The sequence below is a fragment of the Actinomadura sp. WAC 06369 genome (assembly GCF_003947565.1).
Classification (GTDB): Bacteria; Actinomycetota; Actinomycetes; order Streptosporangiales; family Streptosporangiaceae; genus Spirillospora; species Spirillospora rifamycini.
This window is the reverse complement of the sequence record NZ_QHJN01000042.1, coordinates 1-51475: the sequence shown is the minus strand read 5'-3', so window position 1 is coordinate 51475 and position 51475 is coordinate 1. Positions and strand designations below refer to the sequence as shown.

The 51475-nt window shown below is 75.4% G+C and carries 46 protein-coding genes and 1 tRNA gene; 17 read left to right on the top strand and 30 right to left on the bottom strand.

Annotation, left to right across the window (positions count from 1 at the left end; genetic code table 11):
- Nucleotides 1-353 precede the first annotated feature (353 nt).
- Nucleotides 354-1370, top strand: a complete 1017-nt coding sequence (locus tag DMH08_RS14230; protein WP_026406239.1) for a phosphotransferase family protein — start codon at nt 354-356, stop codon at nt 1368-1370.
- On the top strand, nt 1367-3016 hold the full coding sequence (locus DMH08_RS14225) for a long-chain fatty acid--CoA ligase (protein WP_233617584.1): 1650 nt from the start codon (nt 1367-1369) through the stop codon (nt 3014-3016). Before DMH08_RS14230 ends, DMH08_RS14225 begins: the two co-directional genes overlap by 4 nt.
- A gap of 14 nt (nt 3017-3030) precedes the next feature.
- Here the strand turns inward: DMH08_RS14225 and DMH08_RS14220 are convergent, their stop codons facing one another.
- From DMH08_RS14220 to pfkB, 8 genes are all read right to left on the bottom strand, one after another.
- The gene (locus DMH08_RS14220) at nt 3031-3633 is read right to left on the bottom strand and encodes a TetR/AcrR family transcriptional regulator (RefSeq protein ID WP_026406237.1); all 603 of its coding nucleotides are present in this window, start codon (nt 3631-3633) and stop codon (nt 3031-3033) included.
- A gap of 86 nt (nt 3634-3719) precedes the next feature.
- The gene (locus tag DMH08_RS14215; protein WP_026406236.1) at nt 3720-4481 is read right to left on the bottom strand and encodes a DeoR/GlpR family DNA-binding transcription regulator; all 762 of its coding nucleotides are present in this window, start codon (nt 4479-4481) and stop codon (nt 3720-3722) included.
- A 55-nt stretch (nt 4482-4536) separates the two neighbouring features.
- The gene (locus DMH08_RS14210) at nt 4537-4857 is read right to left on the bottom strand and encodes an HPr family phosphocarrier protein (protein ID WP_026406235.1); all 321 of its coding nucleotides are present in this window, start codon (nt 4855-4857) and stop codon (nt 4537-4539) included.
- Nucleotides 4858-4875: 18 nt separating this feature from the next.
- Nucleotides 4876-5916, bottom strand: coding sequence for a zinc-dependent dehydrogenase (locus DMH08_RS14205; protein ID WP_125614548.1), 1041 nt, complete (start codon nt 5914-5916; stop codon nt 4876-4878).
- On the bottom strand, nt 5913-6419 hold the full coding sequence (locus tag DMH08_RS14200; RefSeq protein ID WP_125614545.1) for a PTS sugar transporter subunit IIA: 507 nt from the start codon (nt 6417-6419) through the stop codon (nt 5913-5915). The genes DMH08_RS14205 and DMH08_RS14200 overlap by 4 nt, the downstream gene beginning before the upstream one ends.
- On the bottom strand, nt 6412-6714 hold the full coding sequence (locus DMH08_RS14195) for a PTS lactose transporter subunit IIB (RefSeq protein ID WP_125614542.1): 303 nt from the start codon (nt 6712-6714) through the stop codon (nt 6412-6414). The genes DMH08_RS14200 and DMH08_RS14195 overlap by 8 nt, the downstream gene beginning before the upstream one ends.
- Nucleotides 6711-8048: a PTS mannitol transporter subunit IICB gene (gene mtlA / locus DMH08_RS14190; protein ID WP_125614539.1), complete on the bottom strand. Its 1338-nt coding sequence runs from the start codon at nt 8046-8048 to the stop codon at nt 6711-6713. Before mtlA ends, DMH08_RS14195 begins: the two co-directional genes overlap by 4 nt.
- Before the next feature lie 52 nt (nt 8049-8100).
- Complete coding sequence (pfkB, locus tag DMH08_RS14185) at nt 8101-9042, bottom strand: 1-phosphofructokinase (protein ID WP_026406232.1); 942 nt, start codon at nt 9040-9042, stop codon at nt 8101-8103.
- Nucleotides 9043-9263: 221 nt separating this feature from the next.
- Here pfkB and DMH08_RS14180 point away from each other — a divergent pair, with 221 nt between their 5' ends.
- Together DMH08_RS14180 and ligA are read left to right on the top strand one after the other, a co-directional pair.
- Nucleotides 9264-11348 carry a bifunctional phosphatase PAP2/O-acyltransferase family protein gene (locus tag DMH08_RS14180; RefSeq protein WP_158642304.1) on the top strand — a complete coding sequence of 695 codons (2085 nt, stop codon included), beginning with the start codon at nt 9264-9266 and terminating at the stop codon, nt 11346-11348.
- 65 nt (nt 11349-11413) lie between these two features.
- Nucleotides 11414-13528 (top strand): NAD-dependent DNA ligase LigA, encoded by a 2115-nt coding sequence (gene ligA, locus DMH08_RS14175; RefSeq protein WP_125614533.1) that lies wholly within the window; start codon nt 11414-11416, stop codon nt 13526-13528.
- A 19-nt stretch (nt 13529-13547) separates the two neighbouring features.
- Here the strand turns inward: ligA and DMH08_RS14170 are convergent, their stop codons facing one another.
- The 4 genes from DMH08_RS14170 to DMH08_RS14155 all read right to left on the bottom strand — a co-directional run bounded on the left by DMH08_RS14170 (nt 13548) and on the right by DMH08_RS14155 (nt 17872).
- Nucleotides 13548-14711 carry a helix-turn-helix domain-containing protein gene (locus DMH08_RS14170; RefSeq protein WP_125614530.1) on the bottom strand — a complete coding sequence of 388 codons (1164 nt, stop codon included), beginning with the start codon at nt 14709-14711 and terminating at the stop codon, nt 13548-13550.
- 52 nt (nt 14712-14763) lie between these two features.
- The gene (locus DMH08_RS14165; RefSeq protein WP_084551311.1) at nt 14764-16020 is read right to left on the bottom strand and encodes an acyltransferase family protein; all 1257 of its coding nucleotides are present in this window, start codon (nt 16018-16020) and stop codon (nt 14764-14766) included.
- 152 nt (nt 16021-16172) lie between these two features.
- Nucleotides 16173-17039, bottom strand: a complete 867-nt coding sequence (locus DMH08_RS14160; protein WP_125614528.1) for an SAM-dependent methyltransferase — start codon at nt 17037-17039, stop codon at nt 16173-16175.
- Nucleotides 17040-17413: 374 nt separating this feature from the next.
- On the bottom strand, nt 17414-17872 hold the full coding sequence (locus DMH08_RS14155; protein WP_026406228.1) for a hypothetical protein: 459 nt from the start codon (nt 17870-17872) through the stop codon (nt 17414-17416).
- A 237-nt stretch (nt 17873-18109) separates the two neighbouring features.
- Here DMH08_RS14155 and DMH08_RS14150 point away from each other — a divergent pair, with 237 nt between their 5' ends.
- Entirely contained in the window at nt 18110-18655 is a 546-nt protein-coding gene (locus tag DMH08_RS14150) for a hypothetical protein (protein ID WP_125614525.1), read from the top strand.
- A 26-nt stretch (nt 18656-18681) separates the two neighbouring features.
- Here the strand turns inward: DMH08_RS14150 and DMH08_RS14145 are convergent, their stop codons facing one another.
- Nucleotides 18682-19590 (bottom strand): LysR family transcriptional regulator, encoded by a 909-nt coding sequence (locus tag DMH08_RS14145; RefSeq protein WP_125614566.1) that lies wholly within the window; start codon nt 19588-19590, stop codon nt 18682-18684.
- 80 nt (nt 19591-19670) lie between these two features.
- Between DMH08_RS14145 and DMH08_RS14140 the strand changes: the two genes are divergently transcribed.
- Together DMH08_RS14140 and DMH08_RS14135 are read left to right on the top strand one after the other, a co-directional pair.
- Nucleotides 19671-20606, top strand: coding sequence for a DMT family transporter (locus DMH08_RS14140; protein WP_233617583.1), 936 nt, complete (start codon nt 19671-19673; stop codon nt 20604-20606).
- Between the two features lie 10 nt (nt 20607-20616).
- Nucleotides 20617-21528, top strand: a complete 912-nt coding sequence (locus tag DMH08_RS14135; RefSeq protein WP_125614519.1) for a phosphotransferase — start codon at nt 20617-20619, stop codon at nt 21526-21528.
- A gap of 28 nt (nt 21529-21556) precedes the next feature.
- Here the strand turns inward: DMH08_RS14135 and DMH08_RS14130 are convergent, their stop codons facing one another.
- The 5 genes from DMH08_RS14130 to DMH08_RS14110 form a co-directional block, all read right to left on the bottom strand.
- Nucleotides 21557-22555 carry a sensor histidine kinase gene (locus tag DMH08_RS14130; RefSeq protein ID WP_084551335.1) on the bottom strand — a complete coding sequence of 333 codons (999 nt, stop codon included), beginning with the start codon at nt 22553-22555 and terminating at the stop codon, nt 21557-21559.
- A 177-nt stretch (nt 22556-22732) separates the two neighbouring features.
- Nucleotides 22733-23854 (bottom strand): carboxylate-amine ligase, encoded by a 1122-nt coding sequence (locus DMH08_RS14125; protein WP_034521881.1) that lies wholly within the window; start codon nt 23852-23854, stop codon nt 22733-22735.
- 122 nt (nt 23855-23976) lie between these two features.
- Nucleotides 23977-24159, bottom strand: a complete 183-nt coding sequence (locus DMH08_RS14120) for a hypothetical protein (protein ID WP_026406225.1) — start codon at nt 24157-24159, stop codon at nt 23977-23979.
- Nucleotides 24160-24161: 2 nt separating this feature from the next.
- Nucleotides 24162-24371 carry an HGxxPAAW family protein gene (locus tag DMH08_RS14115; protein ID WP_026406224.1) on the bottom strand — a complete coding sequence of 70 codons (210 nt, stop codon included), beginning with the start codon at nt 24369-24371 and terminating at the stop codon, nt 24162-24164.
- Nucleotides 24372-24522: 151 nt separating this feature from the next.
- Entirely contained in the window at nt 24523-25701 is a 1179-nt protein-coding gene (locus DMH08_RS14110; RefSeq protein ID WP_125614516.1) for an acyl-CoA dehydrogenase family protein, read from the bottom strand.
- Between the two features lie 133 nt (nt 25702-25834).
- On the opposite strand from DMH08_RS14110, the gene DMH08_RS14105 reads away from it, so the two are divergent.
- The 7 genes from DMH08_RS14105 to DMH08_RS14075 all read left to right on the top strand — a co-directional run bounded on the left by DMH08_RS14105 (nt 25835) and on the right by DMH08_RS14075 (nt 33797).
- Complete coding sequence (locus DMH08_RS14105) at nt 25835-27655, top strand: methylmalonyl-CoA mutase subunit beta (RefSeq protein WP_026406222.1); 1821 nt, start codon at nt 25835-25837, stop codon at nt 27653-27655.
- Complete coding sequence (gene scpA, locus DMH08_RS14100) at nt 27655-29886, top strand: methylmalonyl-CoA mutase (RefSeq protein ID WP_125614513.1); 2232 nt, start codon at nt 27655-27657, stop codon at nt 29884-29886. Before DMH08_RS14105 ends, scpA begins: the two co-directional genes overlap by 1 nt.
- Nucleotides 29883-30863, top strand: a complete 981-nt coding sequence (gene meaB / locus DMH08_RS14095) for a methylmalonyl Co-A mutase-associated GTPase MeaB (protein WP_125614509.1) — start codon at nt 29883-29885, stop codon at nt 30861-30863. The genes scpA and meaB overlap by 4 nt, the downstream gene beginning before the upstream one ends.
- A 92-nt stretch (nt 30864-30955) precedes the next feature.
- Nucleotides 30956-31966 carry a GNAT family N-acetyltransferase gene (locus tag DMH08_RS14090; protein ID WP_026406219.1) on the top strand — a complete coding sequence of 337 codons (1011 nt, stop codon included), beginning with the start codon at nt 30956-30958 and terminating at the stop codon, nt 31964-31966.
- Between the two features lie 95 nt (nt 31967-32061).
- Nucleotides 32062-32133: transfer RNA gene (locus DMH08_RS14085), tRNA-Asn, on the top strand.
- A 24-nt stretch (nt 32134-32157) separates the two neighbouring features.
- Nucleotides 32158-32598: an HNH endonuclease gene (locus tag DMH08_RS14080; protein WP_026406218.1), complete on the top strand. Its 441-nt coding sequence runs from the start codon at nt 32158-32160 to the stop codon at nt 32596-32598.
- Between the two features lie 161 nt (nt 32599-32759).
- A complete protein-coding gene (locus DMH08_RS14075; RefSeq protein ID WP_125614506.1) occupies nt 32760-33797 on the top strand; it encodes a coiled-coil domain-containing protein in 1038 nt (345 codons plus the stop codon).
- 38 nt (nt 33798-33835) lie between these two features.
- On the opposite strand, the gene DMH08_RS14070 is transcribed toward DMH08_RS14075, so the two are convergent.
- On the bottom strand, nt 33836-34885 hold the full coding sequence (locus DMH08_RS14070) for a Gfo/Idh/MocA family oxidoreductase (RefSeq protein ID WP_125614503.1): 1050 nt from the start codon (nt 34883-34885) through the stop codon (nt 33836-33838).
- A 115-nt stretch (nt 34886-35000) separates the two neighbouring features.
- Entirely contained in the window at nt 35001-35795 is a 795-nt protein-coding gene (locus DMH08_RS14065; protein WP_034521876.1) for a class II aldolase/adducin family protein, read from the bottom strand.
- Between the two features lie 128 nt (nt 35796-35923).
- Between DMH08_RS14065 and DMH08_RS14060 the strand changes: the two genes are divergently transcribed.
- Together DMH08_RS14060 and DMH08_RS14055 are read left to right on the top strand one after the other, a co-directional pair.
- The gene (locus tag DMH08_RS14060; RefSeq protein ID WP_125614500.1) at nt 35924-37060 is read left to right on the top strand and encodes a helix-turn-helix domain-containing protein; all 1137 of its coding nucleotides are present in this window, start codon (nt 35924-35926) and stop codon (nt 37058-37060) included.
- Between the two features lie 114 nt (nt 37061-37174).
- Nucleotides 37175-38044, top strand: a complete 870-nt coding sequence (locus DMH08_RS14055) for an LLM class flavin-dependent oxidoreductase (RefSeq protein ID WP_199747783.1) — start codon at nt 37175-37177, stop codon at nt 38042-38044.
- Nucleotides 38045-38165: 121 nt separating this feature from the next.
- Here DMH08_RS14055 and DMH08_RS14050 read toward each other — a convergent pair whose 3' ends face one another.
- The 10 genes from DMH08_RS14050 to aceA form a co-directional block, all read right to left on the bottom strand.
- Entirely contained in the window at nt 38166-39026 is an 861-nt protein-coding gene (locus DMH08_RS14050; protein ID WP_125614497.1) for a helix-turn-helix domain-containing protein, read from the bottom strand.
- A gap of 62 nt (nt 39027-39088) precedes the next feature.
- Nucleotides 39089-39838, bottom strand: coding sequence for a hypothetical protein (locus DMH08_RS14045; protein ID WP_026406212.1), 750 nt, complete (start codon nt 39836-39838; stop codon nt 39089-39091).
- Between the two features lie 201 nt (nt 39839-40039).
- Complete coding sequence (locus DMH08_RS14040; protein ID WP_233617582.1) at nt 40040-41449, bottom strand: aldehyde dehydrogenase family protein; 1410 nt, start codon at nt 41447-41449, stop codon at nt 40040-40042.
- Between the two features lie 138 nt (nt 41450-41587).
- Entirely contained in the window at nt 41588-42445 is an 858-nt protein-coding gene (locus DMH08_RS14035; protein WP_125614494.1) for a hypothetical protein, read from the bottom strand.
- A 4-nt stretch (nt 42446-42449) separates the two neighbouring features.
- Nucleotides 42450-43073, bottom strand: a complete 624-nt coding sequence (locus DMH08_RS14030) for a hypothetical protein (protein ID WP_125614491.1) — start codon at nt 43071-43073, stop codon at nt 42450-42452.
- Nucleotides 43074-43161: 88 nt separating this feature from the next.
- Nucleotides 43162-45267: a DUF6077 domain-containing protein gene (locus DMH08_RS14025; protein ID WP_125614488.1), complete on the bottom strand. Its 2106-nt coding sequence runs from the start codon at nt 45265-45267 to the stop codon at nt 43162-43164.
- Nucleotides 45268-45533: 266 nt separating this feature from the next.
- Nucleotides 45534-46601 (bottom strand): ABC transporter ATP-binding protein, encoded by a 1068-nt coding sequence (locus tag DMH08_RS14020; RefSeq protein ID WP_125614485.1) that lies wholly within the window; start codon nt 46599-46601, stop codon nt 45534-45536.
- Between the two features lie 75 nt (nt 46602-46676).
- Nucleotides 46677-47462 carry an ABC transporter permease gene (locus DMH08_RS14015; protein ID WP_125614554.1) on the bottom strand — a complete coding sequence of 262 codons (786 nt, stop codon included), beginning with the start codon at nt 47460-47462 and terminating at the stop codon, nt 46677-46679.
- A gap of 22 nt (nt 47463-47484) precedes the next feature.
- Nucleotides 47485-48273, bottom strand: coding sequence for an ABC transporter permease (locus tag DMH08_RS14010; RefSeq protein WP_125614482.1), 789 nt, complete (start codon nt 48271-48273; stop codon nt 47485-47487).
- Between the two features lie 211 nt (nt 48274-48484).
- The gene (gene aceA, locus DMH08_RS14005) at nt 48485-49768 is read right to left on the bottom strand and encodes an isocitrate lyase (protein ID WP_026406207.1); all 1284 of its coding nucleotides are present in this window, start codon (nt 49766-49768) and stop codon (nt 48485-48487) included.
- Between the two features lie 150 nt (nt 49769-49918).
- On the opposite strand from aceA, the gene DMH08_RS14000 reads away from it, so the two are divergent.
- The gene (locus tag DMH08_RS14000) at nt 49919-51352 is read left to right on the top strand and encodes an XRE family transcriptional regulator (protein ID WP_026406206.1); all 1434 of its coding nucleotides are present in this window, start codon (nt 49919-49921) and stop codon (nt 51350-51352) included.
- The last annotated feature ends 123 nt before the right edge of the window (nt 51353-51475 follow it).

The window sequence follows — 51475 nt, the reverse complement described above, 5'->3', positions numbered from 1 at the left end:
GTGGCGGGGCTCGGGCCGGTCGCGGACGGGCTCGCGTCCGGTGACGCCCCGGCGGGCAGGGGGTGGGCGGCGGTCATCGCGAGCACCAGTGCCGCGGTGACCGCCGCCGCCCGCGCGGCGATCTTCATGGCCCCGATCAAACGCCCCGGGCCGCCCCGGGCGATACGTCCCGAACCACAGAAATCCCGGGCGGCCTTTGGTCGCCGGGCACAGTCTCGGCGGCGGATCAGGCCCGACCCTTGCGTACCGACCGGTCGGTATGGTGTCCTCGGCGGGTGCTCGACGACTCCGCCGCCCCCGCCCCGGACGCGCGCGGGCCCGCGGCCCCCGGACCCGCCGGGTTCGGGACCGACGTGCCCGGCCTCGACCTCGACCGGTTCCGCGCCTTCTTCGACGCGGCCCGCCCGGGCGCCGTCACCGGCCCGCTGCGCGCCCGCGTCGTCGCGGGCGGCCGCTCCAACCTCACCTACGAGGTCACCGACGGCGCCGCCCGCTGGATCGTGCGCCGACCGCCGCTCGGCCACGTGCTCGCCACCGCCCACGACATGTCCCGCGAGCACCGGGTGATGAGCGCGCTCGCGGGCGGCGGCGTGCCCGTCCCCGAGACGTACGCCCTCTGCGCGGACCCCGACGTCATCGGCGCGCCGTTCTACGTGATGGAGAAGGTCGAGGGCACCCCGTACCGGGATGCTGCCGAGCTGGCGCCGCTCGGCCCGGAGCGCACCGCGGCCGTCGGGGAGCGGATGGTCGACACCCTCGCCGCGCTGCACCGCGTCGATCCGGACGAGGCGGGACTCGCCGGCTTCGGCCGTCCGGACGGCTTCCTGGAGCGGCAGGTGCGGCGCTGGAAGAAGCAGCTCGACGCGTCCCGCAGCCGCGACCTCCCGGACGCCGACGCCCTGCACGCCCGGCTGGCGGCGAACGTCCCCGCCCGGTCCCCGGCCGCGGTGGTCCACGGCGACTACCGGCTCGACAACCTCCTCGTCGACGCGGACGACCGCGTCGCCGCGGTCCTCGACTGGGAGATGGCGACGCTCGGCGACCCCCTCACCGACCTGGCGCTCCTCCTCGTCTACATGCGGCGGCCGGCGCCCGAGCCGGGGCGGGGCGACGCCATGCGGGCGCCCGGGTTCCCGTCGCCGGACGACGTCGCCGCCCGCTACGCCGAGCGGAGCGGCCGCGACCTGGCGGCGCTCGGCTTCTACGTCGGGCTCGCCTGCTTCAAGCTCGCGGTCATCTCCGAAGGCATCCACTACCGGTACCTGCGCGGCCAGACGGTGGGGGAGGGCTTCGAGGCGATCGGCGCCGCCGTGGAGCCGCTGCTGAAGTCGGGGCTGGAGGCCCTGGAAGAACTGGGAGAAAAGCAATGATCCAGAGCACGATGCAGGACTTCCCTCTGTCGGTCGCCGCGATCCTGCGGCACGGGGCCCGGGTCTACGGGCGCAGCGAGTGCGTGACGTGGACCGGCGGCGGGGAACCCCGGCGGGCGACCTTCGCGGAGGTCGCCGCCAACGCCGAGCGGCTCGCCGCGGCCCTCACCCGGCTCGGCGTGCGCCCCGGCGACCGGGTCGCGACGTTCCAGTGGAACAACCAGGAGCACCTCGAGGCGTACTTCGCGGTGCCCGCGATGGGCGCCGTCCTGCACACCCTGAACATCCGGCTCTTCCCCGAGCAGCTCGCGCACATCATCAACCACGCCGACGACCAGGTCGTGATCGTCGACGACAGCCTGGTTCCGCTGCTGGCCCGCGTCGTCCACCGGCTCCCCGCCGTGGAGGCGTTCGTCGTGGTCGGCGACGGCGACGCCGCGCCGCTCGAGCGCAACGGCAACGGCGCGCCCGTGCTGCGCTACCGCGACCTGCTCGCCGCCGAGGAGCCCGGCTTCGCGTGGCCCGACGTGGACGAGCGCGCCGCCGCGTCCATGTGCTACACCAGCGGCACCACCGGCGACCCCAAGGGCGTCGTGTACTCGCACCGGTCCACGTTCCTGCACGCGATGGCCGTCCAGTCGGCGTCGCTCGTCGGCATCACCGAGGCCGACCGGGTGCTGGCGATCGTCCCGATGTTCCACGTCAACGCGTGGGGGCTGCCGTACGGGGCGTTCCTGTCGGGCGCGACGCTGCACATGCCCGGGCCGTTCATGCAGGCCGAGCACCTGACGGCGTTCATCGAGGCCGAGCGCAGCACGCTCGCCTCGGCCGTCCCGACGATCTGGAACGCGATCCTCGCGCACGGCGAGCAGCACGAGATCGACCTGTCGTCGCTGCGGTCCGGCACGTCCGGCGGCGCCGCCGCGCCCCGCGTCCTGCTGGAGCGCTTCGAGGAGCGCTACGGCCTGCGGATCATCCAGGGCTGGGGGATGACCGAGACCAGCCCGCTCGGCGGCATGGCGTTCCCGCCGCCCGGCGTCGAGCCCGGCACCGCGCGGGACGTCGACTGGCGGATGAAGTCGGGCCGCGTCGCCGCCGGCGTCGAGATGAGGATCGTGGGCGACGCGGGCGACGAGCTGCCGTGGGACGGGACGAGCGTCGGCGAGATCGAGGTCCGCGGCCCGTGGATCACCGGCGCCTACCACCGGGACCCGGCGCCGGAGAAGTTCCACGACGGCTGGCTGCGCACCGGCGACATCGGCACGATCGACGACCGCGGCTTCTACCAGATCACCGACCGGGTCAAGGACGTCATCAAGTCCGGGGGCGAGTGGATCTCGTCCGTCGAGCTGGAGAACCACCTCATGGCGCATTCGGCGGTGGCGGAGGCCGCCGTCATCGGGATCCCGGACCCCCGCTGGGACGAGCGCCCGCTCGCCTGCGTCGTCCTGCGGGACGGCGAAACCGCGACCGCCGCCGAACTCGCCGCATTCCTCGCCGGCAAGGTCGCCCGCTGGCAGGTCCCCGAGAACTGGACGTTCCTGGACGAGATTCCCAAGACCACGGTCGGGAAGTGGGACAAGAAGCCGCTCCGGGCGCGCCATGCCGGATCGGAACTGAAGGTGGAGCGCGTCGAGAAGGACTGAGCGGGCCCCCGGCCTCAGCTCCGCAGGCCGTTGAGGAACAGGTCGACGTAGTGCTCGCTGATCGCCGCCGTCTCCAGCCGCCCGCCCGGCCGGTACCACGTGCCGAGCTGGTGGACGGTGCCGAAGAAGAAGTGCACGGCGATGTCGGCCGGGGGCGGCGCGCGGAACGACCCCTCGCGCTGCCCCTCCTCGACCAGCGCCCGGAACCGCTCGTGGTATCGGCGGCGCTCCGCCCGGACGGCCTCCCGCCGGTCGCGCCGCAGCAGGTGCGTCGACTGGAAGAACACGGTGAAGTCGTCCAGGTGCCGGAACGAGGTCTCCAGGACGTCGACGGCGGCGGCGCGCAGCCGCTCCGCCGCCGTGCCGGGCCCGTCGGCGATCCGCTCCAGCCTGCCCATCTGCAGCGCGAGCAGCCGGTGGTAGATCTCGTAGAGCAGGTCGTCCTTGGAGCCGAAGTAGTGGTACATCGCGCCCTTGGTGACGCCCGCCGCGGCCACGATCTCCTGCACCGAGGCGTCGGCGAACCCCTTCTCGGCGAACAGCCGGGTCGCCTCGGCCAGGAGCCGGTCCGGGACGGACGCCTCCTCCGGGGCCCGCTCTGCCGACGCCCGCGCCACCGCTCCACCTCCGTCCGGCGGCCCCGGGCGGGCGCGCCGTTCCCGCACCGCCCCGAGACCGGCCGACAGCCTACCGGCCGGTCCGGTCACGCCCGGACGATCTCGGGACCGGCGGCGGCGAGGTCGGCGGCGAGGTCGGTGTCCAGCCCGGTGTCGGTGATCAGGACGTCCATGTCCGACACGTCGCCGAACCGCACCAGGTGATCGTGCCCGATCTTGGTGCGGTCGGCGAGCAGCACCCGCCGCCGCGACGAGGCGATCATCGCCCGCTTCACCGCGGCCTCCGCCTGGTCGGACGTGGTCAGGCCGCGCTCCACGGAGCATCCGTTCGTCGCCATGAACGCCACGTCCACCCACAGGTCGGCGAGCGGCCGCAGCACCCAGTCGTCCACCGTGGCCAGCGTCCGCGGCCGCACCCGCCCGCCCAGGATGATCACCGTGAGGTTGGGGCGGGCGGCGAGCACGGCCGCGTGCGGCGGCGAGTTGACGATCACGGTCAGCTCGCGGTCGGTCGGCAGGAGCTGGACGAACCGGGCCGTGGTCGTCCCGGCGTCCACGATGATCGACCCCTCGGCGGGCAGCTCGGCCAGCGCGGCCTTCGCGATCCGCTGCTTCTCCTCGGTCAGCACCGCGTCCCGCGCGGCCAGCTCCGGTTCGAAGCCGAGGCGCTCGACCGGCATCGCGCCGCCGTGCACCCGCCGGATCGTCCCGGCCCGCTCCAGGACGGTCAGGTCGCGGCGGATCGTCTCGGTCGTCACCGAGAACTCCTCCGCGAGCGCCACGACGTCCACCCGCCCCTTCGAGCGGGCCAGGGCAAGGATCGCCTGCTGTCGTTCCTCGGCGTACATGCCCGCCATTGTCCCCGACGCCCCCGGCCCGCCCGACGTTCCCGCGGCGGCCCGGTCAGGGCGCCGCGCCGGCCGCGGGGCCGGGCCCGGCGTCCGGTTCGGCGTCCGGTTCGGCGTCCAGGTCGCGGGCGAGCAGCGCCGCCAGCGCGTCCAGGACGGCGTCGGCGCCGTCGCCGTCCGCCGACAGGGTCACCTCGGCGCCCGGTCCGGCGCCCAGCGACAGCACCCCCAGCAGGCCCCCGGCCGGGACCGGGCCGCGCTCCCCGGTCCGGACGAACACCGGGACGGGCTGCCGCGCCGCCTCCTCCACGAAGATCTTCGCCGGCCGGGCGTGCAGCCCCTGCGCCGAGCCGAGGACCACGGTCCGTTCGGGCATCGCGTGCCCTCCTTCCGGTCAGGGTTCGATGGTCACCTTGATGGCGGCGCCCCGGGTGACGAGGTCGAGCGCCTCGTGCAGGTCGTCCAGCGACAGCCGGTGCGTGATCAGGTCGTCGACCGGGACCGCCCCGGAGGCGATCAGGTCCAGCGCGCGGGCGTTGTGGGCGGGGCTGGAGCCGTTCGCGCCGACGAGGCTCAGCTCCCGGTAGTGCACCCGGTTCGCGTCGACGGAGATGACCGGCGCGTCCTTCGGCAGGCCGCCGAACAGGCTGACCCGCCCGCGGGGCGCCATCAGCCGCTGCGCCGTCTCCTGCGCCGCGCCCGACGCGGCCGCGGTGATCGCGACGTCGGCGCCGCGCCCGCCCGTCCGGTCCAGGATCTCGGTGACGACGTCGGACGCGCCCGCGTCGATCGCCGCGTCCGGCTTGACCACCGCCGCCGCCCGCTCCAGCCGCTCGGCGTTGACCTCGACGAGGAACACCCGCGCCGCGCCGCGCGCCCGCGCCACCCGCACGTGCAGGCACCCCACCGGCCCCGACCCGAACACCACGACGTCGTCGCCCTCGCCGACCCGCGCCAGCTCCTGCCCGTTGAGGACGCACGCGAGCGGCTCGGCCACCGACGCCTCCGCGAACGACACGCCGTCCGGGACGCGGTTCACCCCGTTCACGGCGAGCACCTTCGCCGGGACGATCATGTACTGGGCGAACGCGCCGTCGTAGTGGTAGCCCATCGACTCCTGCGCGGCGCACACCGTCATCCGGCCGCGCCGGCACTCGGCGCAGTCGCCGCACGGGATCGCGGCGATGACCTGGACGCGGTCGCCCGGCGCCCAGTCGTCCGCGCCGGGGCCCGCCGCGACGACCTCCCCGGCGATCTCGTGCCCCATCACCCGCGGCGGGACGATGTGGTGGTGCCCGAACCGGGAGATCTTCACGTCCGTCCCGCAGGCGGAGCAGTTCCGCACGCGGATCTTCAGCTCGCCCGGGCCGGGCTCCGGCTCGGGCGCGTCCTCCAGGCGGATGTCGCCGGGGGCGTGGAAACGGGCTACCTTCATCCGGTCGGTTCCTGTTCTTCGAGTCGGTCGTCTTCGGTCGTTCCGTCCGCGCCCGCAGGATCGAGCAGGCGCAGGACGTCCTCGGGGGCCGCGGCCTCGCGCAGCGCGCGGGCCCGGTCCGGGTCGAGCAGGACCTGGGCGAGTTCCGCCAGGATCCCGATGTGGCCGTCGCCGCGCGCCGCGATCGCGATGCACACGGTGGCCTCCGGGCCGCCCCAGTCGACGCCGTCCGGGAACCGGACGACGGCGAGGGCGTCGCGGCGGACCAGGTCGCGGCCCGCCGCGGTCCCGTGCGGGATCGCCACGCCCTCCCCGAGGAAGGTGGAGATCGAGCGTTCCCGCTCGAGCATCGCGTCGACGTAGCCGGGTTCGACCGCGCCGGCGTCCACGAGCACCCGCCCGCACAGCCGGACGGCCTCGTCGCGGCCGGCGGCCCGCTCGTGCAGCCGGATCGCGGCCGGGTCCAGCAGCCGCGCCGCCGCGCCCGCGGCGGGGTCAGCCACCGACCTCACCGCCGTCCTTGATCACCTTGACGAGCCGGTCGACGGCCGGGTCGCCGAGGTAGACCTCGAACGGGATCACCGGGGTGCCGTCGGCGGCGCCCCGCCGGGCCCGCGCGGCGAGGCCGCTGTGGCAGACGACCACGTCGGCGTCGGCGGGGATCGAGTCGACGGGGGTGTGCTCGACCGTCACGTCCTGCTTCTTCAGCGTCTTGCGGAGGTGGCCGGCGAGCATGACGCTGCTGCCCATCCCGGCGTCGCACGCGATCACGAGCTTGCGGACGTCCTTGCCGTTCATCGTGGGGTCCCTTCGGTGGGTCGGTCGGTCACCGGGGCGGCGTCGGTCTCGGGGGCGGTCTCGTCGCCGGCCCGCCCGCCGGCGCCCACCTTCGTCTCGTCGGCCTTGCCGCCGGCGGCGTCCTCGCCGGCCTCGTTCCCGCCGGCCTCGTTCCCGCCGGCCTCGTTCCCGCCGGCCTCGCTCTGCGCGCCGGCCTCGTTCCGCGTGCCGGGCGCGTCGGACGCGTCCTCGCCGTCCTTCGCGGCCGTCCCGTCGCCGCCGTCGCCGGCGCCGTCCGGCTCGGCCAGCCGCCCGAAGCCGAGCAGGGCGGCGCCGACCCCGAACGAGACGGCGGCGGAGGCGAGCAGGCCGCCGTACACGCCGAACCAGTTCCCGGCGCCCCGCGGCGTCTGCGCCAGGTAGGCGAAGATGCTGCCGGGGGACGGCGACGCGACCAGCCCGACGCCGGTCGCCGCGAAGATCGCCACGCCGGTCATGCCGCCCGCGATCGCCGCGAGGATCATCCGCGGCTTCATCAGGATGTACGGGAAGTAGATCTCGTGGATGCCGCCGAAGAACTGGATGATCGCGGCGGCGGGGACGCTCGGGCGCAGCCGCTTCGGGCCGAAGAACAGGTACGCGAGCAGCACGCCGATGCCCGGACCGGGGTTCGACTCGATCATGAACAGGACGGACTTGCCGGTCTCGGTCGCCTGCTGGATGCCGAGCGGGGTGAGCACGCCGTGGTTCACGGCGTTGTTGAGGAACAGCACCTTCGCGGGCTCGACCAGCAGGGACGTCAGCGGCAGCAGGTTGTGCTCGACGAGCCACCCGACGGCGTCCCCGGCCCAGTCGGACACGGTGCCCATCACCGGGCCGATCACGGCGCGCCCGGCGACCGCCATGGCGGCGCCGATGATCCCGGCGGAGAAGTTGTCCACCAGCATCTCGAAGCCGGTGCGGACGCGGTCCTGCACGAGGTCGTCGAACAGCTTCAGCAGGTACGCGGTGAGCGGGCCGATGATCATCGCGCCGAGGAACATCGGCTGCTCCGCGCCGACGGCGATGCCGACGGTGGCGACGGCGCCCACCACGGCGCCGCGCTGCCCGTGCACCATGCGGCCGCCGGTGTAGCCGATCAGCACCGGCAGCAGCATCTTGATCATCGGGTCGACGAGCTCGGCGAGGTCCTCGTTCGGCAGCCAGCCGGTCGGGATGAACAACGCGGTGATCAGGCCCCAGGCGATGAACGCGCCGATGTTGGGCATCACCATCCCGGCGAGCTTGCCGCCGAACCGCTGGACGGTCGCGCGGAGCCCGCCGCCCGCGGGCTCGGGGGTGTACGCGGTGGCCATCGCGGCCTCCTGTCGTTCGGGGGTGGGGTGGTCCCGGGCGGCCCGGGAGGGGTCAGGTGAGGAGGGGACGGGCCAGGTCGGGGCGCGGGTGGATGCGGACGATGTCGCGGCGGACGTCGCGCGCCCCCGGCATCCGGCTGGCGGGCAGCCGGACCGCGGCGGCGCCCCAGGCCAGGCCCTCGGCGAGGGCGCGCTCGCCGCGCGCGCCCGCGGCGAGGAACCCGGCGAGCAGGGCGTCGCCGGCGCCGACCGTGCTGCGCGGCCGCGCCACCGGGGCGTCGCCGCTGAGCACGCCGTCGTCGTCGACCAGCACGGCCCCTTCCGCGCCGAGGCTGACGAGCACGCCGCGGGCGCCCTGCGCGCGCAGCTCGCCCGCCGCCTCGACGGCGTCGGCGACCGTGCCGACCGGGCCGCCGACGGCTTCGGCGAGCTCCTCCAGGTTCGGCTTGACCAGGTCGGGGCCGGCGGCGACCGCCGCGCGCAGCGCGGGCCCGCTGGTGTCGACCGCGACCCGGGCGCCGTCCGCCGCGAACCGGCGGCACAGCGCGGCGTAGGCGGTGTCGGGGACGCCCGGCGGCAGGCTCCCGCAGCAGACCACCCAGCCGGCCCCGCCCGCCGCCGCGGCCTCGACGGCGCCGGTGACCTCGTCCAGCTCCGCGGGGGACAGCGGGCCGCCCGGCTCGTTGAGCTTGGTGACGACGCCGTCCGGCTCGACGACGGTGACGTTGGAGCGGGTGCGCCCGGCGACCCGGACCGCGCGGACGGGGAGCCCCTCGGCCCGCAGCAGCCGCCGCAGCTCCTCGCCGTCGGCGCCGCCCACCGCGAGCACGGCGGTGGAGTCGGCGCCGTTGGCCAGCAGCGCGCGGGAGACGTTGACGCCCTTGCCGCCCGGGTCGAGGCGCGCCGAACGGGCCCGGATCACCGCGCCGCGCGTCAGCACGTCCACCTCGATCGTCCGGTCGAGGCTCGGGTTGAGCGTCAGCGTGACGATCATGCGCGGCCCGTTCCCGAAAGCATGTTGGTTTCCTCCTGTTTAAGCTTGTTCTCTTGTATTTATGCCTCACTTGTGTCCGAGTCAAGGGGGAAGCGTGGTTCATCGCAGAAAAACCCACATGCGCCCCGGCCCGTCCCGGACGCCGGTCGGTCGTGGACTCGCGGCGCAACCGGGGAAGGATGAGCGGTGTGGGGGCAGGCGGCCGAGCCGGGGAGGGCGGCGTGGCACGACACGGGCGCGCGGCGCCGGCGCGGGAGATCGCCGTCGGCCTGCTCGTCCTCGCCGTGTACGTGCTGGCCACGCACGCGTTCGCCGGGGACCGCGCGGCCGCCGACGCGAACGGCCGCTTCCTGCTCGACCTCGAGCGCCGGACCGGGCTGGACGTCGAGCGGTCCCTCAACGCCGCCCTGGCGGGGCACGAGGTGCTCGGCGCCCTCGCCGCCTGGGAGTACGCGACCACCTACGTCATCGGCACCTTCGGGTTCCTCGGGTACCTGTGGTGGCGGCGGAGCCCCGCGTACCCGTGGGCCCGCAACACGCTGATCTGGATGACGCTGATCGCGGTCGTGTGCTTCGCGCTGTGGCCGGTCGCCCCGCCGCGCCTGCTGCCCGGCGGCGGCTACACCGACATCATCGCGCTGCACCATCCGCCCGTCACCTGGGGGACGGGCGTGGTCTCGGCGGGCGCCAACCCCTACGCGGCGATGCCGAGCCTGCACATCGGGTGGATCGCGTGGATCGGCGCCGCCGCCGTCCGCGCCCGCTGCGGGCCCGCGTTCCTGTGGCTCTGCGTTTTGCACCTGGCGGTGACGAGCGCGGTCATCGTCGCGACCGCCGCCCACTACGTCATCGACATCCCCGGCGGGCTGCTGCTGGTGCCCGCCGCCGCGGCCGCCGAGCGGCTGCGCGTCCGGCTGTGGCGCGGCCGCCGCGGCCGGGCGGACGCCGGCGGCGCCGGGCGCGCGCAGCGCGTGGCGGCGCCCGACGCGTTCTTCCTGTACGTCGAGGACGGCGGCGTCCCGCAGGTCGTCGGCGGGGTCGCCGAGTTCGCCGGGCCCGGCCCGCCGGTGGAGCGGGTCCGCGCCCTGCTGGCCGAGCGGCTGCCCCGGCTGCCCCGCCTCACCCAGCGCGTCGCCCCGGCCGGGCTCCTGCGCCGTCCGCGGTGGGTGCCGGTCGACGAGGTCGACCTCGACCTGCACGTCGTGGAGGTCCAGGCGCCCGCGGCCGAACGGGACGGCCGCCGCGCCCTGGACGAGGTCGTGGCGCGGCTGGCGGCGACCCCGCTGGACCGCGACCGGCCGCTGTGGCGGTTCTGCCTCGTCCGGGGCGGGCCCGGCGGGCGGGACGCGGCCGTGATCGTCATGCACCACGCGATCGCCGACGGGATCGGCGTCGTCGACATCCTGCGCGGCATCCTCGAGCCCCCGCTCCCCGAGGCGGACGTCCCGCGCGGCCCCGGACGGCTGGTGCGCGCCGCCGCGGTCGTCCCGGGGCTCGTCGCGCTCGCCCGCGACGGCGCCGCGCCCACCGTCGCGATCACCGGGCCGCTCGGCGCCCGCCGCCGGTACGGCACCGCGACCCTCCCGCTGGACCGCGTCCGCGCCGCCGCCCGTGCCGCCGGGGTGCGGGTGACCGACCTGCTCCTCGCGCTGGTCGGGGAGGTCCTCGCCGGGCGCGGCGAGGCGGCGGACGGGCGGGCGCCGCGCGCGGGCGCGCCGCCGGTGCTGCGCGCGGCGGTGCCGGTCACGCTGCGCGCCCCCGCCCCGCCGGGCCGCGGCCGCACCGCCGTCCCCGGCAACCTGACCGCCGCGCTGCGGCTGGACGTGCCGGTCGACCGCCGCCCGCTGCGGGACCGGCTCGCGGCCGTGCACCGCTCCGCCGAGCGGCGCCGCGCGTCCGGGCGGGCGGTGGCGAGCACCGCCGTCCTGCGGCTCCTCGGCGCGCTGCCGCCCCGGTTGCACGCGCGCGCCGCCCGCGCCGTGTACCGTGCGCGGTTCTTCGGCGCGATCGTGTCGAACATGCCCGGCCCGGACACGGCGATGTCGCTCGCGGGGGTGCCGCTGGGCGACGTCCACCCGATCCTGCCGCTGGCCGACGGGGTGCCCCTCGCGGTGGGGGCGCTCGGCTGGAACGGCGCGCTGCACGTCGCGGTGACCGCCGATCCGCGCCTGCTGCCCGAGGCGGACGGCTTCGCGGGAGCGCTCGTCCGGGCCTTCGAGGAGCTGACCGCCGGGCCGGGCGCCGCGCCGGCCGCCGGGAGCGGCGCGCTGCCGGAGGCGGGGCCGCCCCGCAGGACGCCCACCTGAGCGGAGCCGGGCCCGCCACCTCCCGAAACGCCGGAAATGTCGGTGCCGCCGGGAAGACTACGGACATGACCGAGACACCGGCCCCCACGACCGAGATCGGCGACCAGGCCGCGTACGCCGCCGCCGTCCAGACCGCCGTCACCGCGTCCGCCGCCTACTACGGCGGCGGCGACTCGCCGCTGGACGACGACGCGTTCGACCGGCTCGTGCGCGGGATCGCCGCCTACGAGGCCGCGCACCCCGGGCACGTCCTGCCCGACTCGCCGACCGGCAAGGTCGCCGGGGGAGCCGTGGTCGGGGACGTGCCGCACACCGTCCCCATGCTGAGCCTGGACAACGTGTTCTCCGCCGACGACCTCGAGTCGTGGGCCGCCGGGGTCGCCCGCCGGATCGGCCGCGACGTCGAGGTCTGGAGCGTGGAGCCGAAGCTGGACGGCCTCGCCGTCTCCGCCCGCTACGAGGACGGCCGGCTCGCGCGGCTGGTGACGCGGGGCGACGGGGCCGCGGGCGAGGACGTCTCGCACGGCAAGGGCATGATCGAGGGGCTGCCGGAGCGGCTCGCCGAGCCGGTCACCGTGGAACTGCGCGGCGAGGTGCTGATGACCCGCGCCCAGTTCGAGGCCGCCAACGCGGCGCGCACCGGCGCGGGCGGCGCCGCGTTCGCCAACCCGCGCAGCGCCGCCGCCGGGTCGCTGCGCGCCCGGGACCGCGCCTACCAGGTCGAGATGACCTTCTTCGCCTACGGCGCACTGCCGATGGACGGCACCGGGGAGGAGCTCGCGGAACGGCTCCGCGGGCTGCCGCACAGCGAGGTGATGGAGTTCGTCGCCGGGCTCGGCGCGCGCACCGTCGCCGTCACGCCCGTCCCCGGGACGACCGCGACGAGCGTGGCGGCGGTGCTGGAGCGGGTCCGGGAGATCGCGGCGCTGCGCGCGGACCTCGACTTCGGCATCGACGGCATCGTGATCAAGGCGGACGCCGCCGCCGACCAGGCCGACGCGGGGCTGTCGTCGCGCGCGCCGCGCTGGGCGGTCGCCTACAAGCTCCCGGCCGTCGAGAAGATCACCCGCCTGGTCGGCGTCGAGTGGAACGTGGGCCGCACCGGCGTCATCGCGCCCCGCGCCCATCTCGAGCCCGTCGAGGTGGACGGCTCGGTCATCGAGTACGCCACCCTGCACAACGCCGCCGACATCGAGCGGCGCGGGCTGCTGCTCGGCGACCACGTCACCGTCTACAAGGCGGGGGACGTGATCCCCCGCGTGGAGGCGCCGGTGGCGCACCTGCGCACCGGCGACGAGAAGCCGATCGAGGTCCCCGAGGTCTGCCCGCGCTGCGGCGACGAGATCGACGTGTCGCAGCAGCGGTGGCGCTGCGTGCGCGGCCGCGACTGCCACGCCGTCGCGTCCGTCCGCTACGCCGCCGGCCGCGACGCCCTGGACATCGAGGGCCTCGCCGGGAGCCGCATCGACCAGCTCGTCGCGGCGGGGCTCATCGCGGACTTCGCCGACCTGTTCGCCCTCACCCGCGAGCAGGTCATCGGGCTCGACCGGATGGGCGAGACGAGCACCGCGAACCTGCTCGCCGCGATCGAGGCCGCGAAGGCGAAGCCGCTGAACAAGGTCTTCTGCGCGCTCGGGGTGCGCAAGACCGGCCGCTCCCTGTCCCGGCGCATCGCCCGCCACTTCGGCACGATGGACGCGATCCGCGCGGCGGACGCCGAGGCGTTCCAGGAGGTCGACGGGATCGGCGCGGACAAGGCCGAGGTCTGCGTCGAGGAGATCGCCGCGCTCGCGCCGCTGATCGACAAGCTCGTCGCCGCCGGGGTGAACATGACCGAACCCGGCGCGACCGGCCGTCCCGCGGCGGCGCCGTCCCAGGACGGGACGGACGGGACGGACGGGGCGGCCGGGGCGGCGGAGGGCGCGGCGGACCTCCCGCTCGCCGGGCTGTCGGTGGTCGCGACCGGCGCGATGTCCGGCCCGCTCGACGGGCTGTCCCGCAACGAGGTCAACGAGCTCATCGAACGCGCCGGGGGACGGGCGTCCTCGTCGGTGTCGGCGAAGACGTCGCTGCTCGTCGCCGGGGAGAAGGCCGGGTCCAAGCGGGCCAAGGCCGAGAAGCTCGGCGTCGAGATCGTCACCCCGGAGGAGTTCGCCGACCGCGTCGCCGCCTTCCTCTGACCCGGACCGCCCCGGACCGTCAGCGGCCGCCGCCGGACCGGACGAGCCAGCTCAGCAGCAGCATCACGTCCAGCCGGCCGTCGAGCTCGGTGAACCGGCCGCCGGTCAGCTCGTGGATGCGGCGCAGCCGGTACCGGACGGTCTGCTCGTGGATGTGCAGCCGCTCGGCCGCGACGACGGCGTTGTCGCCGGACTGCAGGTACGTCAGCAGCGTCTCCGCCAGCGGCTGCCGCCGCTGGCGGGGCAGCTCCAGCAGCGGCCCGAGGACGGCGCCCGCGGTGGCGCCGACGAGCTCCTCGGCGGCGAGCGTCGCCAGCGACGCCACGTGCTCGGCGCAGCGGACGGGCTCGCCGCGCGGCAGCATCCCCCGCTCGATCAGCGTCAGCGCGTGCCGCGCCCAGCGCAGCGACACCGCGCCCTGCGCCACCGGCACGGTCGGGCCGATCGCGGCGGTGCCGAGCCGGTGCAGGGCGGGCCACAGCCGCTCCTGCCCGGGGCCGTCCGGGTCGGGCACCACCAGGAACGGGATGGGCGCGTCCCAGTCGGCCAGCACCGACGGCGGCAGGATCCGGGCCCCGGCGGGCGCGCCCGCCGGGAGCGCGACCAGTCCGATGCTCTTCGGCAGGTCCCAGCGCGCCGCGACCGCCAGCTCGGCGATCGCCTCGTGCGCGGGGGGCGGCTCGAGGATCAGCATGTCGCGGAGCCGTTCGCGGCGCCGCTCCCGCGCGGTCGCGAGCTGGCCCTGCTCGCGCGCGTAGCCCTGCGCGGCGGCGTCGGCGATCCGGGAGACCAGCATGAACAGCGAGTCGGTGAGGCGGCCCAGCGTCTCCCGCGACCAGCCGAGCCGGTAGGCGTCCATGATGAACCGCTGGCACGCGACCTGGCAGCTCACCCGCATCGCCGTCTGCAGCGTGTCCAGGCCGCGGCCCTGCCGGGCCTCGAGCTCGCCGAGGCGCGTGTACAGCTCGGTGAGCTTGCGGGGGTCGGCGTCGGGATGGTCGACCGAGTCGACGAAGAACGCGACCGCGTCGCGGACCGCGCGCTCGACCCGCTCGGCGTACTCGCCGTCGTCGCCGGAGTACTCGGGGACCTGCTCACGGATCTCCCGCTCCATCTCCCGTACGGCTTCCTGCACGTGCTGGCGCAGCATGCCGGGCAGTTCGTCGGGCAGGGGACCGACCACGAAGACCTCCCTCCGGGGACGGGCTCACCTTAGGCGTCCCGGGTGATCGCTGTCACCCTGGGGGCCGCGTCAGCCGTTTGCCCAGCCGTTGCGCGGGCTTCTCCACGAACCGGTACGCCAGCGCGGACGCCCCGAGGACGCCCGCGACCAGCAGCGCGCCCCAGCCGAGCCGCTCCGGCACCGGCAGCGACCCCGGGTCCTCCCCGGCGGCCGACCAGACCGCCTGGACCACCAGCGGGTGCAGCAGGTACATCGAGTAGCTGACCAGGCCCGACCACACGAGCGCCCGCGGCATCGTCCGGTGCCGCAGGGCGAGGCCCGCGAGGAACGTCAGCCAGGCCGCCGCGACGGCGAGCGACCAGTCGAGGCCGAGCGACTCCGGGTACCCGTGCTGCGACCAGGTGGGCGGCGGCCGCAGCCCCGCGAGCAGCGTCAGCACCGGCACCACCGCGATCATCGCGGCGGCGGGCCAGGCCCGCAGTCGGCCGTCCTGCAGCCCGCGGACGGCGGTCCCGGCGAACATCGTCGCGATGATGCACAGGCTCTCGACCCCGCCGATGCGGCTGTTGAGCACCAGCAGCGTCAGCGCCAGCGTCGCCACCACGGCGACCCCGATCCGCCGGACGGCCGGTCCGCCGAACAGCGCCGCGAGCCCGGCCGCGAGGACGGCCGCCGCGACGAGCGTCGTCCCGTCCGGCCAGCGGGCCGCCAGCAGCTGCGACGGCAGCACCACGCCGAGCAGGGCCGCCGCGATCCCGAACCCGAGCGCGATCCGCGCGCTGGCCCGCTTCACCCCGGCGACGAACATCGCCGTCACCAGCAGGTAGAAGATCATCTCGTACGAGAGCGTCCAGAACACGTTCACGACGTTCGGCACGCCGAGGAGGTCCTGCAGCATCGTCAGGTGGGCGAGCGCCGCCGTCCACGGACGGTCGCCGAGCGCGGCGGGCAGGCCGTAGCCCAAACCCGCCACGGCGAGCGCCAGCGCGAGCGCCACCGACACCGCCCACGCCGGGTACAGGCGGAAGAACCGCCCGACCCAGAACGCGCGGACGCTGCCGCGCCGCTCCAGCGAGAACGGCACCACGTAGCCGCTGACGAGGAAGAACACGAAGACGCCGTAGCGTCCGAAGTCGAACCAGGGACTCGCGGTGGCGCGGACCTCGGGCAGCAGCACGTCGAGCGAGTGCTCGAAGACCACGACCAGGGCGGCGATCCCGCGCAGGGCGTCCAGCCAGCCCATCCGCGGCCGGTTCGCCGCGGGCGCGTCGATCCGAGTGTCCGGTGGGGTCAGAGTGTTCGCCGGCATCCCGGCCACCCTAGGTGCCCTTTCCCGGTGCTCCGCCCAGCGCCCCCTGAACGTTCGCTGAACGCCAGGTCGTCGCCTTGCGGCGTGTCGCCGTCCGGTTCATACCGGGATCGACCTGTCGATGGTGGAACGTCCCCGCGGGCGGGCGGCGGTCAGCCGGGGAGGACGCCCACCGCGCCGTACAGCAGGGGCGGGCCGGTCAGGATGCGCGGCCGTTCGGGACGCCACCCCGCCGCGGGGGCCACGCCGGGCTCCAGCGGCACGAACGGCCCGAGCAGCCGCCCGACCTCCGCGGCGCCGCGCGGGTGCAGCGGGACGCCCGCGTCCCGGTACAGCCGCGCCGCCTCGGCCGTCGCGGCGGGCGCGAAGTCGCCGGTGGCGTGCGCGACGACCAGCGCGCTGCCCGGCGCGGCCGCCGCGGCCAGCGCGGCGACGGGCCCGTACGGGTCGGCCAGGAAGTGCAGGACGGACGCGAACACGAGCGCGACCGGCTCGGTGGGGTCGATCAGCCGGCGCACCTCCGCGCTGGCAAGGATCGCCGCCGGGTCGCGCAGGTCCGCCCGCAGCGCCGCGACGCCGTCGGCGGCGAGCCGGGCGCGGGCGTGCGCGATGACCAGCGGGTCGGCGTCGACGTACACGACGCGGGGGCCGTGGACGTACCGGGCCGCCATCTGGTGCAGGTTGTCGTCGGTGGGCAGCCCGCAGCCGAGGTCGAGGAACTGCCGGACGCCGCGCGCGGCGAGCGTCCGGACGGCGCGGGCGACGAACGCGCGGCCGTCCCGGGCCGCCGCGGCCGCGCCCGGCAGCACGTCCAGCAGCCGGTCGGCGAGGTCGCGGTCGGCGGCGTAGTTGTCCTTGCCGCCGAGCAGGCGGTCCTGGACCCGGGCGAGGCCCGGGCGGTGCAGGTCGGGGACGGGGCCCGGCCCGCGCCCCGGTGGGGTCCCGGGCGCGGCGGCGGGCGCCCGCTCGTTCGCGGGGCCCCGGCCGGGGGCCCGTCCGCTCGTCGCCGTCCCTGGCATCACCTGTCGCCTTCCCCTGGGGAGCAAGTGCGGTGGCTGCCATCGACGGTAGAACGCCCGGGGCGGATCGCGCGGGGCCCGGAGTCCGGGTGGACCGAAACGCCCGCGCCGGGTGTCCGGATCGGGTCACGCGCGTTTGTGCGGCGGTGCGGCGGGCCGGGAGAGACGAGTGCGGCGCCGCAGGTGGAGGCGGTCGCGGAGAAGGGACGAGCGCGGCACGGCTACGAGCGGAGGGTTCCACCGGATTGGCCGCTTCCGGCCATGACAACGAGTTGACCGGCGGTGTGAAGGGTTGTCGAAATTCGCCGTCTGCCGCCCGCCCGTATGGCGCATCTCACCATAGGCCCCGCCGGGGCGGCGCCGCCGGCCGGGGCTCAGCGGCGGCAGCGCCCGCGGCGCCCGCGGCTCTCCTCGGCGGCCCGGCTCAGCTCCTCGAGCACGAGCGTCGCGCCGATCCCGGCCAGCCACGTGTCCTTCGCGAGCGGGATGCCGTCCTGGGTGGGGCGGATGCTCCCCTTCTCGTGCATCCCGGGCAGCCGCAGGTAGAGGCCGGTCAGGCCGCCCGCGAACGCGGTGAGCGCGGCGCCAGCGAGCGCGGTCGGGACGAACGGCGCCATCAGCGCGGCGCCGAGCGCCGCCTCGGCCGTCCCCAGCATGCGGGTGAACTTGTGCGGGTCCTTCGACGCCAGGAAGGGGTACGCCGTCTTCGCCGTGCCGTGGATGTAGTCCGCGGTCCCCGGGTCGCCCTTCAGCTTCGACAGCCCCGAGTTCAGGATGAACGCGCCCACGACCACGCGGGCCGGCATCTGGTGCGCGCGAGCAAGAAAACGCATCGTTCCCCACAAGGATCAGGTGAGTCCGGGCGCACCCTGTCATTCCCGCCTATTCCCACGGGCACCCGGAGGCGCGGTCAATTTTCGGCATCGCCGGCCCGCTACCCCGCCGGGCGCAGCCCGGCCCGGGCGCTCTGCTCCCGGCGGCGGACTCCCGGAGCATCCGCGCATCCGACGACGGCCCCCGTGCCGGCCTCGCACCATCGCAGGGTCGCACCGAGAGTGAGGAGTCGCGAGATGTCGGTACAGGAAGCCGTCCCGGGGAGGAGCCCCGCGGGACGTGCGTGGCGGCCGCGTCCGGCCGTCCGCAAGACGCTGCTGCTGGTGCACGTCCTCGCCTCCGTGGGGCTGGTCGGCGAGGTGTGGGCGCTCGTCATGCTCAACCTCGCGGCGACGGTGACGGCGGACGCCGCGCTGGTCGAGCCCGCGTACCGGCTGATGCCCGTGCTGGTGATGAGCGGCGGGATCCCGCTGAGCTTCATCGCGCTGGCCACCGGGATCGCGCTCGGCCTGGGCAGCAAGTGGGGGGTGCTGCGGCACCGGTGGGTGTTCGCGAAACTGCTGCTGCTGGTCGTGGTGATCCTGTTCGGGGCCCTGCTGGGGCAGCCCGAGGCGCTGGCGGAGGCGGCGGCCGACGGGACCCTCCCGGACACCGCGCGCAGGTGGCGGGAGGTCGCGGTGGTCGCCGTCCAGCTCGCCATGCTGCTGGCGGCCACCGGCCTGTCGATCTTCAAGCCGCGCGGCCGAATGCCCTGGCCGCGCCGCCCCGACCGCCGTCCCTGACCCCGGCCCCGAGCGGCACCGCGGGCTCAGCCGGGTTCGTCGGCGAGGCGCTCCGCCACCGCGCGCAGCGCCTCGACGCACGCCCGCACCGCCGGCCGGTCGGCGTCCGTCCGCCAGACCACGTAGATCGCGCGGCGGACGACCGGGCGGGTGGCGAGCATCCGCACCCCGGCGGGGACGGGGTCGCGGCCGAGCCGGGGGACCAGCGCGGCGGCCAGGTCGGCCGCCACGAACGCGAGCTGCGTGGAGTAGTCGGCGACGTTGCAGACGATCTCCGGGTCGGCGCCGTGCTCGCGCAGCGTGTGCAGCAGCTGCCGCTCGCAGGTGCCGCCCGCCGTCCACGCCGCCCACCGCAGCCCGCCCAGCTCGGCCAGGTCGACCGTCCGCCGCCGGGCGAGCGGATGCCCGGCGGGGAGCGCGAGGTCGATGACGTCCGACGCCAGGAGCAGCCGCGACACCGCGGCGGGCAGCGGCGTCGGCAGCGTGTCCCAGCTCTCCACCACCGCGACGTCGATGTCCCCGCGGTCCAGGGCGGGCAGGACGGTCTCGGCCTCGTCCTCGTCCAGGGTGGGCGACAGGCGCGGGTGGCGCTCCCGCAGCGCGGCGAGCGCCTGCGGCAGCACCGCGCGGGCCGCGGTGACGAACGAGCCGAGCCGTACGGGCCCGACCGCGTCCTCGCGCAGCCCGTCCAGCTCCGCGCGGGCGGCCGCGAGCTGGGCCAGCACCCGCGCGGCGTGCCCGGCCAGGACGTGCCCGGCGCCGGTGAGCCGGACGCCGCGGCCCCGCGGCTCGAGCAGCCGGTGCCCGGTCTCCCGTTCCAGCTTCGCGAGCTGCTGCGACACCCCGGACGGCGTCACGTGCAGGGACTCGGCGGCGGCCGCGATCGTGCCGTGGACCGAGACCGCGTGCAGGGCCCGCAGCCGTTCGATGTTCATCGTCACGGTAGGAATGCTACTGATTCGCGCTTAATAAGCGTTGCTTGTGCTAAATGTTCCGCTGCGGGAGCGTGGAGCGCGTGCGAAGGACCGACCCGCGGCTCCAGGTGATCGCCGGCGCCGCCTTCATCTCCGCGTCCGCGATCTTCGTCGGGCTCTCCGGCGTATCCGCCGCGACGGCCGCGTTCTTCCGCTGCGCGCTCGCCGTGCCGCTGCTGGTCCCGCTCGTCCGGTGGGAGCGGCGGCGGGCGGGCCCGGGGCGCGGCGGGGCGGCGCACGTCGCCGCCGGGCTCCTGCTCGGCGCGGACCTGGTCCTGTGGGGCGCGGCCATCGAGGGCGTCGGCGCGGGCATCGCGACCGTCCTCGTCAACGTGCAGGTCGTGGTGGTGCCGCTGCTCGCGCTGGCCGCGTTCCGCGAGCGCCCGTCGCGGGCGTTCGCGGCGGCGCTCCCGGTCATGCTCGCGGGCGTCGCCCTCGCGGCCGGCCTCGCCGACCAGGGGCCCCGCGCCGCCGACCCGGTGCGCGGGGCGCTCTACGGTGTCGGCGCCGGGGTCGCCTACGGCGGATACCTGTTTTTGACGCGCGTCGCCGGGCGGCACGAGCCCCACCGGGCGCGGCCCGTGCTGCTCGCGACGCTCGGCGCGGGCGCCGCGTCCGTCGCGGTCGGCGCCCCCTGGCACGGCGTCGACCTCGCCCCCGGCTGGGCCGCGTTCGGCTGGCTGGCCGCGCTCGCGGTGACCGGCCAGGTCTGCGGCTGGCTGCTGATCAACGCCGGGCTGCCGCGGCTGCGCGCCGAGGTCGGCGGGGCGCTGCTGCTCCTGCAGCCGGTGCTCGCCGTGCTGCTCGGCGCCGCGGTGCTGGCCGAGCGGCCCGCGCCCGCCCAGCTCGCCGGCTGCGCCCTGGTCGTCGCCGCCGTCCGCCTGGCCGGGCGCCGCGAGCCCCCGCCGCCGCAGGACGCGGTGCCCGCGGTCCCCGCCGGGACGGAACGGGCGGCCGCCGCGCGGCCCGCGCGCTAACGTCGGGCCCATGGAGTGGGCGGCGGAGCACGAGATCACGTCCGGCGCCGCGGCGGCGCTCGTGGGGGAGCGGTTCCCCGAGCTGCGCGGCGCGCCGGTCGAGCCGCTCGCGACCGGCTGGGACAACACGGTGTTCCGCGTCGGCGGCGACTGGGCGTTCCGGTTCCCGCGCCGGAAGATCGCCGTGCCGGGCGTCGAGCGCGAGATCGCGACGCTCCCCGCGCTGGCGCCCCGCCTGCCGCTGCCGATCCCCGTGCCGCGCTACGTGGGCGGGCCCGGCGGCGGGTTCCCCTGGCCGTTCTTCGGCGCGCGGCTCCTCCCGGGGCGGGAGCTCGCCGAGGTCCGGCCGCCGGACGGGCGGCGCGCGGGGATCGCCGCCGCCGTCGGCGGCTTCCTGCGGGTGCTGCACGACCCAGCGCTCGTCCCTGCCGCGGGCGCCGGACTGCCCCTGGACCCGCTCCGGCGGAGCGATCCCGCCCACCGGGCCGCGGCGGCCGCCGAGCGGCTGGCCCGGCTCGCCGCGCTCGGCCTGTGGGAGCCGGACGCCGCCGTCCGCGGCTTCCTGGACGCTGCCCGCGACGCCGCACCGCCCGCCGGGGAGCCCGTGATCGTGCACGGCGACCTGCACGTCCGGCACGTCCTGGTCGGGCCCGCGGGGGAGGCCGCGGGCGTGATCGACTGGGGCGACGTCTGCCGCGCCGACCCGGCCGTGGACCTGTCCCTGGCGTACGCCGCGTTCACCGGCGGCGACCGTGCCGCGTTCCTGGACGCCTACGGGCCCGTGCCGCCGGACCGGGAGCGGGCGGCGCGGGTGCTGGCGCTGTTCATCGCCGCCGCGCTCGCCGAGTACGCCGCGTCCGAAGGGCTCGCGGCGCTGCTGGCGGAGTCGCTCGCCGGGATCGGGCGGGCGCTCGCGCCCTGAGCCGCCGCCCCGGCGCCGCCGGGTGCGGTCAGGTGCGCATGTAGACGCGGATCGCGGTGCCGTCCGGGCCGGTGTGCACGCGCACCAGGTCGGCGAGGTGGTTGACGAGCAGGATCCCGCGGCCGCCGTGCGGGCTCATTTCCACCGGGATCCGCCCGGCGAGCGGATCGGCGATCGTCCCGGCGTCCCGCACCTCGCAGACGACCCGGCCGTCCTCGGCCCAGATCCGCGCGGTGCCCGTCCCGCCGCCGTGCAGGCAGGAGTTCGCGGCCAGCTCGTTGACGGCCAGCTCCATGTCGCCCGCCGCGTCCGGGGCGAGGCCGAGCCGCGTCGCCCAAGCCCACGCGAACTCCCGGACCATCGGCAGCGCGTCGAGGTCGAAGTCGATGCGGTACGCCTCGGCGGGCGGCGGCAGCGGCCGGTTGTAGTCGCTGACGATCCGGTCCGGCGCGTAGTCGCCGCTCTCGCGCTCGCCGTCCGCGTCGATGAGCACCGGGTGCGTGGCGCGGGCGTCGGCGAGCGCGCGGTCGTCCAGCCGGGTGGCGTCGTACGGGCACAGTATCGTCACGCGCCGTCCCGCGAACGCGAGGTTGATCAGCGCCTCGTGCTGGGCGCAGGCCGGGTACTCGGTCTCCGACCGGCCCGGCCAGATCGGTTCGCCGATGATCCGCACCCGCGCGGCGCGGTGCCGGTCGGCGAAGTCGCGCAGCACACCGGGGATGATCCGTCCCGGGTTGCGCCCCGCCTCGGTCATGTCGAGCCAGGTGACGGACGCCGCCGCGGCGCCCGGGGCGTCACCGCCGAGAGCGTCCCGCAGCGTCGCCAGCTTCTCGCCCGGCACCGCCACGGCGACGGGCTCGCCCTCCGCGACGCCGTCCCGGACGAACGGCACGGTCCCCGCGAGGTACTCCTCGTCGCTCCCGTAGAACAGGGCGGGGTGGACGAACGCGTCGGCGTCCGCGCCGCGGTCCGTCGCCGCCGTGCCCGTGAAACCCGTGCCCGTGAAACCCGTGTCCGCGGAGCTCATCGCGTCGCCGCCCCGCACGGCGCCCCCATCTCGTCCATCGGCCCGAGCGTACGCGCCCTGCGGCGGCGGTTCGGTATGGCCCCCGTCGATGATCTGCCCCCTGACTCGGTGAACGCCGTTCACCTAACGGTTACCCCGCAGCGAAACGCAAAAACGGGAGGTTTCGCATCATTTCCGCTACGTTACCTGCCGGAAGCGCGCTGTCGCCTCCGCCGGCTCCGGCAGCAGCGCGGCGTCCACGACGTCCGTCAGCCGGTCTCGCCTGCGGTGCGCGGCGCGCTGCCGCTCGGCGCCCGTCCCGCCGGCCAGCAGCCGCCCGACCCCGCGCGCGACGCTGTCCGCGTCGCCGCTGTCGCGCAGCGCGGGCGCCGCGCGGGCGAGCAGGGCGGCGGCCAGGTCGCGCTGCGCCGCGGGACGCCCGGTCCGCACGTCCAGGCCCGTCCCCGCGGTCCCGTCGCGGGCCGCCAGCCAGTACGCGGCGCGCAGCATCTCCTGCGGCGGGGCGGGCGCCGGATCGCCCGCGTCGACGGCGGCGGCGGCCGTCTCCACCAGCGCCCGGATCAGCCCGGCGAGCGCCGCCGCGTCCGCCGCCGTCAGCGCCACGTCGGCGACCCGCACCTCCACCGTCGGGAGCCGCGCGGACGGCCGGACGTCCCAGAAGATCGTCCCGGTGTCCATGAGGGCGCCGCACTCCAGCAGGGACGCGACCAGCTCCTCGTAGTGGGACAGCGACGCGAAGTAGGGCGGGGGCCCGGCCACCGGCCAGCGCGCCCACGTCAGCGCCCGCCAGCAGGCGTGCCCGGTGTCGCGGCCCGCCCAGAACGGCGAGTTGGCCGCCAGAGCCAGCAGCGTCGGCAGCCAGGGCCGCAGGTGGTTGCCGACGAGGACCGCGCGCTCCCGGTCGGGCATCTCGACGTGCACGTGGCACGAGCAGATGCTCTGCTCGTCGTCCAAACCGCGGTAGGTCGCGACGCTCTCGGCGTACCGGGCGCCCGCGGTGATCGGCGCCGGCACGAGGTCGCCCAGCACCGGCGTGCCGGTCGCGGCGAGCCGCAGCCCCTCCGCCGCGGCGGCGTCCGCCATCGCGGCCCGCATCTGCCGGACCTGCTCCTCGAGCTTCACCAGGTCGTCGCAGGGCGGGGTCTTGGCCTCGGCGAGGAACCCGACCAGCTCGGTGGACGCCCGCTCGCCCAAAGTCGCCGCGGCGCGGCGCACCACGTCGGCGGCGCGGGGGACGACCTCGCGCGTGCCGGGATCGACGACGAAGTACTCTTCCTCGATTCCGAAACGCGGCGCCATTCCACCACCTCGGCTCGTGCGCGCCGCGGGCCGCCTGTCACGTCACAGCCGCGTCACCGCGACGGCACATCACTTCGACGTTACGTGACGGACGGCGGCTTGGCACGTGCCTTTTCGGTGTGTCAGGGCCCCGAGTCGACCCACAGGACCGCGAGAGCCGCGAGGTGCGTGATCACGACGATGCCCAGGCTCACGATGAACAGCATCTTCGCCGGGCCGTGCGGGAAGTACTTGCCCTGCTTCAGCGGGCCGAGTTCACGCTGCCGGGCGGCGATCCGCTCCTCGAGCGGCGGACGGCCGAACACCGCTACGCCCGAGGATCGTCGACGACGACGTCGCTCATGATGTCGACGGCGAGGGCGACCACTCCGCCGAGGGCGACCACCGCGGCCCCGGCGCCGAAGACCACCCAGCTCGGCCCCATGACGAGCCCCGCGCCGCCGATGGCGAAACCGATGAAGATGATGCTGACGGCGACCCAGGACTTCGGGCGCCCGGCGTGGCTGCCGCTCGACATGCGCGTTGTCTTCCCTCTAACAGGTTCCGGTGGGGATTCGATCTACGTGGCCGAACTCTAGCAACGACCCTCCGCACCGGCGTTTCCGGGGTGCCCGTACCGCCCCGCGACCGCCCCGCGAGCCGTCACACGAGCCCCTCACACGAGCCCCTCACACGAAGGCGCCGTGGCCGGTCGCCGCGCGGCCGACGATCAGCGTGTTGATCTCCCGGGTGCCCTCGTAGGAGTACAGCGCCTCGGCGTCGGCGACGAACCGCCCGATGCCGTAGTCCAGGACGATGCCGTTGCCCGCCATCAGCTCCCGCGCCCAGCCGACCGCCTCCCGCATCCGGGTGGTGCAGTACGCCTTCGCGAGGGCCGAGTGCTCGTCGCGGTACAGGCCCGCGTCCTGGAGCTGCGCGAGCCGCACGACCATGCCGAGGGAGGCCGTCGCGTTGCCCAGCATCCGCACCAGCAGGTCCTGGACGAGCTGGAACTCGGCGATCACCCGGCCGAACTGCTCCCGCTCGACCGCGTAGCGGCGGGCGATCTCGTACGCCGCGAGCATCACCCCGACCGCCTGCCACGCGACGCCGCTGCGCGTCCGGCGCAGCACGGCGGCGGTGTCGCGGAACGTGCGGGCGTCCACCAGCCGGTCCTCCTCGGGCACCCGGCATTCCTCGAGCACGATGTCGGCGTTCTGCACCGTCCGCAGCGCGATCTTGTTCTCGATGCGGGTGGCGGTGAACCCCGGCGTGTCCTTGCCGACCACGAACCCCTTCACCTGCCCGTCGTCGGCGTCGCGCGCCCACACGACGGTCAGGTCCGCGAACGTGGCGTTGCCGATCCACCGCTTGGCGCCGTTCAGGATCCAGTGGTCCCCGTCGCGGCGCGCGGTCGTCCGCAGGCCCAGCGCGACGTCCGACCCGCCCTCCGGCTCGGTCAGCGCGAACGCCCCGATCTTCTCCATCCGCCCCATCGCGGGCAGCCACCGGGCGCGCTGCTCCGGCGACCCGCACCGGCCGATGCTGCCCATCGCCAGCCCCGAGTGGACGCCGAAGAACGTGGCCATGGACGGGTCGACGCGGGCCATGTCCATCGCGAGGAACCCGGTCAGCAGGCTGCTGGGCCGCTCCCCGGGGCACTCCTCGTAGGGCAGGCCGGCGACGCCCAGCTCGGCGTACCCGGGGATCAGGTCGAACGGGAACTCCGCGCGGGCCCAGCAGTCGTTCGCGATCGGCGCGACTTTCTCCTCCAGGAAGGCCCGCACCCGCCCGACGATCTCCTGCTCGCGCTCGTCGAGGAGGTCCTGCATGCGATAGAGGTCACCGGGAAGGGAATCCAAGGTCATGCGGGCCACCTTCCCGGTGGCCGGGCTCCTAACCTGAGCCGCCGGGCGTCCGGCGCGCGCCCGCGGACGGGTCTCCCGGCCACCGGGACCCCGCCCGCGAACGCCCGGTATGCGCTCGCTTACCATCCAGGGCATGACGGTGCCGCCTGAAGAACTCGAACTGGCCGCCGCCTTCCCCCCGGCCGAGCGGGACCGGTGGCGGGAGATGGTGAAGGGGGTGCTGCGCAAGTCCGGCGCGGCGACCGACGACACGCCCCCTGAGGAGATCGAGGGTCTGCTGACCCGCGAGTCGTACGACGGCGTCCCGATCGGCGCCCTGTACACCGCCGAGGACGCCCCCGCCGGACGCCCGGGGCTCGCCCCGTACGTCCGCGAGGTGCGGCCCGACGGCGAGGGCCTCGCGGGCTGGGACGTACGGCAGCGGCACGACCACCCCGACCCGGCGGTCACCCGGGAGGCGATCCTCGCCGACCTGGAGAACGGCGCGACCTCGATCTGGCTGCGGCTCGGCGAGGCGGGCCCGCCCGTCGCCGCGCTGCCCGAGGCGCTGCGCGGCGTCCTGCTCGGGCTCGCGCCCGTCGTGCTGGACGCGGGGGAGCAGGCAGCCGACGCCGCCGAGGCGTTCCTCGCGCTGGCGGCGGAGCGCGGCGACGCCGACGCCGTCGCCGGGAACCTCGGGCTCGACCCGCTCGGCCTCGCCGCCCGCACCGGCACGGCCCGGCCGCTCGGCGCCGCCGCCGCGCTCGCCGCCCGCTGCGCCCGCGAGTTCCCGCGGCTGCGCGCGGTCGTCGCCGACGGCACCCCGTACCACGACGCGGGCGGCTCGGACGCCGAGGAGCTGGGCGCCGCCGTCGCCGCCGGAGTCGCCTACCTGCGGGCCCTCACCGACGCCGGGCTCGGCGTGGACGAGGCGTTCGCGCAGATCGAGTTCCGGCTCGCCGCCAACGCCGACCAGTTCTCCTCCATCGCCAAGCTCCGCGCCGCGCGCCGCCTGTGGACCCGCGTCGCCGAGGCGAGCGGCGCGGCGGAGGGGACGTCCGCGCGGATCCACGCGGTGACGTCCGCGGCGATGATGACGCGCCGCGACCCGTGGGTGAACATGCTGCGCACCACCGTCGCCGCGTTCGCCGCCGGGGTCGGCGGCGCCGACGCCGTCACGGTCCTGCCGTTCGACGCGCGCCTCGGCCTGCCGGACGACTTCGCCCGGCGCATCGCCCGCAACACGCAGACGCTGCTGCTGGAGGAGTCGAGCCTGGCCCGCGTCGTCGACCCGGCGGGCGGCTCCTGGTACGCCGAGCGCCTCACCGAGGACATCGCGCAGGCCGCCTGGGACCGCTTCACCGAGATCGAGCGGGCCGGCGGCCTCGCCGCCGCCCTCGAGTCCGGGCTCGTCGCCGGCCGCATCGCCGCGACGTGGGAGCGGCGCCGCAAGGACATCGCCCGGCGCACCGCGCCGCTCACCGGCGTCAGCGAGTTCCCGAACCTCGCCGAGCGGCTCCCCGAGCGGGAGCCCGCGCCGGCCCGTCCCGGCGGCGGGCTGCCCGTCGTGACGTACGCGCAGGACTTCGAGGCCCTCCGCGACCGCTCCGACGCGCACGCCGACGCGACCGGCGCCCGTCCCGCGGTGTTCCTCGCGACGCTCGGGCCGGTCGCCGTCCACACCGCCCGCGCGTCCTTCGCCGCGAACCTGTTCCAGGCCGGCGGCGTCGAGACCGTGGCCGGGCCGCCCGAGGAGTTCGCCGCGTCCGGCGCGCCGGTCGCGTGCGTCTGCTCCAGCGACAAGGTGTACGCCGAGCGGGCCGCGGACGCCGCCCGCACGCTGAGGGACGCGGGCGCGAAGCGGGTCTGGCTCGCGGGCAAGGGAACGTACGAGGGCGTGGACGCCAACGTGTTCGCCGGATGCGACGCGGTCGAGGTGCTGGAGACGACCCTCCACGATCTGGGAGTGAAGTGATGATCCCCGACTTCAGCGACATCGAGCTCGGGACGCCGCCGCCCGCGGCCGGCGCCGCCGCGCGGTGGCGCGCGGCCGTCGCCGAGGCCACCGGCAAGGAGCCCGAGGCGCAGACGTGGGACACCCCGGAGGGCGTCGACGTCCTGCCGCTCTACACCGCGGACGACCTCGGCGGCGTCGACTTCCTGGGCACCCTCCCCGGCATCGCGCCGTACCTGCGCGGCCCCTACCCCGCCATGTACGCGACGCAGCCGTGGACGATCCGCCAGTACGCCGGGTTCTCCACCGCGGAGGAGTCCAACGCCTTCTACCGGCGCAACCTCGCCGCGGGGCAGAAGGGCCTGTCGGTCGCGTTCGACCTCGCCACCCACCGCGGCTACGACTCCGACCACCCGCGCGTGGCCGGGGACGTCGGCATGGCCGGGGTCGCGATCGACTCGATCTACGACATGCGGCAGCTCTTCGACGGCATCCCGCTCGACCGGATGAGCGTGTCGATGACGATGAACGGCGCCGTGCTGCCGGTGCTGGCGCTCTACATCGCCGCGGCCGAGGAGCAGGGGGTGAAGCCGGAGGCCCTCGCGGGGACCATCCAGAACGACATCCTCAAGGAGTTCATGGTCCGCAACACCTACATCTACCCGCCGCAGCCGTCGATGCGGATCATCTCCGACATCTTCGAGTACACCTCGCAGCGGATGCCGAAGTACAACTCGATCTCGATCTCCGGCTACCACATCCAGGAGGCCGGGGCCACGGCCGACCTGGAGCTCGCCTACACCCTCGCGGACGGCGTCGAGTACATCCGCGCCGGGCGCGAGGCGGGCCTCGACATCGACGCGTTCGCGCCGCGGCTGTCGTTCTTCTGGGCGATCGGCATGAACTTCTTCATGGAGGTCGCGAAGCTCCGCGCCGCGCGGCTGCTGTGGGCGAAGCTCGTCAAGGGCTTCGATCCGAAGAACCCGAAGTCGCTGTCGCTGCGGACGCACTCCCAGACGTCCGGCTGGTCGCTGACCGCGCAGGACGTCTACAACAACGTCGCCCGCACCTGCATCGAGGCGATGGCCGCCACGCAGGGCCACACCCAGTCGCTGCACACCAACGCGCTGGACGAGGCCCTCGCGCTGCCGACCGACTTCTCCGCCCGCATCGCCCGCAACACGCAGCTGCTGCTGCAGCAGGAGTCCGGCACGACCCGCGCCATCGACCCCTGGGGCGGCAGCGCCTACGTCGAGCGGCTCACCTACGACCTCGCCCGCCGCGCCTGGGGCCACATCGCCGAGGTCGAAGAGGCCGGCGGCATGGCGAAGGCGATCGACGAGGGGCTGCCGAAGCTGCGCATCGAGGAGGCCGCGGCCCGCACGCAGGCCCGCATCGACTCCGGGCGGCAGCCCGTCATCGGCGTCAACAAGTACCGCGCGGACGCCGAGGAGCAGATCGAGGTCCTCAAGGTCGACAACGCGTCCGTCCGGGCGCAGCAGCTCGACAAGCTGCGGCGGCTCCGCGAGGAGCGGGACGACGCCGCGGTCGGGTCGGCCCTCGCGGCGCTGACCGCCGCCGCCGACGCGGCGACGAACGGGAACCGCCCGTCCGGGCTGGAGCACAACCTGCTCACCCTCGCGATCGACGCCGCCCGCGCCAAGGCGACCGTCGGCGAGATCTCCGACGCCCTGGAGCGGGCGTGGGGGCGGCACGCCGCGCAGATCCGTACGATCTCCGGTGTGTACCGCGACGAGGCAGGGCCCGCCGAGGGCATCGAGCGGGCGCGCGCCGCGACCGCCGCGTTCGAGGAGGCCGAGGGGCGCCGCCCGCGCATCCTGGTCGCCAAGATGGGGCAGGACGGCCACGACCGCGGCCAGAAGGTGATCGCGACCGGGTTCGCCGACCTCGGCTTCGACGTCGACGTGGGCCCGCTGTTCCAGACCCCCGCCGAGGTCGCCCGGCAGGCGGTGGAGGCCGACGTGCACATCGTCGGCGTCAACTCGCTCGCGGCCGGCCACCTCACGCTGGTGCCCGCGCTGCGCGAGGAGCTGGCCGCGCTCGGCGCCGAGGACGTCATGATCGTCGTCGGCGGGGTGATCCCGCCGCAGGACTTCGACGAGCTGCGCGCCGCCGGAGCGTCCGCGATCTTCCCGCCGGGGACCGTCCTCGCCGACGCCGCGCAGGGCCTGCTGGACGAGCTGGCGGCGCGGCTGGGCCACGAGAAGGCGGGGGAGAACGGCGACCGGTGAGGCCCCTGGAGGACTACGTCGCCGGGGTGCGGGACGGCTCGCGCGCGTGGATCGCGCGGGCCATCACGCTCGTCGAGTCGGCCCGCCCCGACCACCGCGCGCTCGCGCAGCGGCTGCTGGTGGAGCTGACCCCGCACGCCGGCGGCGCCCGGCGCGTCGGCATCACCGGCGTGCCGGGGGTCGGCAAGTCCACGTTCATCGACGCGCTCGGCACCCTGCTCACCGGGCGCGGGCACCGGGTCGCCGTACTGGCCGTCGACCCGTCGTCCACCCGGACCGGCGGCAGCATCCTCGGTGACAAGACCCGCATGCAGCGGCTCTCCGCCGACGAGAACGCCTTCATCCGGCCGTCGCCGACCGCCGGCACGCTCGGCGGCGTCGCCAAGGCCACCCGCGAGGCGATGGTCGTGATGGAGGCCGCCGGGTACGACGTCGTCCTCGTGGAGACGGTGGGGGTCGGGCAGTCCGAGACGGCCGTGTCTGCGATGGTCGACGCGTTCCTGTTCCTGACGCTCGCCCGCACCGGCGACCAGCTCCAGGGCATCAAGAAGGGCGTCCTCGAACTGGCCGACGTCATCGCGGTGAACAAGGCCGACGGCGACCACAAGATCGAGGCGAAGCGGGCCGCGCGGGAGCTGTCGGGCGCCCTGCGGATGCTGCGCGGCGACGAGCACGCCCGCGACATCCCCGTCCTCACCTGCAGCGCCCGCGAAGGCACCGGCCTCGAGCGGGTGTGGGACGAGATCACCGCCCATCAGGACGCCCTCCGCGAGAGCGGCGAACTGGACGCCCGGCGGCGCCGCCAACTCGTCGGCTGGGCGTGGGCGATGGTCCGCGACCGGCTCCTCGCCGACCTGCACGCCGATCCGGACGTCCGCACAATCGCCCCCGAGGTGGAGCGGGAGGTCGCGGACGGCGCGCTCACCCCCGCGCTGGCCGCCGACCGCATCCTGGAGGCGTTCGCGCGGGGCCGCTGAGGTCCGGCCGCCGGGGACCGCGCGTGCGTCCGAAACCACGCGTTGTCACGAGGGCCCGGGTCCGGCGGGCTCCGATCCGGTACAACAGTCGGATGGACGTCATCGCGCTCGACGACCCGACGGACGCGCAGATCAGGCAGTGGCACGGGGTGCTGGCCGCCGTGCACGCCGACGATCCGGCGGCCGAGCCCGCGCCCGAGCCCGCCCACACGGCCGCGCGGCTGCTGGGCGGCGTCCCCGCGGGCCGGCAGCGGCTCTGGGCGGTGCCCGCCGGGGACCCCGCGGCCGGCGGCGGCCCGGACGGCGGCCTCGCCGCCGTGGCCGCCCTGCTGCTGCCCGGCGATCCGGGGACCGGACGGCCGGGAGAGATCGACATCCGGGTGCGGCCCGAGCACCGCCGCCGCGGCCTCGGCCGGCGGCTGCTGCGGGCGGCCGCCGCGGGCCTGCGCGCCGACGGCCGCACCAGCGTGATCGCGCAGGTGCTCGCGGGCACCCCGGCCGTCCCGTTCCTGGAGTCGCACGGCTTCGAGTGCGTGCTGACGCTGCGCGGCATGGTGCTCGACCTCGACGGGCTCCCGGCGGAGCGCGTCGCCCGCCTGGTCGCGGACGGGCCCCCGGGGTACCGGCTCGTCCGCTGGCGCGGCGTCGTCCCGGACGGGCGGGCCGCCGCGCTCGCCCGCGCCAAGACCGCGATGGCCGACCTCGCCGAGTACGAGGGCGCCCCCTGGGACGCCGCACGCGTCCGCGAGATGGCCGAACTGGTCGCCAAGCGCGGCGACGACCTGTACACCGTCGCGGCCCTCACCGGCGACGGCGCGTCGATCGCGGGCTTCACCGAGACGGTCGTCCCGGCCGGGGCGGCGGGCCGCGCCATGCAGTACGACACCGCGGTGGTGCCCGAGCACCGCGGCCGCCGGATCGGCATCTGGGTGAAGGCGGAGATGCTGCGCTGGCTCGCCGCCGAGCGTCCCGAGGTCCGCGAGATCGAGACCGACAACGCCGGCGACAACGTCCACATGATCGCGGTGAACGAGGAACTGGGGTTCCGGGTGGAGCGCGAGTCCATGGAGTACCAGGCCGCGGCGGCCGACCTCCCGTCCTGAACGGCCGGAAAATGCGTTGCCCGCCCCGCCGGGAATCGGCAGGCTGATAGCGGCTTCCGGGAAATACCCGGAAGTCAGCAGAATTGCCGGACCTTTTCCTCGTAGTTCAACGGCAGAACGCCGCACCGTTAATGCGGATGCTCCAGGTTCGAATCCTGGCGGGGAAGCGGCAGGGGCAGGGGAGGTGTCGCATGCACGTGCTCGTCCTGAACGCGACGTACGAGCCGTTACAGAAGGTCGACCTGCGGCACGCCATCCGCATGCTGGTGCGCGAGGTGGCGGTCGTCGAGGAGGTCGAGGAGGGCCGGACGATCGGCGCGTTCCCCGTCCCGCGCGTCCTGCGCCTCGTCCGGTACGTCGCGATGCGCTGGCGCCACGGCCGCCGCCCGCCGTGGAGCAAGCGCGGCGTCCACCTGCGCGATCGCGGCCGCTGCGCGTACTGCGGGCGCCGCGGCGACACCGTCGACCACGTCCACCCGCAGTCGCGCGGCGGCGGGGACACGTGGGAGAACACCGTCCTGGCGTGTGGGAAGTGCAACAACCGCAAGGGGAACCGGACGCCGGCCGAGGCCGGCCTCCGGCTGCGCGGCACCCCCCGCGTGCCGCGCTGGGAGGAGCTCATGGGCCTGTGACGCCGGGCTTCCCGCTCCGGGCCGGGGCCGCGCGCCCCGGCCCGCACCCCGGATACCGTACACCTTTCGTTACGCTATGTAATTTTCACATCAACTGAGACGAAATGGTCGTATGTGGTAGCGTGCCGCCAATCTTGAGGCGTGTTATCTAGGAGTGATCTGTGGCGGCCCTCGTTCCCTCCGGCGGCACGGAGCGTCCTGCCGGCGGACGCCCGACGGCTCGGCGCGCGCGGACCGGCGCGCTGGCGCTCGCGCTCGCGCTGGGCGTGACGGCCGTCCCGTCCGCCCGCGCCGCCGCCGTCCCCCGCGCCCCCAAGGATCCGGCGGCCAAGTACGCCGAGCTGAAGAAGCGCGCCGACAAGCTCTCCAAGGAGTACCGCGGCGGGCTGGTCACCCTCGAAGACGCCGAGAAGGGCGCCGAGAAGGCCCGCTCGGCCGCCGAGCGCGCCTCCGGCGACTACGACCGGGCCCGCTCGTCCGTCGCGGCGATCGCCTCCACCGCCTACATGACCGGGCGCTACGAGTCGATCCCGATCGTCACCGACGGCGATCCGCAGGCCGCGCTGCGCGCCGCGAGCGGCCTCGAGCACATCAGCCGCAACAACGGCCGCCGCGTCCAGGCGCTGCGGGCGCTGGACGCGCAGGCCGAGCAGGCCCGCGAGAAGGCGGAGGCGAAGCTCGAGAAGGTCGAGAAGGAGATCGAGAAGCTCGAGAGCCAGCGCGAGCGCGTCAAGAAGCTGCTCGCGAAGTACAAGCCCGAGACGCCCACCGCGTCGGCATCGTCGGGCTCCGGTTCCGGGTCGGCCCGGCCGGACGGGGCGTCCGGCACCAAGTCGCCCGTCACCGGCAACTCGATGACCGCGCGCATGCGCACCGTCCTCCAGGAGGTCGACGGCAAGTTCGGGCCGTTCCCCACGATCGGCTGCATGCGCCCCGGCGACCCGCAGGACCACGGGTCCGGGCACGCCTGCGACTTCATGGAGAGCACCGGCGGCCAGATGCCGAGTTCGTCGGCCAGCGCCCACGGCGACCAGGTCGCCCAGTACCTCATCGACAACGCGAGCCGTCTCGGCATCAAGTACATCATCTGGAAGCAGCGCATCTGGGACTCGCGCAGCGGCGGCGGCTGGAGCCAGATGGAAGACCGCGGCAGCGTCACCCAGAACCACTACGACCACGTCCACGTCTCCGTCCTGTGACGCCGGACGCGCCGTGACGGCCGTGCCCGGGGACGCGCTCAGTCCAGCGGCACCGTCGCGCGGTCGCGGGCGGACAGCAGCGCCGCCTCGATGACCTCCAGGCCGGTGATCGCGTCGGCGAGGTCGACCGGCGGGGGAGCACCGTCCCGCAGCGTGCGCGCCACGGCGGCGTAGAAGTCGTGGTAGGCGCCCGGCGCGGTCGGCTCGGGCCGCTCGTCGCCCGGGACGCCGACGCGGCCGTACGACTCGGGCGGGGCGATGCCGTAGCCCGGATCGTTCGGGACGAGCCCGGCGCGGAGCGCGTCCTCCTGCACGTCCATGCCGTGGACGGTGTACGCGGCGCGCGACCCGAGGACGCGGAACCGCGGGCCGAGCTGCGCGGCGGTCGCGCTCGCCCACAGGTGCGACCGGGTGCCGCCGCGGTACTCGAGGGCGACGAACACGTCGTCGGGGGCCGTCGCGCCGCTCCGCCGGACGTCGATCTCCGCGTGCACCCGGACCGGGCGCCCGAACAGCGCGACCGCCTGGTCGATCAGGTGCGAGCCCAGGTCGTACAGGATGCCGCCGGCGTCCCGCGGGTCGGCGCTCTCCTTCCACCCGGGCTTGATCGTCGGCCGCCACCGCTCGAACCGCGACTCGAAGCGCAGCACGTCGCCCAGCGCTCCCGACCCGACGAGGCGCTGCGCGGTCAGGAAGTCGCCGTCCCAGCGGCGGTTGTGGAACGGGACGACCGGCAGGCCCCGGACGGCGCTGAGCGCGGCGAGGGAGCGGGCGTCGGCGGCGGTGGCCGCCGCCGGCTTGTCCACGACGACCGGGACGCCCGACGTCAGCGCCGTCCGGGCGAGGGCGACGTGGTACCGGTTTGGCGCCGCGACCACCACCAGGTCGTAGGCCCCCGACACCTCCCACAGCCGGTCGGCGTGGTCGAGGACCCGCGCGTCCGGGTACCGCTCCTCGACGGCCTTGCGCCGCTCGGGGTCCCCGGTCACGACCGCCGCCAGGCGCATCCCGGGGACGGACGAGATGAGCGGGGCGTGGAAGACCGCGCCCCCGGTGCCGTATCCAATCAAGGCAACACGCAGGTCCATGCCACGATCATGGCCGATGCCGCCCGGGCCGACCGGCGGCGGGGTGGGCCCTGGCCTGCGGCGCACGGCATTCCGCCCGCGCACCGGACGCGGCGAGGACCCCCCCGGGGCGGCGTCAGTCGAACAGGTCGGGCTGCTCGCGGGTGATCTGGTCGTACAGCGGCTGGTAGTTGATCCAGCCGACCAGGTCGTTGCCGATCTGCTCGTGGGTGAGGACGGCGTTGTCGTGCTCGATCGGGACGACCGGGCCCGCGGCCTGCGCGAGCAGCTGCACCTGGCAGGACCGCTCCATCGTGATGAACCACCAGGCGGCGGCGTCCACGGTGTCGCCGACCGTCAGCAGGCCGTGGTTGCGCAGGATGACGGCCTTGTGCCCGCCGAGGGCGGCGGCGATCCGCTTGCCCTCCTCCAGGTCGGTGACGACGCCGGTGTAGTCGTCGAACAGGCCGTGGTCCTGGTAGAACGCGCACACGTCCTGCGTGATCGGCTCCAGCTTGCGGCCGAGCGCCGACATCGCCCGCCCGTACGTCGAGTGGCTGTGCGCGGCGGCCACCACGTCCGGCCGGGCCTGGTGCACCTGCGAGTGGATCGCGAACGCCGCCTCGTTCACCGGGTAGCGGCCCTCGACGACCTTGCCCTCGTGGTTCACCAGGATCAGGTCGCTGACCTTGATGTGCTTGAAGGACATCCCGAACGGGTTCACCCAGAAGTGGTCGGTGCGCTCGGGGTCGCGCGCGGTGATGTGCCCGGCCACGCCCTCCTCGAAGCCGAACTTGCCGAAGATCCGCAGCGCGGCGGCCAGCCGCTCCTTGCGGTGCCGGCGCTCGTCCTCGACGCTGTCGAAGTTCGGCGGCAGCCGGAAGATCAGGTCGGTCGGCAGCTTCTCCAGGAACTCTTCGTCCTCGGCCATCGGTCGCTCCTCGGGTGCTCGGCTGCCTCCACCGAACACCACCCGGCCGCCGTCCGGCTAGATCCGCGCCGCCCAACCCCGGTGCGCCCGGTTGTCCGGCGGGGACAACGAGGCCGCACAATGGCGGCATGGAGCCACGAGAGGGCGACCGGTTCCTGCGGCTGCTGGTCGAGCGCAGCGCGGACCCGGCGGTGCTGGACGCGACGGTCCGCGCCGCCCGCACCCGTTCGGAGCTCGTCGCGGCGCTGCCGGAGGAGGAGACGCGGCGGCACACCGCCGCGCTCGTCCGGGGCGTCCTCGCCGCGCTCGAGGAGGGCGGTCCGGGGCCGGAGGTGCTCGCGGCGGCGGAGCGGCTCGGCTCCGACCGCGCCCGCCAGGGGGTGCCGGTCGCCGCGTTCCTGGACGGCTTCCAGGCGGGCCGCGCCCACCTCGTCCGGACGCTCATCGCCGACGGCCGCCGCCTCGGCGTCCCCGACGCGCAGCTCCTCGACGGGGTCAGCCGCATCGACGAAATCACCACCGCGCTCGTTCACCGGATGGTGCACGCGCACCGGGTGGCCGAGCTGGAGGCGGCCCGCACCGCCCGGGAGAGCACCCTGCAGACGCTCCGGCAGCTGCTGCACGGCGAACCGGTCGCCGTGCCCGCCCCGCTGGACGCCCGCGCCGCCTACCACTGCGTCGTGTCCGACGTCAGCGACCCGGCGGTCGCGGCGCGGCTGGAGGCCCGCCTGACGGCGGCCGGGCCGGGCCTGTGCGGGCTCGTCGACGGCCGCTTCGCCGCCCTCGTCGCCCGGCTGCCCGACCCGCCGCCCGCCGGGCCGCTGCTGGTGGCCGCGCCGCCCGCCCGTCCCGGCGGCGTCGCGCCGCTGTACGCGCTCGGACGCCGGGCGCTGCGGGCGGGCGCCGCCGCGGGCCTGACCGGGCTGCGCGACCTCGCCGACCTGGCCCTCGCCACGGTCACCGACGCCGAACCCGAGCTGGGCGGGCTGCTGGCGACCGCGCTCCTGCACGGGCTGGACCCCGGCGACCCGTTCCACCGGGGGCTCGCCGAGACCGCCCTCGCCTACCTCGACCACGGCGGCCGCATCGAACCGACGGCCGCGTCGCTGCACGTCCACGGCAACACGGTCAAGTACCGGGTGCGGCGGCTGCAGGAGCTGACGGGACGCCCGCTGCTCGACCCGTCCGACGGCGCGGCGGTCGCCCGGACCGCGCACCTGTGGTGGGCGCTGCGCCGCTGGCTGGCCGACGCCCGCGCCCGCTGACCCGCGCCCGCCGACCCGGGCCGGTCCGCCGCCGGACGGGCGGGGTGCCGGTTCGTGATCTCATGGGTGCGGCGCTCCGCGGCGGGGCGCCCGCGGCGAACGGAAGGAGAGCCGGTGAGCGGACCTCGGATCGGCACGGTGGTGTGGCCCATGCGGTCCTGGCCGGAGGCGGGGGAGACGTGGCGGCGCGCCGAGGAACTGGGGTTCCACCACGCCTGGGTGTACGACCACCTCGCCTGGCGCGGCGCGACGCCCTGGTACGACGCCTACACCACGCTCGCCGCCGCGGCCGCCGTGACGTCCCGGGTGCGCCTCGGGACGATGGTGACGTCGCCGAACTTCCGCCACCCGGTGCCCACCGCACACGCGATCAAGACGATCGACCACGTGAGCGGCGGGCGGCTCACCGTCGGGATCGGGTCGGGCGGGACGAACCGGACGTCGGACGCGGGCGTCCTCGGCGGCCCCGAGTGGACGCGCGCCGAACGCGCCGCCCGGTTCGCCGAATGGGTCGGGCTGCTGGACCGGCTCCTGCGCGGACCCGAGACCACCGTCGAGGGCGAGTACTACTCGTCCCGCGAGGTCGTGACGGAGCCCGGATGCGTGCAGCGGCCGCGCGTCCCGTTCCTGATCGCGGCGGACGGGCCGCGCGGGATGCGCGTGGCGGCCCGGCACGGCGCCGGATGGGTCACCACCGCCGTCGCCCCGGGCCGCGCGCCGGACGAGGTCGTCCGGTCCCGGCTGGACGCGCTGGGCGCCGCGTGCGAGGCGGAAGGGCGGGAGGCGCGCGACCGCGTCCTGCTGACGGGATTCACCGACGAGCCGTGGCTGGAGTCGCCGCAGGCGTTCGCCGACCTGGCGGGGCGGTACGCCGAACTCGGCGTCACCGACATCGTGCTGCACTGGCCCAGGCCCGGAACGCGGTGGGACGCCGACATGGCCGTGTTCGAGGCAATCGCCGCCGAGCACGGAACCGGCGGCTGAGGAGCCCCGAAACCGCGGCGCAAGGCACGCCCGGCGCCCGCGGCGCGGCGAACGCGCCGAGAGCGGCGCGGTGGTGGAGTTCGGTTCGTGCGCGGCGGGGCTCGGTTCGCGCCCGGTGGCGTCAAGGTGGGCTGGGGGCGTCGCCGCTTGTGAGGAGTTGCGGTTCGGCGCCCTCGGCGCGGAGGGTGGTCGGGGTGCAGCCGGCGAGCGTCCGGAACTCGCGGTTGAGGTGCGCCTGGTCGTAGTAGCCGCAGGCGGACGCGGTGGCGGCCAGGTCGCCGCCGCGCGCCAGCATCCCGACGGCGCGCTCGAACCGCAGCACCCGGCCCATGACCTTGGGCGGGAGCCCGGCCTGCTCGCGGAACCGGTGCGTCAGGTGCTTGCGGCTCCAGCCGACGTCGGCGGCGAGTTCGGCGACGCCGGCGGTGCCGCCGCTGCGCAGGAGCAGGTCCCACGCGCGCCGCACCTCCGGATCGGGGACGGGCCCGGTCTCGAGGCGGCGCAGCAGGTAGGCGTCGAGCAGGTCGAACCGGTCGCCCCAGCCGGGCGTCCCGGCGAGCCGGCCGGTGAGGGCGGCGGCGCTCGGGCCGAGCAGGTCGGGCAGGTCGGCGGCCGAGTTGGCCAGCCGCGCCATCGGCACGCCGAGCAGCGTGTAGGCGCCGAGCGGCGTGAGGTCGAGCTGGACGCCGAGCTGCCCGCCCGGGTGCTCGTACAGGCCGGGGCCGTCGTACATCCCCGCGGCGAACGAGCCGAAGTCGCGGTTCCCACCGGACGGGTCGGGGGTCCGCAGGAACATCGGGGGGCCCAGATTGATGATCACGACGACGGTGCGGGTCGGCAGGGTGCGCATCCGGGAGGGGAGGGCCTCCGTCTCCCAGTAGCCCGCGTAGGAGCGCAGGAACGGGCGGAGGGCCGGGTGCGGGCGCCCCGCGGCCAGGCACCAGCCGCCCCGGTCGGAGATCGCGACCGGCCTCTCGCTCATGCCTCCACTACTACCACCCGGGACCGACGGTCCCCGGCCGCGCGGCCCGCCGGACCGGGGCGCTACTCGTACACCTGCCCGCACACGGCGATCCGGGCCAGCTCGGCCCAGCTCATCGCGCGGATCTCCCGGACGTAGGACCGGACGGCCGGGGCGCCGGGCGCGGCCGGCAGCGGCACCCGCGCCCCGTCCGCGGCGTCCCAGCCGCCGAGGCTCCCGGCGACCGCGCACTCCAGGTAGGTCGCCGGGTCGAAGTTGTACCAGCGGGCGGGCGTCGCGCGGGCCCCGGAACCCGGCGGGCGAGGCGCGTCCACGCCGAACCGGGCCCGCGGGCCGGGCGGGGCGGCGAGGAAGTCCTCCAGGTCGGCGACCTGCGAGAGGACGACCCGTTCCCAGTCGGCGTACCCGCCGGGCTCGGGACCCGGGAGCGCGAGGTCCCGGGCGCTCCACGCGGGGTCGAACGGGGCGGGCGGCACGGTCGCGGCGGCGGAGAACATCGCCGCGACGTCGTCGGGCTCCAGGTCCGTCCGGTCGCGGAGCGGGACGCTCACCTTCCACAGGGCGCGCAGGAACGCCGACAGCGACCAGGACGCCGCCCGCGCCTCCTGCCCGAGGTGCAGGAACACCAGGTACAGGTCCCGGTTCGTCCGGACGACCGGGCTCGCCGGGCCGTCGACCCAGTACGTCTGCTTGTGCCGGACGCCGCTTTCCATCGCCAGCACGTGGGCGAGCGCGGAGATCCGGGAGTCGTGCGCCGCCATGTGGACCCGGTTGCCGTTGTCGTCCTGGCGCATGACGTCCCACGTGTGCATTCGTCCTCCGCGGTCGGCTGTGCTGCTCGGCCCCCGTTGATCAAGTGTCGGTGGCCGGCCCCCGGACCGCCAGTAGCGGACATATCACTTTCCGGACTCGAAGTCGTGACCTTCCGCGCAAGCGGCGCGGACCGGGCCCGCACCCCGTCCGCCCGGCGCCGCCGCCCGCGGCGCGGCGGCGGGCGGCGGCGGGTCGGCCGGTCAGAGCTTCGAGCGGTGCACCACCTGGAGCTCGGTGAACGCCTGGAGGCCCCACGTCCCGTTCTCGACGCCGAGGCCGCTCCACTTGAACCCGCCGAACGGCTGGTTCGGCGCGAGCGCGAGGTGGGTGTTGACCCAGGCGGTGCCGCACTCCAGGCGTCCCGCGACCTCGGCGGCGCGGTCGGCGTCGGCGCTCCACACCGAGCCGGACAGGCCGAAGTGCGTGCCGTTGGCGCGGTCGACCGCCTCGTCCAGGTCGCTGTAGCGGATCACCGGCAGCGCGGGGCCGAACTGCTCCTCGTCCACGATCCTGGTGCCGTCGGAGACGTCGGCGAGGATCGTCGGCTGGAAGAAGTAGCCCGGCCCGTCGATCGGCGCGCCGCCCGCCGCGGCGCGGGCGCCCCCGGCGATGGCGTCGGCGACCAGCTCCCCGACCCGCTCGAACTGCGGCTTGTTGTTGATGGGCCCGTACTGGACGCCCTCCTGCGTGCCGGGTCCCACCTTGGCGGCCTTCGCGCGCTCGGCGAGGGCGTCCACGACGTCGTCGTACAGCGCGTCCGGCGCGTACACCCGCTTGATCGCCGAGCAGACCTGGCCGTTGTTCTGGAAGGCGCCGCCGAACAGCCGGTCGGCGACCGCGGCCGGGTCGGCGTCGTCCAGCAGGATCGCCGGGTCGTTGCCGCCCAGCTCCAGCGTCACCCGCTTGAGGTCGGGCGCGGCCGCCGCGGCGACCCGCTTGCCGGTGGCGACGCTGCCGGTGAAGCTGATCTTGCGGGGGACGTCGTGCGCGGTCATCCAGGCGCCCAGCTCGTCGCCGCCGGTCACCACGTTGAGCACGCCGGGCGGCAGGACGTCGCGCAGCGCCGCGCCGAGCTTCAGGCTGGACAGCGGGGTGAACGGCGACGGCTTGAGGACCATCGTGTTGCCCGCCAGCAGCGCGGGCGCGATCTTCCAGGTCGCCAGCAGCAGCGGGAAGTTCCACGGGGTGATCGCCGCGACCACGCCCATCGGCCGCCGCAGCACCTCGACGCGCGCGTTGTCGTCGTCCTGGATCACCTCGACGGGCAGTTCCAGGTCCGCGAAGTACTTGAGCCAGACGCCCGCCCCGACGACCTCCATCGTCGCGTCGGCGAGCGGCTTGCCCTGCTCCAGCGTGATGACGCGGCCGATCTCCTCGGACTTGGCGAACATCAGGTCGGCGGCGGCCCGCAGCGCCTCCCGCCGGACGGACTCGTCCCGGCGCCACTCGGCGTACGCGGCCCGCGCCGAGTCCATCGCCGCGTCCAGCTGCTCCCGGGACGCGTCGGGGGCCTGCTCCGCCACCTCGCCCGTGGCGGGGTCGATCACGCCGAAGGTGGCGGGCGCGTCCACCGCCCGGCCGTCGATGGTCATCGAGAACTCGTCGGACACCGTTGATCCTCCACTCCCGGGGCTAACCGAACGGGATTCAGTATTCACCGTGGGGCGGTGCTTTGACGAGGCGCCTCGCGGACCGAAAGCGGCGGGCGCCCCGTGGGAGCACGGGGCGCCCGCCGGTGCGGGGGGCGGTCAGAGCCCGGCGACGCGGTCGAGAAGGTCGCGGTAGGCGCGCAGGGCGAGCCGCAGCCGCTCGGTGTCGGGCCCGCCGGCGTCCGCGTCCGGACCCGTGCCTGTGCCGAGGCCGCCGGCGAGGGCCTCGCGGCGGCCGGCCAGCGCGCGGGCGAGAGCGTCGGCGGCCTCGGTCACGAGGCCGTCCGCGTCCCGGACGGCCGTGCGCGGGTCGTCGACGAACGCCGCCTGGAGCTCCCGGAAGCGGGCGCGGAGCCGGTCGGCCTCCGCCGGCTCCAGCAGCCGGTCGGGCGCGGGCGCCCCCGCGGCCCCCTCCGGCCCGCCGGACTTCTCGAGGCCGCGCCCCGCGTCCGCCCCCGCCTCGGCCGCCCCGCCGGCGAACCGACCGTGCGTCCCGCCGGTGGTGCCGGCGGGGGATCGGCCGGGCGCGTCGCCGGGCGACCGGCCGGGCGCCCCGCCGGGAGACCCGCTGGGGGTGCCGCCGGTGGACCGGCCGGGCGCCCCGCCGGGGGATTGGCCGGGTGTGCGGCCGGGCGCGCCGCCGGGAGATCCGGCGGGTGTGCCGCCGGGCCCGGGCGTGCCGCCGGGGGATCGGCCTGGTGACGCGTCCGGCGCGGTTCCGGGCCGGGCATCGGGCCTGGTGTCCGGGCCGGCGGCGGTCCCGCCGTCGCGGGGCGCGCCGGCGGGCCGGGGCGGCGCGGGCCGTGCGGCCTCGGCCGGCCGGGCCGGGGTGGAACGCGGGCCCGCGACGTGCGTGTCGCCCGCCACGCCCGGATCGGCCGTGCCGGCGGCGCGGGCGCGCTCGTCCTCGGTGACCGGCCCGCCCGGGGCCGGAGCGTCGGATCGCCTGTGCACCATCGGGTCACCTCCTCGCGTCTCGGGCAGGACCGGCGGCCGGTTCCGCGACCGCCTCCCCGGCGGGCGCCGCGGGGGCGGCACGGCGGTCCTCGCCGGGCGCCCTCAGCAGGTCCTCGAACAGGGCGCGGTAGTGCACCATCGCCTGGCGCAGCTCCTCGGTCGACGCCTCGCCTGCCGCGGCCTTCCCGCCGATGGTGTGCGCGCTGCGGTAGTGGTCCAGCGTCCGGGCGTGCTCCACCGACAGGTGGGCGATCTGGTCCTCGAAACCGCGCGTCGGGTAGCCGCGCTCGCCCATCACCACCCGGACGAGATCGTCGGCCTCCTCGACGGCCTGGACGGGCGCGTCCACGAACCGCTCCTGGACGCCGACCCACCGCGCGCGGAACTCCTCGCGGCGCTGCGGCTCGAGCTCGCGCAGCTCCAGCTCGCGGTGCTTGCGCTCGCGGCCGAGCAGGTCCTCCTCGGCGGCCGCCCGGCCGCCGTGGCGCTGCACGGCCCGGTCGTACTCGGGGCCGAAGCGCCGCCGCAGCCGCCGGGTGCGCGCCCGGGTCCGGCCCAGGAACGCGACCGCGGCGACCGCGGCGGCGACGATGATCACGGCGATGACGACCATCACCACGGTCGACATGTCATCCTCCAACGTGCGTCGGATCGAACGACACGCCGATGCCCGGGTAAAGGGCGGTCAAACGGGCGAAGCAGGTGGTCGGCCCTTACTACCGGCCGCCACCTGGGAAAACGCACGCAAGCGAGCCGATGCGCCGCGCGCCGCCGTACCCGGCGGCTTGCAGGAGGTGCAGGCCGCGCCCGTCCCGCCGGTACGCGCACGCCACCCGGACGTCCAGGCGCCGCAGCGCCCCCGCGACCTCCGCCGGGGCGGGCTTCTCGCTCCGCGCCGACCGGACGGCCGCCGACAGCAGCTCCCGGTCGTGGATCGCCCGTTCCGGCGCGGGCAGCATCGACAGGTAGTGCGAGTTCGGGTTCACCGCGTGCGTCTCGGTGGTCAGCAGTGGGACGAGCCGCATGTAGCGGCCCGGCATCAGCACGATCCCGCCCGGCCCGGCCGCCTCGACGACCTCGCGCGCCGTCCCCAGATGGGCCGGGTACGCCTTCCAGGACGGCCGGTCCGCGAGCACCGACCCGTTCGACTCCGCCCAGACCGGGGTTCCGCCCACGACGATCGCGGCGGCCAGGACGGCCGCGGGCGCGCCGGCCGCGGCGGCCCGCGCGCCCCGGCCGGAGATCCGCGGGCGCACCGCGCCGGGGAGCCGCACGGCGGCGAGCAGGCCGATCAGCGCGGGCGCGGGCACCAGCCACATCGTCCGCCACAGCACCTGCCCGGCGCCGGTGACGTCGGCGGCGAGCGCCAGCACCCCCGGCAGGATCAGCAGCGTCAGCAGCGCGGCGGCGCCCCCGCAGATCAGCGCGGGCACGCCGGGCCGGACCGTCCACGGCCCGAGCCACAGCGCGCACCCGGCCAGCACCCCCAGGGCGGCGTACAGCAGGACGGCCCGGTAACTGGCCGGGGCGTCGTGGACGGTGCCGTGCACCGACACGCTGTCGTACAGCAGGATGACCGCGAGGCCGGCCGCGACCGGGTACGCCATCGCCGCGCACGCCGCCAGGCCCGTCCGGACCCGTCCGGCGACGACGAGCGGCGCGGCCGCCGCGAGCACGACCAGCGACACCACGAACGCGGCCGTCGAGGTCAGCCCCACCGCCGCGACGCCGGCGGCGCCCAGCAGCACGAGGTCGCGCCGGGTGCGCCGCTCCGCCCAGTGCGTCAGATAGGCGAACAGCAGCGGGACGAGCAGCGACACCAGCACCGCCTTGCCCTGCCACATCCGCAGCAGGTGGAACGAGCCGAGCGACGCCGGGCTCAGGCCCGTCCACAGCAGGTAGACGACGCCGACGGCGAGGCAGAGCGCGGCGCGGCGCGGCGCCCATGCCCGCACGAGGCGCCACAGCGCCCAGACCGCCAGGAACGTGACCGCCGGCAGCAGCACGTACCAGACGAACGACGCGCCGGGCACGCCGAGGATCCGTGCGAGCGCTCCCGCGAACACCTCGATCGACGACACCGGGGGCTCCCCGGCGATCGGGTCGGTGGCACCCCGGGTGAAGATGACGTCGTTCATGGGGATGCGGCCCGTCTCGGCCGTCGCCACCGACCGGGACACGAAGTAGGCGTCGTCCCCGTCGGAGTTGAGGACGAACAGCGACGCGACCGCGAGCCCGGCCCCGGTGAGCAGCGCGAGCGGCGTGCCCCACCGGGCGGCCTCCTCATCGCCGCGGTCCCCGGCTTCGCCGCGTGCCCCGTCCCCGCGGGGCCGCCCGCCGCCGTCCCCGTCCGCGCCCTCGGCCCGCTCGGCGGGGCGGCGCAGCAGCGCCGCCGCGGTCGCCGCGACGCTGACCGCGCCCGCCGCCCACGTGCACCACCACGGGACGCCCTCCCCGTGCAGGCCCGCGCTCGTCCCCGCCGCCACCGCGGCCGCGACGGCGACGCCCGCCAGGACCCGGTGCACGGCCGCCGCCGCGACGCGGTCGTCCCACAGCGGGCGTCCCGCCGGGAGGCGGAACCACACGGCGGTCCCGGCCGCCGACACCGTCGCCCAGCACGCCAGCATCGCCCAGGTCGGCGGCTGGAGCGCCAGGCACACGTGGTAGACGACGGTCCACGCCGCGAACGCGAGCACCGCCGCGTCGACGAGCCCGTCCACGGCCCGCGTGACCCGTGTCCACGCGCCCGGTCTCCGGCCCCCGGCCGCGCCGCGGCCGTCCCCGGTCCCCGGTCCGGCCACGCGGTCCCTCACCTCGGTCATCCCTTGTCCCCGATCCGTGCGTACCTCCGGTGCCGGGTCGGCACCGGGCCGCTTCCGCGATGCTTCAGAGACGCGGGTGCGGGGCCCGAAGTTGTCCGCGCCGACGATCTTGGCGGATTCCGGTCTGTTTCCGTTCCCGCGACCGTCCGCTCCATGCGCGGGCGGACACGCCGCGTCTCCCGCTAGTACTTGCCCGAAGGCCCGTCCGCGTTTCAGGGGGCGTTGGTTTCGACGGATGTACGAACCCGGTGGGGACCGGGCGCGGGTCACTCGGCGGCGAGCGCCTCGGCGGATCCGACGGCGCCGGACGCCCCGGGCTCCGCGGCCCCCGGAGCGCCGTAGGCGTGCTCCCCCCGGTACAGGCCCGCCAGGACGTCCTCGATGCCGGCCTCCCGCAGCGCGATGTCGCGGACGTCGTGGTCGTGCGCGATCGCGGCGACGACCGCCGCCGCGTTGGCCGACCGGGGCAGCCGCAGCCACTGCCGGGGACCTTCGGTCCGCTCGGCCGCGACCCGCTCGGGCCCGGCGCCGTCCACCGTGATCGGCGGGCCGGGCCGGGCCAGCTCGACGACCAGCATCCGGTCGGCGTCCACGGTCCGGCGCAGCTCGCCGAGACCGCCGTCGAACGCCAGCCGCCCCCGGTCGATGATCATGACGCGGCGGCAGAGCCGCTCGATGTCGCCGAGGTCGTGCGTGGTCAGCAGGACCGTGGTGCCGCGCTCGGCGTTCGTCCGGGCCAGGAACTCCCGGACGGTGGTCTTGCTGACGACGTCGAGGCCGATCGTCGGCTCGTCCAGGACGAGCAGTTCCGGATCGTGCAGCAGCGCCGCGGCCAGGTCGCCCCGCATCCGCTGGCCCAGGCTGAGCTGCCGCACCGGCGTGTCGAGGAACGGGCCGAGCTCCAGCAGCCCCGTCAGCTCCGCGAGCCGGGTCCGGTGGGCTTCCGGCTCGACCCCGTAGAGCCTCCGGACGAGCGCCAGGCTGTCGCGCAGCGGCAGGTCCCACCACAGGGTGGTGCGCTGCCCGAACACCACCCCGATCCGGCGGGCGAGGGCCGTGCGCCGCCGCGACGGGTCCAGCCCGCACACGCGCAGCGTCCCGGACGAGGCCGTCAGGATGCCCGTCAGCATCTTGATCGTCGTGGACTTCCCCGCGCCGTTCGGGCCGAGGTACCCGACGAACTCGCCCCGCCCGACGGTGAACGACACGTCGTCCACCGCCCGCACCGCCGTGCGGACGCGCCGGCGGCGGCCGTCGCGCCGCGCGCGCACCGTGAACGCCTTGCCGACCCGCTCGGCGACGATCATCGCGTCGCCCTCTTCGTCCCCGCCCATCCCGTTGCTCCCTCCGTCGTCTCGCCCGGTCGTTCCGTTCGTTCGTTCCGCTCGGCGGGCCCGGCCCCCCGGCGCCTAGCTGCCCGTCGACCGGTAGCGCCGCAGCCCCGCCCGCCACGCGAGCGCCGCCGCCGCGCACACCGCGAGGGCGACGGCGGGCGACGCGAACCGCGCCGCGTCCGGCAGCCCCAGCGGATCGGGGCGGTCCAGGACGTACAGCGCGGGCTGCCAGTTCACGAACGCGAGCGGCACGACGAACGTCGCCCCGCGCACGAGGTCGCGGGCGAACATCGTCGGCGGGTACTGCGTCAGGAACGCGCCCCCGTAGGTGATCGCCTTGGTGGCCCCGTGGCTCTCGACGAGGAAGAACTGCGCCGCCCCCACGACCACCCACAGTCCCGCGAAGATCGCCGCGCCTGCCGCGATCATCAGCGGGACCATCGCCGCGCGGCCGGGCGTCCAGTCCGCCTCCAGCCGCGGCAGCGCGAACGCCAGGACGAGCAGGGCCGGGACGAGCTTGCCGACGCGGCGGGGCGCGAACTCCTCGGTCGCGACCTGCACCAGCGGGCTCACGGGACGCACGAGCATCGCGTCCAGCGTCCCGTTCCGCACGTGCTCGCCGAGCCGGTCGGCGGTGCCGAGGACGCAGTCCGACAGCGCGAACGCCAGCGCGGACGTCCCGTACAGGAACAGGACCTCCTCCGCGCGGAACCCCGCGATGCTCTCGGCGTGCGCGAACAGCAGCACGATCGCGAGCGCGTCCAGCCCGGTGATGGCCGCCGTCGCGACCACCATCAGGACGAGCGACACCGGGTACTGCGCCGCGGCCCGGACCCACGTCCACGCCAGCAGCGCGTACATGCGCGCCTCGCGCGTCACCGGATCAGCCACCGTGCACCACCAGCTTCCGCCGCGCCGCCCGGGTGAGCAGCGCCCCGCCCGCGAGCAGCAGCGCAGCCCAGCCCGCCTGGAACGCCAGCGCGGCCGGGACGTCCGCGCCGAGGCCGCGGCCCAGCCACACGTCGGCCGGCACCTGGATCAGCGCCGACCACGGCATCGCCGCCGCGACGTCGCCGAACGCGCCGGGGAACGCCACCAGCGGCAGGATCATCCCGGAGAAGAACAGCGACATCACCACCGCGACCGTGCTCAGCCCGCGGTCGTCGTGCAGCCAGAACGTCCCCAGCGCCACCAGGTAGCGCAGCGCGAACCCGACGAGGAACGCCAGGACGAGCGACACCGCGAACGCCGCCGACGCGGCCGGGCCCGGCCACCGGAACGGGAACACCAGCGCCCCCGCCAGCAGCGGCGGCCCGCCGCGCAGGAGGAGCGCGGCCGCCGCGCGGCCCAGGTCGTCCGCGAGCCACCACGCCTGGAGGCCCACCGGACGGTGCAGGTCGATCGCCACGTCGCCGTCCCGGATCCGCCGGCTCAACTCCATCCCGCCGAAGATCTGGACGGGGCCGATGAGCGCCTGGGTGAGGAAGCAGAAGGTGACGGCGTCGGCCGCGTCGTAGCCGCCGAGGCCCGGCCGCGCGTCCCACAGCGCCAGCAGGACGTACGCGCGGATGAAGCCGAAGACCGTGTTGGTGACCGCTTCCGCTGCGGATGCGAGCGGATACGCGGTGTGACGGCGGTAGCCGTACAAGCAGACCCAGGGGAGAACGCCCACTTGCCGAGAGCCTAGAGGTCGCGAAACGCCGGGGCCACAGGTTTCGCGAGGACGGGCCGGAACGGGCGGCGCGCCGGGTCCGGGGACGGCCGGGCCGCGTACGCGGCCCGGCCCGTGGTGCCGTCGAGAATGTCCCGGGACACGGAAAGGCCCCCGCGGGTGTAGGGACGCGGGGGCCTTCCGTGGGGGAGGAAGGTTCAGCCGGCGAGGATCAGTGGAACTGGCCCTCTTCCGTGGAGCCCTTCAGGGCGGTGGTCGACGAGTCCGGCGCGATCGCGGTGCTGACCATGTCGAAGTAGCCGGTGCCGGCCTCGCGCTGGTGCTTGACCGCGGAGAAGCCCTTCTCCGTCGCGGCGAACTCGCGCTCCTGCAGGTCGACGTAGGCCGTCATGCCCTCGCGGGCGTAGCCGTGCGCCAGGTCGAACATGCCGTAGTTGAGCGCGTGGAAGCCCGCCAGGGTGATGAACTGGAACTTGAACCCCATGTGGCCGAGCTCGCGCTGGAACTTGGCGATGGTGGAGTCGTCCAGGTGCGCCTTCCAGTTGAAGGAGGGCGAGCAGTTGTAGGCGAGCATCTGGTCCGGGTACTCGGCCTTGACCGCCTCGGCGAACTTGCGGGCCTGCTCCAGGTCCGGGGTGCCGGTCTCCATCCAGATGAGGTCGGAGTACGGCGCGTAAGCCTTGGCGCGGGCGATGCAGGGCTCGATGCCGTTGCGGACCCGGTAGAAGCCCTCGGCGGTGCGCTCGCCGGTGATGAACTCGCGGTCGCGCTCGTCCACGTCCGTCGTGATCAGGGTCGCGGCCTCGGCGTCGGTCCGCGCGATGATCAGCGAGGGAACGTTGGAGATGTCGGCCGCGAGACGGGCCGTGTTCAGGGTCTTGATGTGCTGCGAGGTCGGGATGAGGACCTTGCCGCCGAGGTGGCCGCACTTCTTCTCGGAGGCGAGCTGGTCCTCCCAGTGCACGCCCGCGGCGCCCGCGGCGATCATGCCCTTCATCAGCTCGAAGGCGTTCAGGACGCCGCCGAAGCCGGCCTCGGCGTCGGCCACGATCGGGGCGAGGTAGTGGGTGTCGCCCTCGCCCTCGGCCCACTGGACCTGGTCGGCGCGCAGCAGCGCGTTGTTGATGCGGCGCACGACGGCCGGAACCGAGTTCGCCGGGTAGATGCTCTGGTCCGGGTAGGTCTGGCCCGCCAGGTTGGCGTCCGCCGCGACCTGCCAGCCGGACAGGTAGATGGCCTTCAGGCCGGCCTTCACCTGCTGGACGGCCTGCATGCCGGTGAGCGCGCCGAGCGAGTGGACGTAGTCCTCCTCGTGCAGCAGCTTCCACAGGCGCTCCGCGCCGAGGCGCGCGAGCGTGTGCTCCTCCTGGACCGACCCGCGGATTCGGACGACGTCCTCGGCCGTGTAGGTCCGCTCGACGCCCTTCCAGCGGGCGTCGGTCTCCCACTGACGCCGCAGCTCCTCGGCTGCGCCCTTGAGGCGACTGTCGCTCATTGTTCTGCCCTTCCGTGTCGTCCCCTGGGTGCTTGGAGACGACTATGCCCCGGTTCGCCGGGCTTAATGAACTCGTGAGTAACAGAAGAACTGCGAAATTTCCGCTAATATGAAGCCGTGACGACCTTGCAGCCAGAAGAACCCCTCAACTTGACGAGCGACGTAGACCTCGTCACCTTCGGGCAGCGGCTCCGCCACCTGCGGCGCGCCCGCGGCATGACCCTCGCCGACCTCGGCGAGCGCGTCGGACGCGCCCCCTCCCAGCTCTCCCTGCTGGAGAACGGGCGGCGCGAGCCCAAGCTGTCGCTGCTTCAGGCGCTCGCCGCCGCGCTGGAATGCCCCGTCGAGGAGCTCCTGCGCCGCCAGCCGCCGAGCCGCCGCGCCCAGCTCGAGATCGCCCTGGAGGAGGCGCAGCGCGACCCCCTCTACCGGACGCTCGGCCTGTCGCACCTCAAGGTCGGCAAGCGCATGCCGAACGAGGTCATCGAGCACATCCTCGCCCTCTACGGGGAGCTGAAGCGCAGCCGCACCAAGCCCACCGCGAGCCCGGAGGAGGCCCGCAAGGCCAACGCGGAGCTGCGCCGCCAGATGCACGAGCGGGGCAACCACTTCCCCGGCATCGAGAAGATCGCCGCGCAGACGCTCGACGCCGTCGGGTACCGGGGCCGCGCCGTCTCGCAGGGCACCCTCATGTCGCTGGTCGGGCACTTCGGCTTCAGCCTGCAGTACGTGCAGGACCTGCCGCGCTCGGTCCGGTCCGTCACCGACCTGCGCCACCGCCGCATCTACCTCGAGCGCGAGCAGCTCGGCATGCACACCCCCCGGACGATCCTGCTGCAGACCCTCGGACACATCGCCCTCGACCACGACCAGCCCCGCGACTTCGCCGACTTCCTGCGGCAGCGCGTCGAGGCCAACTACTTCGGCGCCGCGATCCTGATGCCCGAGCGCAGCGTCGTCCCGTTCCTGCAGGAGGCCAAGGCCGCCCGGGAGCTCTCCGTCGAGGACCTCGCCGACGTCTTCTCCGTCTCCTACGAGATGGCCGCGCACCGCTTCACCAACATCGCGACCCACCACCTGGGCCTCCAGCTGCACTTCACCAAGAACGACGAGAGCGGCACGATCTACAAGGCGTACGCCAACGACGGGCTGGAGTTCCCGCAGGACGAGGACGGCGCGATCGAGGGCCAGCGGATGTGCCGCCAGTGGGCGGGCCGCCACGTGTTCGGCGCCGAGGACCGCTTCTCCGTCTACTACCAGTACACCGACACCCCGAACGGGACGTACTGGTGCCTGTCGCACATCGACCCCAGCCACGAGCGCGACTTCGCGATCACGCTCGGCGTCCGCTTCGAGGACTCCCGCTGGTTCCGCGGCCGGGAGACGACCCGCCGGGTCAAGTCGGCCTGCCCGGACGGCGACTGCTGCCAGCGCCCGCCCAAGGCCCTCGCCGACCGGTGGGAGGGCATGGCCTGGCCGTCCGCCCGCGCGCACTCGCACGTCCTGTCCGTCCTCCCGCCCGGCGCCTTCCCCGGCGTGGACGACCGCGACGTCTACGAGTTCCTCGACCGCCACACCGACTGACAGTGATGATGTAGGTGAGCGCCTCCCACCGGGGTCTGACCCACCGCCTGACTGACCTTCGGGTCCTTAACGGGATCTGTCGGCTCCGGCGGGAGGCGCTCGTGTGCACTCACTGGTTGTGGC

Coding starts and splice junctions, on each gene's coding strand:
- DMH08_RS14225 (WP_233617584.1), top strand. CDS start 1,367: ATGATCCAGAGCACGATGCAGGACTTCCCTCTGTCGGTCGCCGCGATC.
- DMH08_RS14215 (WP_026406236.1), bottom strand. CDS start 4,481: ATGTACGCCGAGGAACGACAGCAGGCGATCCTTGCCCTGGCCCGCTCG.
- DMH08_RS14210 (WP_026406235.1), bottom strand. CDS start 4,857: ATGCCCGAACGGACCGTGGTCCTCGGCTCGGCGCAGGGGCTGCACGCC.
- DMH08_RS14205 (WP_125614548.1), bottom strand. CDS start 5,916: ATGAAGGTAGCCCGTTTCCACGCCCCCGGCGACATCCGCCTGGAGGAC.
- DMH08_RS14195 (WP_125614542.1), bottom strand. CDS start 6,714: ATGAACGGCAAGGACGTCCGCAAGCTCGTGATCGCGTGCGACGCCGGG.
- mtlA (WP_125614539.1), bottom strand. CDS start 8,048: ATGGCCACCGCGTACACCCCCGAGCCCGCGGGCGGCGGGCTCCGCGCG.
- pfkB (WP_026406232.1), bottom strand. CDS start 9,042: ATGATCGTCACGCTGACGCTCAACCCGAGCCTCGACCGGACGATCGAG.
- ligA (WP_125614533.1), top strand. CDS start 11,414: ATGACCGAGACACCGGCCCCCACGACCGAGATCGGCGACCAGGCCGCG.
- DMH08_RS14165 (WP_084551311.1), bottom strand. CDS start 16,020: ATGCCGGCGAACACTCTGACCCCACCGGACACTCGGATCGACGCGCCC.
- DMH08_RS14160 (WP_125614528.1), bottom strand. CDS start 17,039: ATGCCAGGGACGGCGACGAGCGGACGGGCCCCCGGCCGGGGCCCCGCG.
- DMH08_RS14155 (WP_026406228.1), bottom strand. CDS start 17,872: ATGCGTTTTCTTGCTCGCGCGCACCAGATGCCGGCCCGCGTGGTCGTG.
- DMH08_RS14150 (WP_125614525.1), top strand. CDS start 18,110: ATGTCGGTACAGGAAGCCGTCCCGGGGAGGAGCCCCGCGGGACGTGCG.
- DMH08_RS14145 (WP_125614566.1), bottom strand. CDS start 19,590: ATGAACATCGAACGGCTGCGGGCCCTGCACGCGGTCTCGGTCCACGGC.
- DMH08_RS14135 (WP_125614519.1), top strand. CDS start 20,617: ATGGAGTGGGCGGCGGAGCACGAGATCACGTCCGGCGCCGCGGCGGCG.
- DMH08_RS14130 (WP_084551335.1), bottom strand. CDS start 22,555: ATGAGCTCCGCGGACACGGGTTTCACGGGCACGGGTTTCACGGGCACG.
- DMH08_RS14125 (WP_034521881.1), bottom strand. CDS start 23,854: ATGGCGCCGCGTTTCGGAATCGAGGAAGAGTACTTCGTCGTCGATCCC.
- DMH08_RS14115 (WP_026406224.1), bottom strand. CDS start 24,371: ATGTCGAGCGGCAGCCACGCCGGGCGCCCGAAGTCCTGGGTCGCCGTC.
- DMH08_RS14110 (WP_125614516.1), bottom strand. CDS start 25,701: ATGACCTTGGATTCCCTTCCCGGTGACCTCTATCGCATGCAGGACCTC.
- DMH08_RS14105 (WP_026406222.1), top strand. CDS start 25,835: ATGACGGTGCCGCCTGAAGAACTCGAACTGGCCGCCGCCTTCCCCCCG.
- scpA (WP_125614513.1), top strand. CDS start 27,655: ATGATCCCCGACTTCAGCGACATCGAGCTCGGGACGCCGCCGCCCGCG.
- DMH08_RS14090 (WP_026406219.1), top strand. CDS start 30,956: ATGGACGTCATCGCGCTCGACGACCCGACGGACGCGCAGATCAGGCAG.
- DMH08_RS14080 (WP_026406218.1), top strand. CDS start 32,158: ATGCACGTGCTCGTCCTGAACGCGACGTACGAGCCGTTACAGAAGGTC.
- DMH08_RS14070 (WP_125614503.1), bottom strand. CDS start 34,885: ATGGACCTGCGTGTTGCCTTGATTGGATACGGCACCGGGGGCGCGGTC.
- DMH08_RS14065 (WP_034521876.1), bottom strand. CDS start 35,795: ATGGCCGAGGACGAAGAGTTCCTGGAGAAGCTGCCGACCGACCTGATC.
- DMH08_RS14060 (WP_125614500.1), top strand. CDS start 35,924: ATGGAGCCACGAGAGGGCGACCGGTTCCTGCGGCTGCTGGTCGAGCGC.
- DMH08_RS14050 (WP_125614497.1), bottom strand. CDS start 39,026: ATGAGCGAGAGGCCGGTCGCGATCTCCGACCGGGGCGGCTGGTGCCTG.
- DMH08_RS14045 (WP_026406212.1), bottom strand. CDS start 39,838: ATGCACACGTGGGACGTCATGCGCCAGGACGACAACGGCAACCGGGTC.
- DMH08_RS14035 (WP_125614494.1), bottom strand. CDS start 42,445: ATGGTGCACAGGCGATCCGACGCTCCGGCCCCGGGCGGGCCGGTCACC.
- DMH08_RS14030 (WP_125614491.1), bottom strand. CDS start 43,073: ATGTCGACCGTGGTGATGGTCGTCATCGCCGTGATCATCGTCGCCGCC.
- DMH08_RS14025 (WP_125614488.1), bottom strand. CDS start 45,267: ATGACCGAGGTGAGGGACCGCGTGGCCGGACCGGGGACCGGGGACGGC.
- DMH08_RS14020 (WP_125614485.1), bottom strand. CDS start 46,601: ATGGGCGGGGACGAAGAGGGCGACGCGATGATCGTCGCCGAGCGGGTC.
- DMH08_RS14015 (WP_125614554.1), bottom strand. CDS start 47,462: ATGTACGCGCTGCTGGCGTGGACGTGGGTCCGGGCCGCGGCGCAGTAC.
- aceA (WP_026406207.1), bottom strand. CDS start 49,768: ATGAGCGACAGTCGCCTCAAGGGCGCAGCCGAGGAGCTGCGGCGTCAG.